This is a genomic window from Streptomyces sp. NPDC041205 (assembly GCF_055591765.1).
In genome coordinates, this window is record NZ_JBVIZH010000004.1 from 536,498 (window position 1) to 594,168 (window position 57,671).

The following is a 57,671-nucleotide window of genomic DNA, read 5'->3' on the forward strand; positions in this document are numbered from 1 at the left end:
CCGCTGGTGCCGCCGGTGGCGAGGACCTTGCCGTCGGCGAGCAGGGTCAGCGTGTGCAGTCGGCGAGGGGTGTTGAGGGCGCCGACGGCGAGCCAGGTTCCGGCGACGGCGTCGTACACGGCGGTGTGGTTGACGGCGGCGGAGGCGCTGTCGGCACCTCCCGCGACGAGCACGGCGTTCTTGGCGGTGAGGAGTACGGCGCCGTCGTGCTGCCCGTACCAGGTGGCGGCCGTGGGCAGGTCGGGCGCGGACGCCCACGACCCGGTGGCCCGGACGGTGATGGTGGTCATGGCGTGAACTCCCTCGCCGGGGCGGCCGCGTGGCCGGCCCGGCACGAATGCGGTCAAGGGACCAAGGCCTCGGCCGTGGCGGCGAGGTGGAGTGGTTCGGGGCCGGGGGCGGCATCGCCGCCGGCGGCGATGCCGCCCGCCACGAGGACGCGGTCGTCGCCGAGTTCGGCCACGGCGAGGGACCACCTGCCCTGGCCGAGCCCGGCGAGCGTCGTCCAGGAGCCCGCCGTCGGGTCGTACGCGATCACGTTCGGGAAGCCGGCCGTGAAACCGGGGCCCGTGGTGCCACCGATGACCAGGACGTCCCCGGCACGGGTGAGCAGCGCGCGGTGCCGGGCACGGCCGCCCGGCATGGCGGCGGCGGACGACCAGGTGCCGGTGGCCGGGTCGTACAGCTCGACCAGGTCGAGGGCGCGCGGGCTGAACGTGCCGTCCGGCGCGACGACCGCCTCGCCGCCCGTGACGAGGACCCGACCGTCGGGCAGCAGGGTCGCCTGGTGGCCCTTGCGGGCCGTGTGCAGGCTTCCGGTCGGGGTCCAGGTGCCGCTGGGCACGTCGTACACCTCGCAGTACGCGAGGGGCGCGTCGCCGGTGCCGGTGGGCAGCGCTCCGCCCACGACGAGCACCCGGCCGTCGCGCAGCAGCACGGCCTGGTGGCCCGAACGGGCGTCGCACATCGGCGCGGTGACGGTCCAGGTACGGCTCGCGGGGTCGAACAGCTCGGCGGAGCGGAGCGCGCCGAGGCCCCGCTCGCCCCGTGCCCCGCTGCCCCCGGCGACCAGCACCCGGCCGCCGGGCAGCACGGTCGCGGAGTGCGCGGACCTGGCCGTGTCCAACGGCCCCGACGCCGACCAGGCTGCGGCGGCCGGGTCGAACACCTCGGCCGAGGCCAGGGGCGCCCCGTCCACGCCCCGCCCGCCGCCCGCGAGCACCCGGCCGTCGGAGAGCCGGGTGAGGGTGTGCAGACGGCGCGCCGCTGTCAGCGGGGCGGTCGCCGACCAGACGCCGGAGGTCGGATCGAACAGCGCGGTCGTGGCGAGCGCCGTACCTGCCGAACCGGTGCCGCCGGCGACCAGAGCCTTGCCGGTGGTCAGCAGCACCGCGTCCACCTGGGCTGCCGGGACGGGCAGCGTTCCCGCCTCCGTCCAGGTGCCGGAGACGGCGGGCGGGGCGGCCGCCTCGGAGGCGGGGATGACGTGCAGAAGCCCGTCGAGCGCCGGATCGGCGGCGACGAAGTCGGCGAGCGCGTCGGCCGCCGTGGTCTGGCTGCGGAACGTCGCGGGCGCCCCGGCCCTCCGGCGGCCGGGCGAACTGGGGGGAAGGGCCGGGAGGTTGCTGCGTACGTAGGCGACGACGAAGCGCTGGTCGGCGACGCGAATGGTCTCGGCCGTCGCGAACGGCTGGCGCAACAGGGCTTCGTGCCGGGACAGGGGCGACCGGCTGGTGCTGCTGCCCTGGAGCAGGCCGTCGAAGACGGCGGGGCTGACGCTGTGGAACCTCTTGGAGCGCCCGGCGGAGAACCGCGCGGGCGCTGTCGTTCCCGGACCGTTCGTCACGGCCGTGCCGCTGGCCCGGTTCGCGGAGGGCGCGCTGTCGAGAATGTGCAGTTCGTAGCGGGCGCTGCGGCGCACGACCCGCGCGGTGGCCAGGGTGCCCGTGGCGGCGGTCAGTTCGAGGCCGGTGTCCTGGGTCTCGTACGCCGGGCTCGACAGTTTCGCGGCGTCGCTCATGTCCTGGTACTGGGCCATGGCGAACTTGTCGGCGGTGTCGGAGATCCGCACGAGACCGCTGCCCGGCGCGGGCGCGAGGGTGAATCGCCTGCCGTCGCTCGCCCGCTGCGCCCCGACCTTGTCGAGACGCACGTTGAGCGGCAGAGCCCGTTGCTGTACGGACAGTGTGCCCAGTGGGTGCAGCACCAGGTCGTCGGACGGGGGGAGTTGACGGAGGCTGACCAGCGGCTTGCCGCTGCCGGTGGGCAGCCGGGTCTGCCAGCCCTCGGTCTTGCGGAGTTCGGCTGTGAGCAGCGGAAGGACCAGGAGGGGTGGCAGCGTGGTGAGGAGGCTCTCGCCCCAGGTGATGTCGAAGTCGGCGGAGATGGAGAAGAACAGGAATCCGATGGATCCCTTCCCGTGTGCCCGCCAGGGGGCCGGCCCCTCAAGGCGGAAGCGCAGGTCGATGTCGAACACACCGACGCCGAAGGCCTTGAGCGAGACCTCGGCGCTGATGGCGATGGCGAAGCGGAACGGGTTGAACTGGAACAGCGCGTCGAAACTGAGGTGCCCCTCGATACCGAAACCGCCGAAGCCGAGGCGGAGTTCGGCCTCCGCACCGAACTGCACGGTGTTGCTGGTGATGGCGAAGTACCCGGAGATCCGGATCAGCTGCTTGTTGCGGTGCAGGATGTCCAGGGACACCCGCTCGGGTACGGCGAAGGGCAGTGCGGGGGCCTTGTACGAGGGGTGGAAGCCGCCGACCGTCAGTACCAGGTCGGGGTTGTCGCCCCATGCCACCAGGATGCCCATGCCGCCGTCGAGGGTCATCGTCAGGACGCGCGAGTCCACGAGGCGCGCCTCGAACCACAGCCGGTTCTTGCCCGGTTCCAGCGCGCCGAAGAAGTCGACACGGAGGTCGAGGAGGGGCAGCTTCAGGTTCGGCAGGGTGGCGCGGAGGGTGCCGAGGACCGCGATGTTGCCGGGGATCTCGATGATCAGTCCGAGCGAGATGCTCACCAGCGTCGGCGTGGCCCAGCCGATCCTGGCCATGGGGCCGATGAGGAACGTGCCCCGCTCGGGCGGGAAGAACGCGTTCAGGTCGGAGAGGATGCGCGGCGCGTTGGCGATCACGTCGCGGGGGAACATGACGGATTCGATGGAGCCCGTCCGGATGCCTTCCGCGAGCGCTTGGAGGTTCATGCCGCGGTCGAGGCCGATGAGGCCACCGACCGCGAGCAGGGTGAACCCGTAGCCGAGCTGGATGCCCTCGCCGAAGTCCGCGGTGAGGACGATCAGCAGCGAGAAGCCCTTCGAGCCGTCCGGCATGCGGGTGCTGAGCAGGCCGATGGCCTTGAGCGCCAGGAAGTCGGCGAACTCCAGCTCCATCGCGCCCGCGTACTCACCGCGCGTGGGGTCGAAGGCGAGGAAGCCGCCCCCGCGCACGAGGCTCGCGTCGATGGACAGGCCCGCGCCACGGGGTGGCTTGAAGCCCAGCGTGACGTCGAGGGGGCCGAGGTTTCCGTCCTGCCCGGGGCGCCCCTCGAACAGCGCGGTGAGCCCGACCTGGTCCACCACGGCGGTGACGGGGCCGAGTTCGGCCTTGAACGTCGCGCCGACGCTGATCGGCAGAGCCCCGCCGGAGGGGACCGCGGAGATGGTGAGGCTCTGGATCTCGACGGGCCCGACGCGTCGGCCGACGGGGATCCGGAGGTCCAGGTTGGAGGTGCCGCGGAAGGAGAAACCGTCGCGGTGGGAGATGCCGAGCGCGAGGTCGGCGCCGATGCTGAACCCGTCGTCCGGGAGGACGGCGGCGAGGAAGCCGTCGGCGTCCTCGCCGGGCTGGAAGACGAACTCCAGGCCCTTGAGGTCGAGTTCGGCGAAGAAGTCGACGCTGTCGCCGTCGACGCGGACGCCGCCCGTGCCGCCGACCGTGCGGAACGTCAGCCGGGTGCGTCCCGGCTCGCCCAGGAGCACGACTGGTTCCTTGTCGGCGCCCGACGCCTCGGCGACCACCTCGATCGCGCCCGCAGCGTGCACGGGCGCGTCGTCCGACTCGAACCCGAAGACCATGTCGAGGGACTGCCCGGGACGGGCAAGGAGCGCCACACCGCCCTGGAGGTCAAGGCTGCTGCGTACGGTGACGGTGAGTCCCGGCGTGACCTCGAACCGCAGCCCCAACGCCCCGGTGAACGACGGCAGCAGCGCCACCCCGGGAGCCCCGTCGGCCGTCGTCGGCGGCACCCGTACGAGCCGAACGGAACCCCGCGTCCGCGCGTCGCCCTCCTCTCCCACCGCCTGGTCGACGGCGATCACACTGACCGCCTCGGGCGCCGGGTCGAGGGGATGGGGGCGCGGTCCCTGGACGGCTGTCTCCGCGCCTTCCGAGAGCGTGTCGATCCGCACGTCGAAGCCCAGGGCCATGAAGAGGTTGTCGAACTGTTCGGCCAGCGCCTCGAAGTCGAAGCCGGGCTCGCCCCAGCCGTAGGCGTTCTTCAGCACGAGCGATGGGTCGTCGAGGACCTTGGGGAGGTCGGTCACGTCGAGCGTCATGCGGGTGTGCGCGGGGCGGCTGCCCGTGGGCGGCACGTAGACCGCCTTGACGATCCCGAGCGCGCGCAGTCCGAAGCCCACGGACGGGTGGAAGCGCCGGAGGTAGCTGATGACCAGGTGGTCGAGGAGCTGCCGGGGGAACTGCTCGCGGAACCCGTCGGCGCGCAGGGCGGGCGGGATGGCCGAATCGGGCGCGTCGGCGATGTCACGGATCGCGGTCACGAGTCCCTGGACGGCGGCGAACACCCGGGCCGCTTCGTCGGCGGAGACATCGTCGGCGGCCGTGGCCTCGGGCTTGGCGGGCACCGCCTCGCGGACCCCGGGCGCGCCCTCGTTGAGCCCGCCGTCGCCCAGCAGCCGCCGCAGGCTGTCGTACAGCGTGTCCACGCTGGTACCGAGCGCGCGCAGCGGGGCCGGGGGTTCGTCGACGGCCCAGCCGAGCTCCCGCAGGAGGCCGACGAAGGCCTGGGGGGAGGCGATCGCGTCGCGCAGTGGCAGCAGTGCCTGCCCGACCTCGGTGGCGAGCTTGTCGAAGGTGCCCTGTCCAGCCATGTCACGCCCTCGGGTAGTGCCGTGTGTCGAGCAGGGCGTGCTGGGCCGGGTCGACGAGGTTGACGATCAGCCACTTGCACAGGAAGCAGAACTCGCCCCGGTGGTCGTGGACGTTCTGTTCCTTGTCCTGGCCGCGCATCTTGCACTCGCCGGAGGCACGGTAGTAGCCGCCGGCGAAGTGGTTTCCGCCTTCGAAGATGCCGACGAGCTGGTACGGGTAGCGCGGCAGCACGAACCCCGGGATGGCGACGGGCAGTTCGGTGTCGGCCTCCTTCTGCCCGCTCGGCCGCGTGATGTCGCGGTCACGGTTCAGCGGCAGGTGGTTGCGCGGGTTGGCGGCGCTGTTGAAGAAGTCGAGGACCGGTTTGGGGACGATGGCCTCGTCGTTGCCCGCCTTGTCCTTCAGGGTTACGAACACCCGTGAGTCCTTGGCGAACACTCCGACGCTGCCCGGCGTGCGCAGCACGAAGGTGCCGCGGCTCTCGTCCGGCCTGTCGGCGAACGGCAGGTCCTTGAGCGCCTGCGCGGGGCCGGTCTTGAGCGGGAGCTGCCGGTTGAACTCGTTCGCGGCGAAGTTCTGCAGGCTGACGGTGGCGTTGTCGGCCCATGCCTTGACCCACTTGTCGAATCCGGTCGTTCCCACGGTGATCTCGATACCGGCGGGGATCGCCTTCGAGTCCTCAAGGAGCCTGCCGGACACCCGCATCCGGGGCAGGACGAACCACTTCACTTTGGCGCCGTCGAGCCGCCGGCCCGGCGGGGTGGCGGGGATCCGCAGGAATCCGATGCTCGCCAGGTTGTCGAGCTTCACGTCCTGGGGGAATCCGGTGGCGTTCGCGTCGTCGCCGCCGGATTCCTCGTACTCGTCGCCGAGGCTGAAGTTGTGGCCGAACTCGTGCACCACCGTGTTGATGAGGTGGCCGAACTCGACGATGCCGTGGCGATTGCCGGGCGGAACGGGCCGGGGCCGAACGCGCCGCATGATCGGCCGGCCCGGGGGGTCCTTGGGATCCGTGGTGAACTCGACCCGGCTCCGCATGCCCAGGGTCGTCGCCATCAACGTCCCGTTGTTGAGCGCCTGACCGCCCAGGAGCGCGTCGTGGACGAGAACCCCGACCAGGCCCCGGCTCCGCTTGAACTTCGTGTCGTCCGGGGTCCAGACCGCTCCGATGTTGGGCGACGGCAGCTCCTCGGTGAACAGACCGTCGAGATAGGCCAGGACCGAGTTCCCGGCGTTCGTGGTGCCCGACGTCGCGTACAGCTCGGGCGCGTGCCTGCGCGGGTCGAGCCCCAACGACTGGAGCGGCGGAGCTTTGTAGAAGTCGTAGAGCCGCGCTATGAACGGCTTGAGGTTGAGGTCGGCAGGATCGTCGGCCGCGGGCGGCGGCGGCGCCGTGTTGCCGACGGTGCCGATCCTGCTGCCGTCCGCCCACCGGCTGCCGAGACAAAAGCCGTGCAGTGTGTCCGCGGCCTGCATGAACCCCTCGGACTGGTGCGCCATCCAGGTCTTGATCAGCAGGTCGTTCACCCTGGCCGGGTCGAAGTCGGGCAGGCTCTGGCCGCTCCACAGAGCCTTGAACCCGTTGACGGGCCGACTCTCGTTGCGCATCGGCAGGCCCACGCGCTCGATCAGTTCCTGGAGGGTGTAGCTGTTCGCCGGGGCGCCCGGCAGGGGTTGCGGGTGCGGAATGCGGCACTGGGTGAGGTCGACCCCGGTGCCCGGCTTGTCCACGACACGGTTGCCGATGGTGAGGTGGAGCCGCTCCTGGGACGGTTCGAAGCACTGGAAGACATTGAAATGGTCGCGCAGCAGCCCGAACGGCTCGTGCCGGGGCGCCTCGAACATCGCTCTCACTGTCCGCTCGACAATCTCGTCGAACTGCTGCCTGTCCTGCTGCCCGAATCCCTCCGAAAGGAAGATGACGTTCGACTTCACTTCCGGATGTGAAAGATCCTGGCGGCGTACCGTGCGGACCGTGGACCGGGGCCGGGCGAAGTTGACCACCCGCACCGGAAGGATGTTGGTCTTGTCAAGGAACGTACCGCTGATCTCCACCGGTACGTCCGACTCTTCCTTTCCCCGCAGCCTGCCCCGCTGATCGATGTCGACCTTCGTGGAATTCGCTGAGCGCAGGGGGACATATCCGTGCCCGGTGATGTCTCCCACGGCATCCGTGCCGGCTGCCGGGTGCTCGCTGAACCTGGCGTAGATCGTCGGCTGCGCGTGCGCGTGCGTGAGATCGCGGGCCGTCGTGAGGGAGTCGTTCCCGAACCACCAGTCGAGCATCCGCTCGTGCACCTGGAGCCTGCCCACCACGGAGCCCGCGCCGCCGTTGACTCCGACAGTGATCTGGAACAGATAGACCCCGGGCGTCGTCGCCGTGACGATGCCGCTGGCGCGGTTCACCGTGGGGCAGTTGTTGAGCCGTTGCCCGGTCGGCTGATGCGGGGCGAAGAAGTGGACCGCGCTGTTCTGCATTTCGGGAATCAGCGCGAAGGGGCTGGGTTTGATATTGGTGAAGGTGCGGCGGAAAACCTCGATCTTGAGCTTGGGGGTGTCATTGAGTGCGACGTGCAGATCGAGATGTGGAAACACCAGCAGTTCAGCAGGGGTGGTGATTTCATCAATCATGATCGCTCCTGCTGGTCGTCCACCCGCGCGGCGAAGGAGCCCGATCCTGCCACTGCCTTGGGCCCGGGAGAACGAGCGATACCCGCATGGCTGGAACAAGCCGGAGAGCGGCCGGATTCCGGGTTTATTCGGAATTCCGGTCTCCATTGGGAATGCGATGGTCCGCGGCCTTTGTTCAGACGTACACGCCCGGCCGGATCGGCACCGACAATCCGAGCTGGAAGAAGCATCTCCGCTCAGCGGATGCGAGGAGGCCGTTCACCCAGCGGCATGTCCAGGATCTGTCGGGCGCCGACCAGCGTGCGGGGGCGGATCCGGCCGGCGGGCCCCGGCCCGCCTTCGCCGACGCGTACCGCGGAGCTGCTCTCGGGCAGGGTCCGCGGCGCGGCGTCCTCGGGAGGGGCGGCCCGCCGGCCCGCCTGGCCGCCGAGCGCAGGAAGCACGAGGTCTTCCAGGAGTTCGGCGCGTCGAACCGCGCTTACCCTGCGTGCAGTTCGAGCCCACTGGACCGCGGTGCGCCGAGGCCGCGGCAGGCCCGGTCGGTGATCCGGAAGACACGGTTGAGGGCGTCCCGCGCGGAGGCGTTGCCGGTGCGGGGCGCACGGCCCGGATTGGTGGGCCTGTCCGCCGCACACCCCCCCCGTGACCTGCCAGGGGTGGGCGGCGGTGGCACGCAGCTCATCCTGGAGGCGGCGGGCCAGGGCCGGAACGCGGTACTGGTCGAGGTACTTTCACGTCTCGTTCGCGGGCTGGTTCAGGTCGAGGCGGACGTCGACGACTCCTTCCACCGCGCGGCTCGCGCGGGCGAGTACGGGGACGAGCGCCGTGTCCCGCAGGGTGCCGCCGAGCGTGACGACGCCCTCATGGACGCGCACGTCGACCTGCGCTTGCGGGGGCAGCAAGGACAGGACGCTGCGGTCTATCTCGGCGGCGATGTCCTCGTCGGGGCGCAGGAACACCTTGAGCAGGTCGCTCCGGCTCACCACGCCTTGCAGCAGCCCGGTGGCGTCGACGACCGGCAGGTGCTTGACGCGGCGCCGGGCCATGACGCGCGCGGCCACGGCCAGCGTGGCGTCGGCGTGCACGGACACGGCCGGACTGGTCATCAGCTCGCCCGCGGTGATCGCGCCTGCCTTGGCCATGTCGGACAGGCGCCGCAGCACGTCGTACCGCGTCGGGTCGACGTCGCGGAACTCCTCCTTGGGCAGCAGATCCGCCTCGGAGACGACGCCTATGACGCGGCCCTCGCCTTCGAGCACGGGGAGCGAACTGACCTTCCACGTGTCGATGAGCTCGACGATCTCCTTGAAGGACGCGTCCCGGCCGACGGCGATGACGGTGTGGGTCATCACGTCGCTCACGTGGTACGGGGAGCCCTCGCGCGGCAGATCCGGGTGCGCGGACTCGGCTGCGGGGGATTGATGGTGCGGTGCGTCAGGCATCGGTGCCTCCGTTGGCGCGGACGACGGTGAGGTCGAGGAAGTGGGTGGAGCGGGAGATGCACGGGTCGTGGTCGCGGATCGTCCGCTCGCACAGGTCCGTGAGCTCGGCGTCGCTGAGGTCCGCCCCCGCGGTCGCCCGTGACGCCGTCCGGCGCGGGTCGTCCTCGATCGCGCCCTGGTTCTGCGCGGTCGGCGGGACGAGCAGGGAGTCGGTGACGGTGCCATCGGCGGCCAGGGCGTAGCGGTGGTGGAGCAGTCCACGTGGGGCTTCGGTCGCCCCGTGCCCGCGACGGGCGGCACCTCGACGAAGGGGCGGGACGGCGGTTCGTACGTCTCGATGACGCGCAGCGCCTCGCCGACCGCACAGACGATCTCCACGGCCCGTACGAGGACGGAGCGGCGTGAGGCCGATGCCGCCGGCCACCACGATCACGTCGTGGCCGAGCGCGCGTTCCGGCTTCCAGCCGGTGCCGTACGGGCCCCGCAGCCCCAGGACACCACCGGCCCGCGCCGCGCACAGACCCTCGGAGACCGCGCCCACGCCGCGCACAGGGTGGGCAAGACCGCCGGTGGTGGCAATGGAGCTCACGGGGACAGGGATCTCGCCGCGGCCGAAGCAACGCGCCATCGCGAACTGGCCCGGCACGCAGTCCGTCAGGGCCTCGGCCGCGGGATCGAGGCGCAGGGTGACCGCGTCGGGTGTCTCCGGCCGACGGGCGATCAATCGGTACGGCACGGGCAACCGGGGCTCCGCTCGCGGTGCCTTCGGGGCGGGTGGTGCCGCGGTGGACGGCTTGGTGGTCATCATGCACTGCCACTGCCGTAGGGCGCGTACACGTCGAGAAGCCGGGTGCGTGCCGACTGCAGCCTGTGTGCGAGGACCTTGCCGACCCACTGGCCAACGGCCGAACCGAGGTGGGGGTCGTGCTCGCACATGAACCGAACCGCTGTCGCGTCGAACTCGTAGGCGCTCACGGGCGTCGTCGCCTCGGCGCCGAGCTGCCACACGTACGGCGGGAACAGCCAGGACCAGCCGACCAGTTCGTCGGAGCCGATGGTCTCGATCACCGGTGGCCGACGCCCCGGCACACGCATGTCGAGAGTGACGGTGCCGGTGCGGACGATCCAGAACCGGTCGGCGCGGGTGCCTTCTTCGAACAGCCGGGTGCCCTCGGGGATGTCGACCTCGCGGGCGATGCGCAGCAGACGGGCGCGGTGCGTCGGCGGCAGGGCCTGCGTCATCGTGATGGTGGTCGTGGTCGTGGTGTTCATGGCTGTGGCCCCCTGTCGTGGTGCGCCGACCTGTCGTCGTACGCGGTGTGCTGGTCGCAGGCCGACGCGTCGCGTTCGGCGGCCAGTGCGGCGACCTCCTCGGTGACGTCGATCCCGGCCGGGCACCCCGCGATGCGGCGCCCGCAGCCCCCACAGCCGCCGCCGCTCGCGAACTGGTCGTGCCAGGAGGAGAGTTTGTGGTTGAGCCAGTGCCGGTGGTGGCTGCGAGAAGAGGCGCGGACCGGACCGCCGTGGAGGTGGGAGAAGCCGAGGTCGAAACAGGAGTTCCAGCGCTGCCACCACTCGGTGTGGTGCCCGGTGAGGCCGGTGACGTGCTCGGTGGTGGTGCAGAAGCGGGTGGGGCAGACCATGGTGCGGTTGGCGCAGTTCGGGCAGCGCGCGGCGGTGTCGTGCCAGCGGGCGGCCGTCAGGCTCTCGCCCATCAGCGGCCGCGGGGCGAGCGGCGGTAACGAGCGGCTCATGCGCTGCCTGGCCGCCGCAACCGCTCCGCGCGCCACGGCCTCGGTCCTCAGGTCCGCCGGCCGGTGCGGTACGCCGTCGAGCAGGCGTGCTCCTTCCGCGCTGCCCACACGGACGACGAAGCGGTGACCGTTGTCGGCGACGACTTCGGTGAGCGCCAGGTCGAAGTCGCCGTCGGCCGCGGAGGCGCCACCGGTCGACACGCAGAAGCAGGTCGCGCCGGGCCCGGTGCACTCCGCGGCTGTCGGCAGCGCCCCCCTCCGGCGCTGCCGACAGCCGTGATCCGGGTAGTGGCCGCCCGCCAGGACGCGACCCTGCATCGCGATGGCCCGCAGATCGCAGGGGCGGACCCCGAGCAACGCGTACGTACGCGGCGCGGGGCGAGCCTCGGTGAACACCGGGACGCCGTCGGACCCCGCCCGGGCGCTCCGCAGATGCTCGCGCCGCGGGTACAGGAAGGCCTTCCACGACTGCGGTCCGGCGCTGGGCGCGAACGCGGCGCCGTCCTCGCGGGGTGTCAGCCGGTCATGCCCGGCGTATGGTTCGACGCCCCAGCCGTACGGCAGCTCGTCGGCGTACGTCAGCTCGGCCAGGACGACGACGCCGTCGCGGACCGTGGGGTCCACGACCGTGCGGCCGTCCGCCACCAGCGCGGCCACCAGGGCGTCGAGCCCTACCCGGTCGAGCACCGCGGTGGCTCCGGTTGCGGTCATGGAGTTCTCCTCGCCATGTGTGGTTCGCAGGTCCCGTCGTCAGGCGCCGGGCAGCTCGCACATGACCAGAGTCGGGGGAGCGGGCCCGGCTCGACAGGGGCCGTTCGGGCCGGTCGCAGGACCGCCTGGCACGAACCCGGGCCGGACGGATCCACGGACGGGCCGTCGGGCCGTGCCGGAGCGTGGCCGGTGGCTCCTCGTCGCGTTGGTGGCCCGCGGGATGTCACGACGGGAGGCGCGAGGGCAGCATCCGCTCCGCACGTAACGGAAGGTGGATCCTCCGCGGGGACCGGCGAGTGGGCAGGACCACTGGCGACGCGGGTCGGTCCGGTCCGCCCGGTGCATTGCGTGCGGATCGAGGCGGCCGACGCGACCGCCTCGGCCCGTGGGATCAGGCCCTGCGGCTTCCCCACTCCGGTCCGGTCTTCTGCCACTCGTCGTCCCACGCGGCCATACGGCGCCTGTCGAGGACCGTGCGCACCGTGTGCAGGGCGATCAGCGCCGTCAGCGCGGCCCCGGCCGCAGCGGCGGTGGACGCGCCGACGACGCGCAGCGCGACTTCGCCGGCGTCGAGCGGAGCCTCGGCGACCCGGCCGCGGGCGTCGAGCCACACCGCGACGCGCTCCCCGCGCCGACTGCCGGCCGGTGTCAACGCGTCGCCGGTGCGCGGGGTGCCGTCGGACGCCGCCCAGCGGGCCGGCACCCGGTACAGGGGCACCGTCCCGTCGGCGGTGGGCACCATGGGCGGGGCGTTCGCGGTGAGCACGGCCGAGACCCGATGCCGGTCCGCCCGCTCCGCCCTGGCGGCCGCGACGCCGTCGCGGTGCGCGAGCGCACCGGCGACGACCCCTGCGGCGGGAGCGCCCACGAACAGCACGACGCCGACGACGAGCACCGTCCACGCCTCGATCACGTCCGAGCGGCGCCGCAGCGGACTGCGGCGCAGCCGCCACCACGGAACCCGGCACGGCATGGCGTCAGTCTCCGGTGTCCACGCGGGGGCCGACCTCCCGAGCGATCCCGCTCGCCCACGCCGACACGGCGTCGAAGTCGCGGAAGTCGCCGCCCCTGCCGGATCGCACGATCATCCGGGCGACCCGGCCGCGGGCCCGCTCGTCGAGACACCCGCCGAAGGTGACATGCCGCTCGGCGCCGAGCCTGCGTGCGACGCGTCGCACGGAGGGCGGCGGCGGAAGGTCCCGCCGCGACGCCGAGGAGTCCAGCGGGCCACTGCTGAAGAGCCACAGCGGGCGCCGGGACAGCGCGCGCCGGTGTCGCCGCGCGAAGCGCCGCGCGTCACGCTGCCAGCGCCCGGAGTACAGCGCGCCGCCGAGCACCACGGCGTCGTACGGGGAGAGATCCCGCACCTCCCCGGCCGGCCGCACGTCGGCTGCCAGCCCGGCCTTGTCGAGCACAGCGCCGACGGTGTGAGCCAGCTCGGCGGTGGATCCATAGGTCGACCCGTAGGCGACCAGGACCGTGTGTGGCATGGCCCTACCCCTCTCACAGTTTGCGCAGCCAGTCGTCGGCGACGCCGTGCAGCGCCTCCTCCGAGGGCCGCAGGTGGGAGTCGTCCAGGCGATAGGTGAGCTTGTCGACGACCGCGACCACGCCGTCGATCTGCCGGGTCATCCGGACGGCGATGGGGATGTCGCTGAGCCGCTCGAGCTGTCCGCGCAGCGTCACCACGCCGTCGAGGACCTCCACGGCGATGGTCTGCGGCGCGAGCCACAGGGTCTGTACGAGGACCTCTTCGACGACGTCGCGGCGGATCTCCACGTCGGGCCGCAGGAACACCTGAAGCAGGTCACGGCGGGTGACGATACCGACGAGACGTTCCTCCTCGTCCACGACGGGCAGCCGCTCGACGCGATGCCTGGCCATCGTGCGGGCGGCCTCGGCGATGGTGTCCTCGGCGTGCACGGTCACGGCGGGCTGGGACATCAGTTGTCCCGCGGTACGGGCGTGGGCCTTGGCCTTCCGCTTGCGCGCGCCGGGGAGCAGTTTCCGCCAGCGGACGGACGGCGCGGGTGTGTACGGGGCCTCGGCCTCCGCCTGACGGGCCATGAGGTCCGTCTCGGAGAGCACCCCGATGACGTACTGCTCGCTGTCCACGACGGGAAGTCCGCTGATGCGGTGCCGGTCCAGGAGCCGGGCGACCTCCTTGAAGGGAGTCTCGTACGTGGCCTGGACGACTTCGGTGGCCATGACGGTGCCGACCTTGCGGTGCTTCATTGCCTTCGCCTCCTCGGCGCGCTCGGTGTCCTCGGCGGCTTCAGCGGAGCCGTCGCAGTTGTCGCAGATAGGGGTCCTGGGCCCGGCGCGGCAGTACGCGCACGCGTACGTCCAGCGCGGTGATGCGCTCCGGCCGGGCGAGGACCGGATTGAGGTCGGCCTCGGCGAGCTGCGGCAGGTCGCTCGCCAGTCGTGAGAGCCGCAGCAGCAGTTGCTCGATGCCTTCCAGGTCGACCGGTCCGCCGCCTCCGCTTCCGAAGAGCAGCGGGGCGCAGCGGGGCGCGGTGATGAGGTCGTGGACGTCGTGGTCGGTGAGGGGTGCCAGACGGGCCGCGTGGTCGGCGAGCACTTCGGTGGCGGTGCCGCCGTGCCCGAACAGCACCAGGGGGCCGAAGATCTCGTCCTGGACGACGCCGGCGAAGAGCTCCACGCCACGTGGGGCGAGCGGCTGCACCACCACGCCGGTCATCAGGTGGCCGAAGCGCACCTCGAAGTCCCGGTAGGCGGCGCGGACCTGTGCGTCACCGCGCAGGTCGAGGTGGAGTGCGTGTTCCTGGCTCTTGTGCAGCAGGCCGGGCCAGTGGGCCTTGAGCACGACGAGCCCGTCGGGGCCCTTGAGGCGTTCGGCCGCGAGTACCGCGTCGTCCTCGGTCTCGGCCCAGGCCCAGGGCAGTTGGCGGATGCCGTAGGCGTCGAGGAGCGCGGCGCACTCGCGCGGGCCGAGCCAGCCGCCCTCCGGGTGCTGGTTCAGATGGGCCTCGACCGTCGCGTGCGCACGGGGTGCGTCGATGTCGTCGAGCTCGGGCACGGTGCCGGGCGGACGGGCGAGCCACCGGGTGCGTGCGGCGGCGTGGGCGAGCGCGCGGGCGGCCGCCTGCGGGTCGGCGTAGGCGGGCACCGTGCCGTCCTCGGCGGGCAGCAGGCGCACCGGCAGATCCTGGTCGAGCAGGACCGCGACGACCGGCCGGTCGCGACGGCGGTCCGGGGTGTGGGTGAGGGACCGGACCAGCGCGTCGCCCGTCGCCGCGGCGACCGCGGTGGGCACGAGTGCCACCAGGACCGTGTCGACGCGGCCGCTCGCGGTGAGAAGCCGTATGCAGGCGCGCAGTTGCTCCTCGCTGACCGCGGCGGTGGCGTCGACGGGGTTGGTGGCGGTGGCCCCTTCGGGCAGGACGGCCAGGACGTCGTCGATGAGGTCGGTGCCGAGCGGCGGCAGCGTGAGCCCCGCTTCGGTGCAGGCGTCAGCGGCGAGTACCCCGGCTCCGCCCGCGTTGGTCACCACGGCGACGCGGGCCCCTGAGGGCAGCGGCTGGCTGTGCAACAGGGCGGCGGCTTCCAGGAGTTCACCGACCGACCGGGTGGCCGTGATGCCGGCCTGCCTGAAAAGGGCCCGGCGCGTCATGGTGGGAGTGGCGGCGGCCGACGTGTGCGATGCGGCCGCCGCCCGCCCGGCCTCGGTACGGCCCGCGTCGACCGTCAGGATGGGCATGCGCCGGGTGACGCGCCGTGCGGTGCGCGCGAAGGCGCGCGGATTGCCGAACGACTCCAGGTGCAGCAGCGCCAGGTCGGTGCGCCCGTCACATTCCCACCACTGGAGCAGGTCGTTGCCGCTGACGTCGTACTTGTCGCCCAGCGAAACGAAGCTCGACACCCCCACGCCCAGTCGGGCCAGCCCGCTGAGCAGCGCGATGCCCACGCCCCCGGACTGCACGGCGACCCCCGCCGTCCCGGGGTGCGGGTGGGCGGCGGCGAACGTGGCGTCCAGGCGCACGTCCGGTTCCGCGTTGGCGACGCCGAGGCAGTTGGGGCCGACCAGGCGCATCCCGTGGGCCCGGCAGACGTCGAGCAGCGCCCGCGCCTGATCGGCGTCGAGCCCGGCGGAGACGGTGACCAGGGCGGCCACGCCGAGCTTGCCGCACTCCTCGGCGGCCGTCGGCACCTGGGCCGGGGGCACGGCGAGCACCGCGAGTTCCGGAACCTGCGGCAAGGAGGCGACATCGGGGTGGGTGTGGACGCCGAGGACGGTGGCGGCGTTCGGGTTGACGGCGAACAGGCGGCCGGTGAAGCCGCCGGTGCACAGGTTGCGCAGCACGGCCCGGCCGACCGAGCCCGGCTTGCGGCCCGCGCCGATGACGGCGACCGACTCGGGGCGCAGCAGCGGCCGCAGGCTCGCCACATCGGCGGTGCGGCCGCGGAAGTCCACGGACGTCAAGTAGGTGTCGGTCTGGGTCAGTTGGACGACGCACCGCACCTCGGTGCCCTCGAAGCGCCGTGCGGTGCTCAGACCGAGGTCCGCGAAGACCCTGAGGATCTCGTGGTTCTCGGCGAGCGCGTCGGCGGTGAACGCGGTGATTCCGGCGGCGCGCGCCGCGGACACCAGGTGCTCCAGGAGCAGGGTGCCGATGCCGCGGTGGTGCCAGTGGTCGTTGACGGCCAGGGCGATGTCGGCCGTGACGACGCCCGTGTCGGTGGAGTCGTCGTTCGTGGTCTCGTACTCGGCGATCCCGACGAGGCGGCCGTCGTGCTCGGCGAGCAGCGCGCGGTACCCGGAACCTTCCGGCCGCACGTTCCGCGAACCGACCGGCACGGCACGGCCGGACACGCGGGCCGCCGCTTGCTCGGCCGACCGGTGGCTCGCGACGAAGAACCGCAGCCGCAGGTGCTCCGGCGACATGTCCGCGTACAGGCGCAGCACCGCGTCGTGATCGGCCGGCTCGGCGGGGCGTATGAGGATGGTGGTGCCGTCGGCGAGCAGGGCGTGCGCGGGGTCGGGGGCCGTGGCGGGTGCGGGCCGAGGTGCGGGAGAGCGGGAAGCTGCGCTGCCGGTCATCGTGTACCTCGCGCTCGTGTTCGGTCGGTTGACGTCTTCAGGGTCGTGCCGGACACCGATGCCGGGCAGTGGCCGACCGGCGCCCCGATCCGGGCCGAACGGCCCTCACGGCAAGGTCTCCCCGGGCTCGCCCTCGACCGCGTCCGCCATCGTCCGCAGCACGTCCAGAGCGCGGCGGGCCTCGGCCTCGTCGACCTGAGTGATCGCGAAGCCGACACGGGCCATCACGTACATGTCCGCATCGGCGTCCCGCGCGCAGCTCAGACGCGCCTGGCGCCGGACGTCCCCGAGCGCTGCGTGACATCGTGGTCGACGACCCGACCGTGCGTGTGCGCGGTCACGCCGTCGAAGGAGATGCCCGGACCGCGCTGCCGGCGGCGCCGGCCTCCGCCGACCTGTTCGTGGTCGACGCTCGCCGCCGCAAGGGACACCTCGGCATGCAACCGGGCGCGGCGAACCACGCGCTTTCGCACCATGTCGCGTGCCCGGTCGCGGTGGTGCCGCACACATGGGCCTGCCGACGCGATGGTCGGCCGCCACGGCGTGCGCACGCGGGTTGCCGCCATACCCCAGTGCGGGGCCGACTGCGGCGCCGAAAGGCCTCAGGCAGGGGCCGGGCGGCCCCTGCACACCCGACCTCGACCGCGCGACGCTTGTGACACAAGAGGGGGTGACGACGATGGTCCGACCGATCGTGGTGGGCCTTGACGGCTCACGTGAGAGCGTTTGTGCCGCGCAGTGGGCGGCTCGCGAGGCGGTACGCCGCGGTCTCCCGCTGCGTCTGGTGCACGCCTGGGAAGGGATGCCGAAGGACACGGAACCGGTGAGCCTGCCGGAGTTGAAGGTTCCGCAGAGCCGTGCGCGAGCGATCCTGCACGGTGTCGTGGACCAGGTGCGCGCTCAGTGCCCCGATGTGTGTCTGACCGCCGAGCCGATCGGGCGGCTGCCGGTGCCGGCGCTCGTGGCCGAGGCGGAGTCCGCGGAGTTGCTGGTCCTGGGCAGTCAGGGTTTCGGCGGTCTGGGCGGCCTCCTCGCGGGGTCGGTCGCCACGGCCGTGGTGGCCCGCGCGCGGACGCCGGTCGTCCTGGTGCGCGAGGGCTTCACCGCCGTCGACGAGCACGTGCCGAACAGCGACGGGCTGACCTCGGTCGGCACGCCGTACCGACCGGTGGCACTGGCCCTCGACCTGGCCCACGACTGCGACGCGTTGCTCGACTTCGCCTTCGAGGCCGCGTGGCACCGTGCCGCGCCGCTGCACGCCGTGTACGCCTGGAGGCTTCCCCACACCCACGTCCGCCCGGACGAACACGGGGACGTGCCGGGCCGGTGGGACGCCGAGTGGGCCCTGGACAGCGTGCTCGACCCATGGCGCGACAAGTACCCCGACATCAGCGTCCACGCGGAGGCGGAGCACACCCGCCCCGTCCACGCCGTGCTGCGAGCCGCGGAACACGCGGGCCTCCTCGTCCTCGGCCGCGAGATGCGCCGGGGCGCGCCGGCCGGACACACGGGTCACGTCACGCGCATGGCCATCCAGCACGTCAGTTGCCCCATCGCCGTTGTCGCGCACGCATGAGCCGCCCCCAGACGATCCACGAAGCACGGTTCACCCGACGACGAGCCGTGGACCTCACGGCCACCACGACCCCAAGGAGCCGCACATGACCGTCCGCGTAGGCATCAACGGATTCGGCCGCATCGGCCGCACCTACCTGCGCTGCGCCCTGGAGCGCGGCTGGGACGTCGAGGTCGTCGCCGTCAACGACATCGCCCCGGTGGGAACGATGGCGCACCTGCTGGAGTACGACTCGACGTACGGCAGGCTCCGGGAAGACATCCTGCACGACGACTCGTCGATCACCGTGGGCGGACACCGCGTCGCGGTCACGGCGGAACGCGACCCGGCCGCCCTGGACTGGCGCACGGAACGCGTGGACGTGGTCGTCGAATCCACGGGCCGGTTCCGCGACCGCGACGCGGCGGCCCTGCACCTCAAGGGGGGCGCCCGCAAGGTGCTGCTCTCCGCCCCCGGCAAGGGAGTTGACGCCACCGTCGTCATGGGCGTCAACCACGACACGTACGACCCCGCACGGCACCAGATCGTCTCCGCCGCCTCCTGTACCACCAACTGCGTCGTCCCGATGGTGAAGGTCCTGCACGACCGCTTCGGCATCGTCCGCGGCCTGATGACCACTGTGCACGGCTACACCAACGACCAGGCACTGCTGGACGGCCCGCACAAGGACCTCCGCCGGGCCCGCTCGGCGGCGCTCAGCATCATCCCCACCAGCACGGGCGCGGCCCGCGCCGTCGGCGCCATCGTGCCCGACCTCGACGGGGCACTGAACGGACTCGCGCTGCGCGTGCCCGTGGAGGACGGGTCACTGACCGACCTCACCGTGGTGCTGCGGAGCAAGACGACCGCCGAGGAGATCAACGCGGCGTTCGACGAGGCAGCCGCCGGTGAACTGTCCGGCGTCCTGCGGGTGTCACGGGCCCCGATCGTCTCTCGCGACGTCATCGGCGACCCGGCCTCCTGCGTGTTCGACCCCGCCCTCACGCAGGCCCACGGTGACCTGGTGAAGGTCTTCGGCTGGTACGACAACGAATGGGGATACACCAACCGACTGCTCGACCTGACCATGTACGTGGCCGAACGGCTGTAGGTGGCGACTGAGGAGGCGCGTGCCATGGAACGGACACTGTGCAGCGGCGTGGACGGGTCGCCCGAGAGCCTCGCCGCGGCCCGGTGGGCGGCGGCGGAGGCCGTCCTCCGCGATGCCCGGCTGCACTTGATCCATGCGGGGGGCCCACGGCCGGAGGAGCCGGGGCCGGCGGGCGTCGTCGCGCGGCGCCGCGCCCGGGAGATCCTGGACGAGGCCGAGGAGCAGGTGCGGTCGGTGTGTCCGTCGGTGCGGTTGACCGGCAAACACGCCGAAGGGCCTGCGACGGCGGCTCTGCTCCGGGCGGGGGACGGCGCCGTCATGACGGTGCTGGGCTCACGAGGTCGGGGTGCGGTCACGGGGCTGCTCGTCGGGTCCGTCGCCCAGAGCGTCGTCGCACGGACCACCTGCCCGACTGTGCTCGTACGAGCCGGGGAACGGCAGCCGGATGGCGTCGTCGTCCTGGGCGTCGACGTGAGTGAACCATGCGACGAGGTCATCGAGTTCGCCTTCTCCTCGGCCCTTGTGCGCCGTGCGCCGTTGCACGTGGTGCACGCGTGGAGCGATCCGTCGCCCGCGAGCATCGGCTCCGGCGAGATCGCCCTGGCGGAGCAGCCGAAACGGGCGCAGGAGTGGGCGGGGTTCGTCGACACCGTCCTGCAGCCGTGGCGTCTGAAGCACCCTGATGTCGCCGTCACGGAGACCGTCGAGAAGGGGCGCTCCGCGCCCATGCTGCTGGACGCCGCAACCGGGGCCGGGCTGCTCGTCGTCGGCAGGCGGGCGCGGGAACGCCCGCACATCGGCCCGCAGACCGGGCCCGTGACCCATCACGTGATCCACCATGCGACATGTCCCGTGGCGGTCGTGCCGCACTCGTAGCTCGTCGGCCGCCGAGCCCTGACGGTGGCTCCAGCGAAGTCCCAGGGCAAGACCTGGCCGGATGCCGACGCCCGATCCTGGGCGTTGGCAACAGGTCTTGGCCAACGTGACCACTACCTGTATGCGAATCCTCTCGTAGGGGCTGGTCGACCGGTACGGTGAGAGAAAGGAGCGTGGCTGCCGAGCCGCACTTTGGCTGCAGGATCCGGTCGGAGGTAGCGGTGAGTGGGGAAGCGCACATGGGACCCGACCAGCACCTGCCCAAGCTGCGGCTGGACGATCTGCTGGACGAGCTGCAGGCGCGGATCGACGCGGCACGCGGCACGCAGGACCGGGTGCACAGCCTGCTGGAGGCGGTGCTCTCAGTGGGCCGGGAGCTCGGGCTGCCGCAAGTGCTGCGGCGCATCGTCGAGGCCGCGGTCGTTCTGGTGGACGCCGAGTACGGTGCGCTCGGAGTGATCGGCGACGACAGCAGGCTCGTGCAGTTCCTGACGGTCGGCATCGACGACGAGAAGCGCGCACGGATCGGTGATCTGCCCAGCGGGCATGGAATCCTCGGCGAACTGATCCGGCATCCGCAGCCGTTGCGCCTTCCGGAGCTTTCCGAGCATCCCGCGTCCCACGGTTTTCCGGCGGAACACCCGCCGATGCATTCGTTCCTGGGTGTCCCCATCCGGGTGCGCGACCAAGTCTTCGGGAACCTGTACCTCACGGAGAAGAGGGGTGCCACCGAGTTCGATGCCGAGGACGAGGCGGTGCTCTCCACCCTTGCGGTGGCAGCGGGTGTCGCGATCGAGAACGCGCGGTTGTACGAGGAGGCCCGGCTGCGCGAGCGCTGGCTGCGGGCAAGCGCGGAGGTGACCAGCACCCTGCTGTCCGGGGCACCCGGCGCGGAGGTACTGGAACTGATCGTCGAACAGGCCCGCGGCATCGTCTCGGCCGACGTGGGGATGATCGCGGAGTACGTGGCCAGCGCCAAGGAGCTGCGGCCGCTGCTCGCCGCCGGCGCGGACGCCGAGCGGCGCAGCGGCCTCCGGCTCTCCGCCCGGAACGGTTTCGTCGGTGCGGCCCTCACCACGTCCGAGCCCGTGGTGAGCCCCGACATCCGTCATGACCCCCGCACCAGCGCGGACGCCGCGGAGTGGGCCGGGCTCGGCCCGGTCGTGGCCGTGCCGCTCGGCGCCGGCGAAAGGGCCCGTGGCGTGCTGCTGCTCGGGCGGACGGCTGGGAAGACACCGTTCTCCGGCGCCGACACCGGGCCCTTGCTCGGCTTCGCGGGACAGGCGGCGCTGGCGCTCGAACTCGCCGAGCGGCGTCAGGACGCCGAACAGGTCGCCCTCCTGCAGGACCGCGACCGGATCGCCCGCGACTTGCACGACCTGGCCATTCAACGGCTGTTCGCCGCGGGGATGACGTTGCAGAGCGCTCAGCGGTTCGTGGACCATCCGCAGGCCGTCGAGCGGCTGTCACGCACCGTCGACGACCTCGACGACACCATCAAGATCATCCGATCCACCATCTTCGGCCTGCGTACGCACGGTGACGGAGCAGCCGACGACGGGGGCCTGCGGGCCCGCGTCGCGGAGATGGTCAGCACCGCGACGACGTCGCTCGGATTCGCTCCCGCGCTGCGGATCGACGGCCTCGTCGAAACCGACGTGCCGGCGGACGTCGCCGACCACACGCTCGCGGTCCTCAGCGAGGCACTCAGCAACGTCGCCCGGCACGCGAAGGCGTCATCCGTGGACATCCATCTGAGGTGCACCGGCGACGAGTTGACCCTCACCGTCGCGGACAACGGCTGCGGCATTCCGGGCGGCGTCGCCCGGAGCGGGCTGGCCAACATGGCGGACCGAGCCCGCACGCTCGGCGGGGAGCTGACGCTGGGGGACCGGTCCGGAGACGGTGGGACACAGCTGCTGTGGCGCGTGCCGACGCGTTCAGGAAGGGCTTGAGTACCTGCCGGGTCCGCTGTCGTCGAGCACTTGGCGCGCCGTGAGGCGTGGCGACGGTGGCCCCTGCGGGCCGTACCCGAGGCGGATCACCATGTGAGCGTGCTCCGGACGGCTGCCCTGTTCGCCTGCCAGACGCTCCCGCAGTTCCGGCCACTCCAGTGCCTGGTGCAGCAACGAAGCGCGGACGTTGTGGGCAGTGGCCACCAACAGGACGCGTTCAAGTGCTTGTCCGGCCCGTAGCCAGTCCACCCGCCGGTCGTGGACGGTGGACAGCACGGAGATCGAAGGGCGCTTCTCGAAGGGCCGGCTGACGAGCACGGTCGGATGCCGGTGGGCGCCGAAGTCCCGCATCGGAATCCGCTCGCGGGCGTCCTGCCGCCCCAGGGCCGCGGGCGGGATGCCGAGGCCCGTGCCGTCGATGCCGTGCACCAGGCGGCGGCTCTCCGCGGCCCGGTCGGCGTCGGCGGTGGTGAGGCGCTCCGCCTCACGCGTGAGCTGGAGGAGACGGTCGGTCTCGGCTGGACCTGGGTGGGTGAGCAGAGCGCCCTCCGCGTGCGCGGCCGCGGCGAGTTCGCCCAGCAACGCGCGGGGCAGCGGCCGCCCGGAGAAGGGGAACCGGCTGCTGTGCCGGCGCCACAGATCGTCGTAGAGAGCCGACAGGCGCGTCGGCCCGCCCGTGGCGGCGCTGGAGAGGGGGACGACGGCCAGCAGGTCCGGTTCGGCGGGCCGGGGCAGCAGCCGGGCAACCGGGGCCCAGCCGAAGTGCGCCACCGCCACGCGGAGGTTGAAGACCGCACAGCCGACGGACAGGTGCAGGGCCCGGCCCTGCGGATCGATGTGGCGCAGCCCGTGCCGCTCCACCGCACGGATCTCCAGAGCGACTTCATCCGGATCGAGCCGGAAGCGCCAGGGCTGGCTGTTGTGGATCGAAGGTGCGGCCACGGCCGAGGCGACCAGGGTTTCGAGCGTGGACGCGTCCAGCACGGCAGGACCCATCAGGAACTCCTCCCCGCCCGTACCGGCGATTCGGCGGGGCGATGCGGTGAGCGCAGATCCAGCCTTGCGTCCGCAGCCGACGGTGGGGGAGGGGCCATTCGACCTCGGGTGGTGCCGTACGGCCCCGCGGCGTCACTTCGCGGGCGGTCGCCGGGGCTCCGACTGTTGCAGTTGCGAGGCGAGGACCGCGGCCTGTACGCGGCGGTGCACGCCGAGCTTGGCCAGGAGCCGGGAGATGTGGTTCTTGACGGTCTTCTCCGACAGATACAGCCGTTTGCCGATCTCCCGGTTGGTGAGCCCTTCCCCGATGAGCGCGAGGATGTCGCGCTCCCGGGACGAGAGGTCGGCCAGCTCGGGAGCGACGGCCGGGGTGGCGCCGGGCTCGGCGCGCAAGGAACGCATCAGACGGGCGGTCGTCGCCGGATCGAGCATCGACTGTCCCGAGGCAACCGTGCGTACCGCCGAGACGAGGTCGGACCCCTTGATCTGCTTGAGTACGTATCCCGCGGCTCCGGCCATGATGGCGTCGAGGAGGGCGTCCTCGTCGTCGAAGGACGTCAGCATCAGGCAGGCAAGCTCCGGCATCCGACTGCGCAGCTCCCGGCAGACGGTCACACCGTCACCGTCCGGAAGGCGGACGTCGAGGACCGCCACGTGCGGGCGCACAGCGGGACCTCGCGTGAGCGCCTGTTCGACGGTGTCGGCGTCCCCCACCACCGAGATGTCCGGCTCGGCCTCCAGAAGGTCGGACAGGCCGCGTCGGACGACCTCGTGGTCGTCCAGCAGGAAGACGCGGATCGGGTGTGACTCGGTGAAGGTGCGTGCCTCGTTCATGTCGACCCCTACTCCCCGGAGAACGACGGACTGCGGGCTGTCCGTCGCGACGATCATCGCCCGCCCGGCCTTCGGCGCACTAGGGCCGACCGGCCCCACCATCCTCGGTGAGCGCGAATTCCACGTCCACGACACCCTCCACCGCCCGGGCAAGCCGGGCGGCCGCCGGAATCAGGTCCGGATCCCCGACGCGTCCCCTGACCGTGACGATCCCGCCGTGCACCTCGACCCACACGGATGAGCGGGGGCCGGGGAAGAGGTAGGACACCACCTCGCGGCGGACCTCCTCCGCGATCTCCTCGTCGTCGCGCAGGAACACCTTCAGCAGATCCGCACGGCTCACGATGCCCACCAGGAAGCCTTGTCCGTCGACGACCGGAAGGTGCTTGACCCTTTCCTGCGTCATGGTCCGCGCGGCTTCGGCCAGCGTCGTGTCGGTGCCCACGGTGACGGCCGGCGAGGTCATCAGGTCCCCGGCGGTCGTGCCGTCGGCCTTGGTGGTGGCGGCGAGCCGCCGCGGCCGCTCGCCGCGGTCGGGGCTCTCGCGGAACGCCTGCTTGGGCAGGAGGTCGGTCGCGGACACGACTCCGGTGACGCGGCGGCCGCCGCCCAGCACCGGTAGGGCGCTCACCTGCCCGTCCCGCATGATCCGGACGATCTCTCTGAAGGACGTCGCGCGCCGCACGGCGAAGGCGCATCGCGCCATGACGTCCCCCACGATGTGTGGGGTGCCGTGCATACCGGTCACTCCTCGCTGAGGTCCGGAGCGCAGACGGTCACAGGGTGTTGCCGCTGCCGTACGGGGCGTACAGGTCGAGGAGCCGCGTGCGTGTCGAGTGCAGCCGGTGGGCGACGACCCCTCCCACCCACTCGGCGACGTGCCGGCCGAAGTCCGCGTCCTCCTGGGACATCGTCCGCACGACGGACGCGTCGAACTCGTAGGCCCGTACAGGCGCCGTCGCCTCGCCGCCCAGGTGCCAGACGTACGGGGCGAACAGCCAGGACCAGCCGATGAGCTGGCCGTGGCCGAGGGACTCGATGACGGCCTCGCGACGGCCCGGAACGTGCAGATCCAGCGCGACGGTACCGGTACGGATGATCCAGAACCGGTCGGCGTGCCCGCCCTCCTCGAAGAGCCGGGTGCCCTGCGGGAACGACACCTCGCGGGCGATGTCCATCAGCCGCTGCCGGTCCGCCGGGGGCAGCGTCTTGAGCGTGCTCGGCATGGGGGGCTGGTTCATGGGGTGCCTCCAGAAGGGGTGTGAGCACTCGCCACTTCCATGATGTTCCCGAGCCGCGCCGCAGCCCAAGGGCCCAATGGCTCCGTTGCGGGCCGTTCGGTACCGAAGCGCGGATCGGCACCGTCGTCGGACGTGCCGTGACCTGCTTTCCAGTCCCCGCGGACCCGGCGGTGCGGTCCTTCCCCACGGGTCCGGTCGGTCCCGCACGCGGGGGCCGACCGGGATCACAGTGACGGCCCTTCGGCATCCGGCGCACACCGTCCCGGACGAGAAGAGTGGGCGACGTCAGGAACCGAGAGCACCGCTCACCGGAAGGGCATCACCATGGCCGTGCACGACCACCCGCACCGCAGCCCGGGATTCCACCTGCCGTCGTCGCGCAGGACCCGGCGCGACTCGACCGAGCCCGTGGTGACGCACCGCGCCGAGGCGCACACCGCGCGGGACTACGCCTTCGCCTCGCTTCGCCTGCTGACCGGGTTCGTCTTCCTGTGGGCGTTCCTCGACAAGGCCTTCGGCTTCGGCTACGCCACCCCGTCGGGCAAGGGGTGGATCGACGGCGGTTCGCCGACCAAGGCGTTTCTGAGCGGTGTGGCGGCCGGCCCGCTGGAGTCCACGTTCCACTCCTGGGCCGGTGACGCCTGGGCCGACTGGCTGTTCATGCTCGGCCTGCTCGGTATCGGAGTCGCCCTGGTCAGCGGCATCGCCCTGCGTCTCGCCGCACTGGCCGGCACGCTCATGATGGCCCTGATGTGGATGGCCGAATGGCCGCCCGCCAAGCACCTCTCCGACGGCGGAGCGAGCATGTCCACGAACCCCCTGGTGGAGTACCACCTCATCTACGCCGTGGCACTGATAGCCCTCGCGGCGGCCTCCTCCGGCGACACCCTGGGCGTCGGCGGGCTGTGGGCGAGGCTCCCCGTGGTCCGTCGCAACCGCTGGCTGCGCTGACCCGGAAGCCGTGGGCACTCGAAGCCGGGGTGAAGGGCGTGGACGGGCTCACCCCGTCCACGCCCTTTGCCGGCCCGTGAGGGCGAGGGTGCACGACTCCCCGGGCGCCACGGGCACGGTGCGATCGGCGAGCGCGATGTCGATCGGGTCCCGGTCGGACTCCGGCACGGTGATCCGCAGCTGTCCCGCGCTCAGCCGCAGCCGGACACCCCAGTGCCCCCGGTAGCGGATCGCGAAGCCGTACTCGGACAGCTCCGGCAGTGGTACGGGGTCCAGGCGCAGCGCCCCGCCGCGGGTCTCAAGGCCGGTCAGCCCGCGCTGGACGAGGTCGAGCGTGCCGGCCATGGCGCCGAGGTGGATGCCCTCCCCGGTGGTGCCGCCCTGCAGATCGGCGATGTCCCCGGCCAGCGCCTCCTGGACATAGGTCCAGGCGTCGGTGCGCCGGGCGCGGGCCAGGACCCAGCCGTGGACGAGGCTGCTGAGAGTGGAACCGTGGCTGGTGCGGGCCAGGTAGTGGTCGACGGTGCGCTGCCATGTGGCGTCGTCCAGCGCGTACCCCAACCGCCGGAAGAGGCCCTGGAGTTCGCCCGGCCCGAAGAGGTAGCCGAGCATCAGGACGTCGGCCTGCTTGGACGCCTGATAGCTGTTGACGCTGTCGCCCTCGGCCTCCAGGATCCGGTCCAGGCGCCGGATGTCGCCGTAACGCGCCCGGTACGCCGCCCAGTCGAGCTCGGCCAGCTCGCCGTAGCCCTCGAACTGGCTGATGACGCCGCCGTGGAAGGGCACGTACAGCTTCCGTGACACGTCCTCCCAGGCGTCGAGTTCACCGGCGGCGAGGGAGATGCGCTCGGCGAGGTCCCGGCGACGCGGTTCGGGCAGGCCGCGGAGCACGTCGAGGGCCCGGGCCAGCACCCAGGCGGCGGTGACGTTCGTGTAGGCGTTGTCGTCGAGGCCGGGGTGCGAGGATCCCGGATAAGCCTCGTGGTACTCGTCGGGGCCGACCACCCGGCGGATGCGGTAGCGGCCGAGCGTCTTGTCGTACGTGGCGAGCCCGGCCCAGAACCGGGCGATCTGCGCCAGCATCTCGGCGCCCTTGGTGTGCAAGAACTCGCTGTCGCCACTGGCCTCGCAGTACTGCCACACGTTGTACGCGACGGCCGAGCCGACGTGGTGCTGGAGGCGGGAGTGGTCGTCCAGCCAACGGCCCGAGCGCGGATTGAGATGGAGTTGCTGCGTCTCCTCGCGGCCGTCGCTGCCGCTCTGCCACGGGTACATGGCGCCGCTGTGCCCGGCGTCGCGGGCGGCGAAGCAGGCCCGCTCCAGACGGCGGTGGCGGTAGGTGAGCAGGGCCCGTGAGACCTCGGGCAGGTGCAGGTTGAGGTAGGGCAGGATGAACAGCTCGTCCCAGAACACGTGGCCCCGGTAGGCCTCTCCGTGCAGGCCGCGGGCCGGGACGCCGACGTCCAGGTCGGCCGTGTGCGGGGAGAGGGTCTGCAGGACGTGGAAGAGGTGCAGCCGCAGCACCGGACCCGTGCTGTCGGGGACGTCCAGCTCGGCGTTGCGCCACAGCTGTCGCCAGGCGGTGCGGTGCGAGGCGATCAGAGCGGTGGCGTCGGGCGCGCGGCCCACCCGGTCGATGGCGGCGTGCAGCGGGTCGCTGATGGCCGGGTCGCGCGAGGTGTGCAGCGCGACGGTCTTGTCGAGGGTCACGGTCCGGCCGTCGGTGAGGCGGAGCAGCAGTCGCTGGACGGCCCGCCCGTCGTCGTGCGCGACGGAGATCCTCGCCGGGGCGTCGGTGGTGGTCCGGGCGGCCAGGCCGACGCGGATGTCGGACGTCGTGGTGCGACAGCGCAACCACACCGTGGCCCTGTCGTCCGAGGCGCCGGTGTGCGCGTGCGTGAGATGGCGTGCGGCCAGTCGCCGGTAGCGCTCGACGCCGGCGTTGGTGACCGTCCCGTCGAGCGCCGCTTCGACGTCGAGGTCCCCGGACCAGCCTTCCGCGGTGAACTCGGTGCGCAGCAGCGCCAGATGAGGGTCCGCCATGTGCGCGAGGCGCAGTTGACGCACCGCCAGACGGCGGCCGTCTTCGTCTTCGTAGCGCAGGGTGCGGGTGAGGATGCCGGAGCGCAGGTCGAGGCTCAGACGGTGGTCGAGGAGCTTGTGCGTGTCGGGGGCCAGCCATTCGCCCGCGCCGGTACGGAAGCGCAGCGGCAGCCAGTTGGGCAGGTTGACCATGTCCTCGTTCTGGATCGAGCGCCCGGCCACCTCGGACGGCAGCCGGTTGTAGCAGCCCGCGGCGTACGTGCCGGGGTAGTGGACGGCGCCGGCGGCGCACTCGGGGGCGGCGCCGCGTGTGGCGAAATAGCCGTTGCCGAGGGTGCACAGGGACTCGCGGAGCCGTTCCTGCGCGGGGTCGTAGCCCTCGTACTCCCAGGTCCAGTCGGCGCGGTCGGGGAAGTCGGTCGAGTGGGTCTCGTCGGGCATGCTCAGTCCTCCGGTGCGAGCAGGTCGTCGAGGTCGCTCACCACGAGGTCCGCGCCGTGTTCCAGGAGCGCGGCACGGGTCTGCGGGGTGTCGGCCCGGTCCACGCCGACGACCAGGCCGAAGCCGCCGCGCCGTCCTGCCTCCACGCCGGCGAGGGCGTCCTCGACGACGGCGGTGCGGGCGGCGGGGACGCCCAGGCGGCGGGCGGCCTCCAGGAACAGGGCGGGATCGGGCTTGCCGGGCAGGTTCAGGCGGGCGGCCTCGGCACCGTCGACCAGGGTGTCGAAGAGGTCCCGTACCCCCGCGTGGCCGAGGAGTTCCGGAGCGTGCCGGGACGCCGACGCGGCGGCCAGCGGAAGCCCCGCCGACCGCAGGACGCGCAGCAGCCGGACCGTGCCGGGGTAGGCGTCGATGCCGTGCCGACGCAGCCGCTCGGTGAAGAGCTGCTCTTTGTGGGCGGCTACGGCCCGCACGTCGTCTTCGGCGGGGGCGAGCTTGCGGGACTCCAGGAAGGCCCGTGCGCCGTCGAGACGTGACTTGCCGTCGACGTACCGCAGATAGTCGTCATGGGCGTCGAAGGGGCGCTGGTGGACCTGCCGGTCGCGCAGGTGGGCGTCGAAGGCCGTCTTCCACGCGGCGGCGTGCACCCGCGCCGAATCGGTGATGACGCCGTCGGTGTCGAGGACGACGGCCGCCGTGCCCCGCAGCGCGCGGGGAACGGCGGCCCGGACGGGACCGGAGCTCATCGGCGGTCCCCGGAGCCGAGGCCGGCGCTCGCGCTCATGGAGGTGCACTCCCGTGCGGGCCGGGGCACGTCAGGCGGTCCAGGTCCAGTCGGCGACCTCGGGGAGATCGGTGCCGTGTTCGCGGATCCAGGCGTGGTGGCGCAGCCGGGTGTCCTCCATCGACTGCCGTACGTCGGCGGCGCGGACGGCGAGGCCGGGAACACGGTCGATGACGTCCATCACCAGGCGGTAGCGGTCCATGTCGTTGCGGACCACCATGTCGAAGGGCGTCGTGGTGGTGCCGATCTCCTTGTAGCCGCGCACGTGCAGGTTGTGGTGGCCGTTGCGGCGGTAGGCGAGGCGGTGGATCAGCCAGGGATAGCCGTGGTACGCGAAGATGACCGGCTTGTCCTGGGTGAACAGGGCGTCGTACTGGGCGGCGGGCATGCCGTGCGGATGTTCCTCGGCGGGCAGCAGGCGGGCCAGGTCGACGACGTTGACGACCCGTACGGCGAGCTCCGGCAGATGCTGGCGGAGCAGCTGTGCCGCGGCCAGCACCTCCTGGGTGGGTACGTCGCCCGCGCCGGCGAGCACCACGTCCGGTTCCCGTGAGCTGTTCTCGGTTCCGGCCCAGGCCCAGATCCCCGCGCCGCGGGCGCAGTGGGCACGCGCCTGGTCCAACGTCAGCCAGTCGAAACAGGGCTGCTTCCCCGCGACGATCACGTTCACGTAGTCGCGGCTGCGCAGGGTGTGGTCGGCCACGGACAGCAGGGTGTTGGTGTCCGGCGGGAGATAGACGCGTACGACCTCGGGGCTCTTGTTGAGGACGTGGTCGACGAAGCCGGGGTCCTGGTGGGAGAAGCCGTTGTGGTCCTGGCGCCACACGTGCGAGGTCAGCAGGTAGTTGAGTGAGGCGATGGGCGCGCGCCACGGCAGCCGACGGGTGACCCGCAGCCACTTGATGTGCTGGTTGACCATCGAGTCGACGATGTGCACGAACGCCTCGTAGCAGGAGAACAGACCATGTCGGCCGGTGAGCAGATAGCCCTCGAGCCAGCCCTGACAGGTGTGCTCGGAGAGGATCTCCATGACCCGGCCGTGCCGGTCGAGGTGCTCGTCCACGGGCAGCATCTCGGCCTGCCAGGCCTTGCCGCTGGCGGCGTAGACCGCCTGGAGACGGTTGGAGGCGGTCTCGTCGGGGCCGACGATGCGGAAATCGCGCCGCTCGCTCGTCGCCGACATGACGTGTTCGAGGAGGTCGCCGAGCACGCGGGTGGGCTCGTGCAGGCTCGCGCCGGGCTTGTTCACGGCGACGGCGTACTTCTCCAGGGGCGGTACCGGAAGGTCCCGCAGGAGCAGTCCGCCGTTGGCGTGCGGGGTGGAGCCAAGGCGCCGCGCGCCCTCGGGGACACAGGCGAGGACCTGCGCCCGCGGCCGCCCCTGTTCGTCGAAGAGTTCCTCGGGCCGGTACGACCGCATCCACTCCTCAAGCTGCCGCAGGTGCTCCCCGTTGTCGCGGACGCCGGACAGCGGGACCTGGTGGGAGCGCCACGTGCCCTCCACCGGCAGCCCGTCGACCTCGGCGGGCCCGGTCCAGCCCTTGGGGGTGCGCAGCACGATCACGGGCCACAGCGGCCGGTCGATCCCGCCCTCCCGGCGTGCCGTGCGCTGGATTTCGGTGATGCGGTCCAGGGCGGTGTCCATGGCCTGAGCCATGTCCCGGTGGACCTGGAGCGGATCGTGGCCCGTGACGTGGAGCGGGGCGTGGCCGTATCCCCGCAGCAGCTCGTCGAGTTCGGCCTCCGGGAGCCGGGACAGCACCGTGGGGTTGGCGATCTTGTAGCCGTTGAGGTGCAGGACCGGCAGGACCGCGCCGTCGTACACGGGGTCGAGGAACTTGTTGGAGTGCCAGGAGGCGGCCAGCGGTCCCGTCTCCGCCTCGCCGTCGCCGATCACGCAGGTGACAAGGAGCTGGGGGTTGTCGAGCGCGGCGCCGTAGGCGTGGGAGAGTGCGTAGCCGAGTTCGCCGCCCTCATGGATCGAGCCCGGGGTCTCCGGGGCGACATGGCTCGGCACTCCGCCCGGGAAGGAGAACTGCCGGAACAGCCGCTCCATGCCCACCGCGTCCCGGGTCACATCGGGGTACGTCTGGCTGTAGCTGCCTTCGAGCCAGGAGTTGGCGAGGACGGCCGGCCCACCGTGACCGGGCCCCCAGATGCACAAGGCGTCCTGGCCGCGCTCCTTGATCACGCGGTTGAGGTGCGTGTGGACCAGATTGAGTCCGGGCGATGTGCCCCAGTGTCCGAGCAGCCGCGGCTTGATGTGCTCGGGCCGCAGCGGCTCGGTGAGCAGGGGATTGGCGAGCAGGTAGATCTGGCCGACCGCCAAGTAGTTGGCGGCCCGCCAGTGGGCGTCCAGCGTGCGTAGTTCCTCGTCGGTCAACGTCGTGCTGCTGTCCGGGTGCTCTTGCCTGGCGTTGGACATGAAGAACCTCGTGAACGTCGTTGGATGGGTCGAGGAGTATTCGAGAAGCAAGGGAGGCGGTATGGCCGCAAGGAAGAAGAGCCCCGCGTCGCTGCCGCGTGGTGTGTACGAGCGGGAGTTGCTGCGGTTGCAGACGGAGCTGGTGAGGCTGCAGGAGTGGGTGCGTGCGGAGGGCGCCCGGCTCGTCGTGGTGTTCGAGGGGCGGGACGCGGCGGGCAAGGGCGGCACCGTGAAGCGGGTCGCGGAGCATCTCAACCCCCGGGTGGCTCGGATCGTGGCCCTCCCCAGGCCGACTGAGCGTGAGCGCACCCAGTGGTACTTCCAGCGTTACATCGCGCACTTGCCCGCGGCGGGTGAAATCTCGCTGTTCGACCGGAGCTGGTACAACCGTGCCGGCGTCGAGCACGTGATGGGTTTCTGCTCGACGCAGGAGTACCAGCTGTTCCTGCGCCAGTGCCCGGTCTTCGAGCGGATGCTGGTGGAGGAGGGGATCTTGCTGCGCAAATACTGGTTCTCGGTGAGCGACGCGGTGCAGCAGGAGCGGTTCCGGCGGCGCCTTGAGGATCCCGTGCGGCGGTGGAAGCTGTCGCCGATGGACCTGGAGTCCATCACGAGGTGGGAGGCGTACTCGCGGGCCAAGGACGACATGCTGGTGCACACCGACACCGCGCAGGCGCCGTGGTACGTGGTGGAGAGCGACGACAAACGCCGGGCCCGGCTGAACATGATCGCGCACCTGCTGGGGTCCCTGCCCTACCACGACGTGCCGCCCCCGGTCCTGGAGTTGCCGCCGCGCCCGCCGTCGACCGGCTACGTGCGCCCACCGCGCGAGCTGCAGACGTACGTTCCCGACCACACGGCCGGACTCTGAGAGAGGCACCGGCGTCACGTCCGCTGCGGGACGACGGCGACGGGGCACGCGGAGTGGTGCAGCACCGCATGCGTGACCCGGCCGAGCTGGAGACCGAGGTGTCCGTGGTGACGGCGGGCGCCCACGACGAGGAGGTCGGCGGTGCGGGAAGCCTCCACCAGCGCCGTGCGCGCCGCTCCCTCGACGATCCGCGGGCGCACCCGCACGGACGGATGCTCCGCCGCGGCATCCCGCAGCGCCTCCGTCACGAGGGCCGCGGCGCGCCGCTCGTGGTCGTGGGCGGGATCCCCCGCCGTGAGGGGCAGGTCGGAGGACTCGTGCGCGGGGCAGCGCCACGCGCGTACGGCGTACAGAGCGGCGTGGCGATCGGCCGCCTCCTGGAACGCGAAGCGCACCGCCGCCGAGTCCGCCTCGTCGCCGACCCCGAGCACGATCCGCTGCCCGGCGCGGGTCCAAGGGCCCTGGCCGCGGCCGTCGCGCAGCACGACGACGGGGCAGGCGGCTCGTGCGGCGACCGCCAGGCTGACCGAGCCGAGCAGCAACTCGGCGACTCCGCTGCGGCCGCGGGACGCCACGACCACCATGGAGGCGTTGCGGGCCTCCCGGAGCAGGGCGCTCACCGCGTCGGCGCGCAGCACTTCGGCGGAGATCTTCAGGTCCGGTACGCGACGCTCGGCCCGTTCGACGGCACCGCCGACGATGAGGTCGGCGTGCACCTGCTCCGAGGCCCTGCCCAGCGCCTGCGCCAGCGCGGGCCCTTCGTAGCGCTCCCACAACGAGGCGTACACCAGCCGCAACGGCACGCCGTGCAGGGTGGCCTCGTCCGACGCCCAGTCCACGGCCCGCAGGCTCGGAGCGGAGCCGTCGACGCCGACGACCACGGGCAGTTCCACGCGCGTCATCTCCCTCACCCGTCCTCTTCGGGTCAGTCGTGCGGGACGACGGCGACCGGGGCGGCCGCGTGGTGCAGCACCGCGTGCGTGACCGGCCCGATGCGGGGACCGACCGGCGAGCTGCGGATCCGGCGCCCGACGACCACGAGTGAGGCGTCCCGGGAGGCGGCGGAGAGGTGGTCGGCGGGCCTGCCGGGGCGGGATTCCTCCCGCACCTCGACGGACGGGAACTTCTGCCGCCAGGAGCCGAGGACGTCGGCCAGGGCGGCCGCGTCGTCGGTGGCCAGCCGGACGTTGAGTTCGGGGTCCTCGGGGAGGCCGTAGGCGAAGTACGGCGGCAGCGGCCAGGCGTGGACGACGCGCAGGGCCGTGTCACGGCGCGCAGCGGCCTCGAAGGCGAACTCGATCACCGACGCGTCGGGGCTGTCGGTGTCGAGCCCGAGGACGACGGGCCGGTACGGCGTCGCGGCGGACGGAATTCCGGACGGGTCCTGAACGTGCTCGTCCGCAGCCTGTTCCCCCGCCCGGACGAGGACCACCGGGCCCCGGGCATGGGCCACCACGGCCTGCCCCACGGACCCGACCAGGAAACCGCCGAGACCGCTCAGCCCGCGCGCCCCGAGAACCAACAGCCCGGCCTCGTCCGCCGCGGAGGCCAGCACCTCACTGGGCCGCCCGCTGCGCTGCGCCACGCTCACGGACACGCCGGGGTGGCGCAGCCTGAGGCCGTCGGCCGCCTCGTGGGGCACCCGTACCGTCTCGCGCTGCTGGCTCTCGGCACCGAGGAACGGCGTGTACGCCAGAGGAATGGGCTGCCAGACGGTGACCAGCTTCAGCTCCGTGCCGAGCAGTTCCGCCTCGCGGATCGCCCACTCGGCGGCGGCACGGCTCTCGGGCGAGCCGTCGAAACCGGCGACGACAGTGCGGGACATGATGCGTACCTCCTGGTCAGGGCCGGAATCGCTGAGGAGGGCGAGCTGCCCTCCCGGCGATGCTTCACGGCCTCGATTCGCACCTGGCTTCGATTGCAGCGTCGTGCGTGGGGCGACTGAGGTGGAAGGGCCGATCGGGTCCCGGCAGGGGCCGACCGGCCCTACCCGAACTCCAGGACCTCGCGCACCGGGCGACGGCGGGTCGTCGGCCCGTGCGGGCCGTGACCGATGCGCAGCACCATCTGCACGAAGCCCACGGCCGACGTCGGATCCCGCACGAGCTCGCGCAGGTCCGACCACTCCAGGGCATGCGACGTGAGGGAAGTGGCCAGGTCGTCGAGCGTGGCCTGCAGAAGGACCCGCTCCATGGCCTGGCCGGCGCGCAGCCAGTCGGCCGGCCGGTCGTCCGCGGTGCCGAGCAGGGCCAGGTTCGGCTGGGACTCGAAGGTGGTCGTCCCGCGGTCGGAGACGGGCCGACGGCCGGCGAAGTCGCGCACCGGGGCGCGGCCGTCCCGCTTGTGAGGGCCGAAGGCGTACTCGGGGACGCCTTCGGTGGCCGTATCGGCCTCGGCCGCGCCGAGCCGTGTCCATCGGGCGAGGTCCTCGTCGCGGGCCGGCTCGACGCCATCACGCCCCTCGGCGTCCTCGACGAGGTCGAGCAGCAGCTCCAGATGCCAGGTGGCGGGGAACAGCAGAACGGCGCCTTCGAGGTCAGCGGCGTTGGTGAGCGCGGCCCGCTGGGCGTCCGAGAGCCCCTGCTCGGAGAAGGGATAGCGGCTGGTGTGTCTGCGGTGGATCGCCGGATACAGCCGCTCCAGGTCGGCGTCGGCTCCCTCCGCAGGACCGTCGGACAGGCTGATGCTGGCGAGCAGCCCCCGATCGGCGTGGTCGGGCAGCATACGCACCCGCGGCAGTCGGCCCGCATGAGCCGCCGCGACACGCAGATTGAACAGCGCGGCTCCGCAGCCGATGTGCAGGGCACGATGCGACGGATCGGAAGCGGGCATGGCCCGTGCCGGGTCGGCGCGTAGTTCGAGGGTGCCGCTGTCGCGCAGGAAGCGGAACCGCCAGGGCTGCGCGTTGTGCATCGACGGTGCGGTCGTCGCGTCGGCGACCAACTGTTCGACGGTCTTGTCATCAGGCATGGTGGCTCCCTCACGGGCTCACACCGGGGCGGGGCGGAGAGGAACCGTCGCTCCTTCCACGATACGGGCTTGCCGCGGCTTCGGCAGGCCCGGCAGCCGGGACGCCGGGCCTGCCGGATGACGCCCGTGTGGCTGCGCCTCGCGGCCCGGTGGGCGTACCGGCCCGGCACCTTCAGAGTGACGCGGTACCCCACCGCACACCAGGGGCCACCCGGCCCCGGCGGACGGGCCGATTCGGCACGCACGGCGAGCCCCGCGGCACCTGCGCGGCGATAGCGCGGCGGTGTTCGATGAGAACAGGGAAACACCGGCGCGAGGAGGGGAGCATCGTGGGTACGTCATTGACCCCGGAGCTCTGGAGGCCGTTCGCCGTCCTCTTCGTCATCGCCGTGGCAGTGGCCTTCGCCATCGCCACCGCGCTGGACGCGCTCGTGCTGGCGGCGCGTCGGCTGCGGCCCCGCAGCCGGCTGTCGTCGGCAACGAGCCCGGGCCAGACCTGCGCCCTTGTCCCTCCCTGAGAACGTGGTCCCCCTGCACGGCGGGACCAGGACCGAGGACGGTCACCGCGGGGCGTCCGGCGAAAGGGGCCGAATGGCCCTGCCTGCCCGGTCGCACCGGACCCAGGGCGGAGCCGGAACAGGGCCGTGCGGCATCACGCCAGCCACCTCCTGGCCCCTGCCCTGGTCCTCAGGCGCGCACGAGCATCGAATCGGCAAGGGGCACGGCACTTCGAGAGAGCCGGTGAGCCCACGGACGGCAACGTGACCCGACACGGAGGCGAGTGATGGCGACGGTGGCTCCGACAGATGTGGCGGCGCCTGGGGACGAGTGGCGCGGCTTCACGGGCGAGCGGTGGCGAGCGCACGTCGACGTGCGTGACTTCATCCAGGCCAACTACGCGCCGTACGAAGGTGACGCGGCCTTCCTCGCGGGCCCGACAAGCCGCACGCGTGCCGTCTGGGAGAAGGTGAGCGCGCTGTTCCCCGAGGAACGGCGCAAGGGGATCCTGGACGTCGACACCGCCGTACCCTCGACGATCACCGCGCACGCGCCCGGGTACATCGACCGGGACCTGGAGCTCATCGTCGGTCTGCAGACCGACGCCCCGCTGAAGCGCGCGATCATGCCGAACGGCGGCCTCCGCATGGTCGAAACCAGCCTGCGGGCCTACGGATACCGGCCCGACCCGTTCGTCACGAAGGTGTTCGGTACCTACCGCAAGACCCACAACGACGGCGTCTTCGACGCCTACACGCCCACCATGCGGGCCGCCCGCAAGGCCGGAATCATCACGGGCCTGCCCGACGCCTACGGCCGCGGCCGGATCATCGGCGACTACCGGCGGGTCGCGCTGTACGGCACGGACCGGCTGATCGCCGCGAAGCGTGCCGAGCTCGCCCAGTTGGACGCCCGCCCGTCCACGGAACACGTGATCCGAGACCGTGAGGAACTCGCCGAGCAGATCCGGGCGTTGCAGGAGCTGGCCCAGATGGCGGCCTCCTACGGCTGTGATGTCACAGGCCCCGCCGCCACGGCGCACGAAGCCGTGCAATGGCTCTACCTCGGCTACCTCGCTGCCGTGAAGGAGCAGAACGGCGCCGCGATGTCACTCGGCCGCACCTCGACCTTCCTGGACGTCTACCTCCAGCGGGATCTGGACGAGGGCACCATCGACGAGCGCCGCGCCCAGGAACTCATCGACGACTTCGTGATCAAGCTACGGATCGTGCGGTTCCTGCGCACACCCGAGTACGACGCGCTGTTCTCCGGCGACCCGACCTGGGTGACGGAGTCCATCGGCGGGATCGGCGCTGACGGCCGTCCGCTGGTCACCCGCACCTCCTTCCGCTTCCTTCAGACCCTCTACAACCTCGGACCCGCGCCCGAGCCCAACCTCACCGTGCTGTGGTCGCACCGACTTCCGCACGGCTTCAAGGAGTTCTGCGCCCGCGTGTCCATCGACACCAGCGCGGTCCAGTACGAGTCCGACGAGCTGACACGGCCGCACACCGGCGACGACACCGCCATCGCGTGCTGCGTCTCGGCCATGGCGGTGGGCCGGCAGATGCAGTTCTTCGGAGCTCGCGTCAACCTCGCCAAGGCGCTCCTGTACGCGATCAACGGTGGCCGCGATGAACTCTCCGGCGAGCAGATCGCGCCCGAGGCGCCCGCCCCGAGCGGCGTGTACCTGGAGTACGCAGAGCTGTCCGCGGCCTACGACCAGATGCTCGACTGGCTGGCACAGACTTACGTGGACGCGCTCAACGTCATCCACTTCATGCACGACAAGTACGCCTACGAACGCATCGAGATGGCACTCCACGACCACCCGGTGCACCGCTTCATGGCCTGCGGGATCGCCGGGCTCTCGGTGGCCGTCGACAGCCTCTCCGCCGTGAAGTACGCCCGGGTGAAGGTGATCCGCGACGAGACCGGACTGGCCGTCGACTACGAGACCGAGGGCGAGTACCCGGCTTACGGCAACAACGACGACCGCGCGGACGAGATCGCCGTCGACCTCGTCGAGTCGTTCATGGCGAAGGTGCGCAAGCACCCCACCTACCGCAACGCCGAACACACCCAGTCCGTACTGACGATCACTTCCAACGTCGTCTACGGCAAGCACACCGGCAACACTCCCGACGGACGCCGCACCGGGCAGCCCTTCGCACCCGGCGCCAACCCCATGAACGGACGGGACCGGCACGGGGTGGTCGCCTCGGCGCTGTCCGTGGCGAAGATCCCCTACGAGCAGGCCCGCGACGGCATCTCGCTGACGACCACGATCACCCCCGAGGGCCTGGGCCACCACCCGGACGACCGGCCCGGCAACCTGATCGGCGTCCTCGACGCCTACACGGTCTCCGGCGGCTTCCACATGAACGTCAACGTCCTGGACCGGGCCACGCTCGAAGACGCCATGAAGCACCCGGAAAAGTACCCGGACCTGACCATCCGCGTCTCCGGATACGCCGTCAACTTCGTCCGCCTGACGCGCGAGCAGCAACTCGACGTGATCGGCCGCACCTTCCACGGAGCGCTGTGAACACCGCGACCGGCCAGGTGACGGGACGCATCCACTCCTGGGACCTGTCCACCGGCGTGGACGGCCCCGGCACCCGGTTCGTGCTGTTCGTCAACGGATGCCCGCTGCGCTGCCTGTACTGCGCCAACCCCGACACCTGGCGCCTGCGCGACGGGCGCCGGGTCACCGTCGACGAGGTGATGACGGAGATCGCCAAGTACGGCACGTTCGTCACCACCGCCGGGGGAGGGGTGACCCTCACGGGCGGTGAGCCGCTGCTCCAGCCCGCCTTCACCGCTGCCGTGCTGCGCCGATGCAAGGCAGCGGGGCTGCACACCGCCCTGGACACCTCCGGCTTCCTCGGCGCCCGCGCCGAAGCCGCCCTCCTCGCCGACACCGACCTGGTACTCCTGGACATCAAGTCCTTCGACACCGCCACCTACCGGAGCCTGACAGGAGGCGAGCTCGCCCCCACCCTCACCTTCGCCACCCGCCTGGACCGGCTCGGCGTCCCCGTATGGATCCGCTACGTCCTGGTCCCGGGCTGGACGGACGACGCGTCCCACATAGACGGCCTCGGCGCCTTCCTCGCCGGTCTCGGCAACGTCGAACGCGTCGACGTCCTGCCGTTCCACAAGCTCGGCGCCCACAAGTACGAAGCACTCGGCATCCCCTTTCCGCTGCGTGGCGCGCCCGGCCCTGGCCCCGACCTAGTCGAGCGGGTACGCCGGCAGTTCCGTGGGCATGGATTGCGGGCGCACTGATCCTGGGGGAGTGAGCCGCGTCCGGTGAGAGGTCTGTGCCGCGTGTGAGCGCTTGATGCGGTTGCGTACGGCGAGAACGGCAAGTGAGCGCAGGACGAGTTCGGAGAAGCGGCTCACCATCTCCGTGTAGTTGCCCCAGACGGTGAGGCCCTGGCCGGTGGATCGGAACACGACCGCGGCCGGGGCCGTTCCGATGCGGGCCGGGTGCCGTACCCGATGGACCGCGGGCGGGCCGTCATCCTACGGCTGCGTTGCGGCGTCCGTTCCGTAGAAGGCCGCACGCATCATCTCCTGCATGTCGTCGAGCATCGGCATACGGGGGTTGGCCGGCGCGCACTGGTCCTCGTAGGCGTTGAGGGCCTGCTGGGGGAGGGCGTCGAGGAACGCGTGCTCGTCGATGCCGAGCGACTGGAACGACGGCTCGATGCCCACGGCGTCGCGCAGGCGTTCCACGGCGCGGGCAAGCGATTCCACCCCGTCCCGCGGGGTGGCGGCGGGCAGGCCGAGCGTACGGGCCACGTCCTGGAAGCGTTCGGGGGCGCGGTAGTTCTCGTACTTCGGCCACCCCGTGAGCTTCGAGGGGACCGCGCCGTTGTAGCGGATGACGTGTGGCAGCAAGATCGCGTTGGTGCGGCCGTGCGCGACGTGGAAGGTGGCTCCCAGCGTGTGGGACATGGCGTGGACGATGCCGAGGAAGGCGTTGCCGAAAGCCATGCCCGCGATGGTGCCCGCGTTGTGCATCTTCTCCCGGGCCTCCGGCCGGTCCACCCGCTCGTTCACCGCGGCCTCGATGTTCTCGAAGACCATCCGGATCGCGTGCAGGGCCAGGCCGTCGGTGAAGTCGTTGGCGTACACCGACACGTACGCCTCGATGGCGTGGGTGAGTGCGTCGAAGCCACTGTCCGCAGCCAGCGCCGGGGGCAGTTGGGCGGTCAGGAGAGGGTCGACGATGGCGACGCTGGGCGTCAGGGCGTAGTCGGCCAAGGGGTACTTCTTGCCGGTGGCCGGATCGGATATCACCGCGAAGGGTGTGACCTCGGCGCCGGTGCCGGAGGTGGTGGGTATGCACACCAGGCGGGCACACGCGCCGAGGACGGGGAAACGGAAGGCACGTTTGCGGATGTCGGAGAACTTGTGCCGCATATCGGCGAAGTCGACCTCCGGCTGCTCGTACAGCAGCCACATCACCTTGGCGGCGTCCATGGGTGAGCCGCCGCCCAGCGCGATGATGGTGTCGGGGCGGAAGTCCCGCATGAGACCGGCCCCGTGCTGTACGGAGTCGATGCTCGGCTCCGGTTGGACGGTGTCGATGACCTGTACGGTGACCGGCTCGCGCCGACGCTGCAGGACACGCGTGACGCGGTCGACGAAGCCGAGGCGGGTCATGGTCGCGTCGGTGACGATGGTGACGCGGTGGACGTCCGGCATGTCGGCGAGGTAGCGGATGGCCTGCGGCTCGAAGTAGATCTTCGGCGGGACCTTGAACCACTGCATGTTGTTGCGGCGCTTGGTGAGCCGCTTGACGTTCAGGAGTTGAACGGCGGAGACGTTGTTCGACACGGAGGTACTGCCCCACGAGCCGCAGCCCAGCGTCAGCGACGGCAGGAGGTTGTTGTAGATGCCGCCTATGGCGCCCTGCGACGAGGGGGCGTTCACGATGATCCGCACGGTCTTGAGCTGCCTGCCGTAAGCCTCCGCCAGTGCCGGGTCGCCGGTGTGGATGACGGCGCTGTGCCCCTGGCCGTGGAAGGCCACCATGTCCGAGGCCAGGGCGAAGCCCTGCTGCTCCGAGCCGGCGCGCAGAACGGTGAGTACCGGGCAGAGCTTTTCGCGCGTGAGCGGCTCCTCCTGTCCGACCCGGTCGGCCTCGACCAGGATGAGCGAGGTGTCGTCCGGCACGGAGAAGCCCGCCTGCTGGGCGATCCACGCCGGGCTCTGGCCGACGGCCGCGGAGTTGACCTTGGGTTCGCAGCCCGATCCCGAGGCACCGACGGGGAAGAGATAGGCCTCGAGCTTCACCTTCTCCTCGGCAGTGGCCAGATGGGCGTGCAGGGTGCGGAACTCGGCCAGGGCCGCGTCGTAGATCTCGTCGTCCAGAATGACGGCCTGTTCTGAGGCGCAGATCATGCCGTTGTCGAACGCCTTCGACAACACGAGGTCGTTGACGGCCCGGGGCAGCCGCGCGCTCTTGTGCACGTACGCGGGTACGTTGCCCGCGCCCACGCCCAGGGCGGGTTTGCCCGCCGAGTAGGCGGCTTTGACCATGGAGTTGCCGCCGGTGGCGAGGATCAGCGCAACGCCAGGGTGGTGCATCAGGGTGTCGGTCGCCTCGATGGACGGCGACTCGATCCACTGGACGCAGTGCTCCGGGGCGCCTGCGGCGACGGCCGCGTCGCGTACGATCCGGGCCGCCTCGGCGCTGCACCGCTGGGCGGCCGGGTGGAAGGCGAAGACGACCGGGTTGCGGGTCTTCAGGGCCAGGAGGGCCTTGAAGATGGTGGTGGACGTGGGATTGGTGACGGGGGTGATCGCACACACCACGCCCACCGGCTCCGCGATCTCGACGATGTCCTCGAGGTCGTCGCGGGCGATCTCCCCGACGGTCTTCATCGGTCCCATGCTGTGCGTGACGTGCTCGCAGGCGAACATGTTCTTGACGGCCTTGTCCTCGAAGACACCGCGCCGGGTCTCCTCGACCGCGAGGCGCGCCAGTGCGGTGTGCTGGTCCAGCGCGGCGACCGAGGCCTTGTTCACGATGTGGTCGACCTGCTCCTGGGTGAGGGACTCGTAGTCGGCGAGTGCCTTGAGCCCGGCCGCCACCAGCCCGTCGACCGCGACGGCGGTGTCCGTGGGCGTGTCGGCGGCCTGGGGGGCGCCGAGGCGCTCGTCGTTTGCGGTCATGAGGGGCCTCCGTCGTCGAGAGCTGCATCCGGGGAGCATGGGGCGTGGGCGTCTTGTATCTCGGGGCGACGCCGTCACCATCACGAGAGTGGCGCGGAGCCGGTGGTGGACACAGGTGCCGTTGGGCACCGGGGAGAGACCGAGGGGCACCGGTGTCCAGGGCCGGGCGGCCCTCTCGTGGTGGGGGACCACGGCCCGTCGCGAGGACCGACGACGTCCAGGACCTATCACCTGCTGTCGGACGTCTCCGTGGCGGTGAGCGCGGCCCGTCCCGCTTCAAGGCGGGCCACCGGTACCCGGAACGGGGAGCAGGAGACGTAGTCGAGGCCCGCGGCGTGGAAGAAGTGGACCGACGCGGGGTCACCGCCGTGTTCACCGCAGACCCCGATCTTCAGATCGGGTCGCGCCGCACGGCCTTCGGCGACAGCGATGCGGACGAGCCGGCCCACGCCCTCAGGGTCGATCGTCTCGAACGGGGACACCTTGAAGATGCCCTTGTCCAGGTAGGCGGAGAAGAACGCCGCCTCGACGTCGTCGCGAGAGAAGCCCCAGGTGGTCTGCGTGAGGTCGTTCGTCCCGAAGGAGAAGAACTCCGCCTCCTGTGCGATCTGGCCCGCCGTGAGGGCGGCCCTGGGCAGCTCGATCATCGTGCCGACCGGGCAGTGGACAGCGATGCCCGAAGCCTCGGAGACAGCGGCGAGCGTCTCCTCCACTTCCTCGCGCACCAGGCGCAGTTCTTCGACCGTGTCGATCAGCGGCACCATGATTTCCGCTCGGGGATCGCCGCCCGCCCGCTTGCGTTCCACGATCGCTTCCGCGAGGGCCCGGACCTGCATGGCGGTCAGCCCCGGTGCCACCAGGCCGAGGCGCACGCCGCGCAGACCGAGCATCGGGTTCTCCTCGTGCGTCCGGTTCACGGCTTCCAGCAGTTCGGCGTCGTGGGCGCTGGGCGGGTTGCCCCGTGCCTCGGCTGCGGCGATGCGCACGGCCAGGTCGGTGCGGTCGGGCAGGAACTCGTGCAGCGGCGGATCGAGCAGGCGGATGGTGACGGGCAGGCCGTCCATCGCCTCCAGGATGCCGACGAAGTCCTGTCGCTGCAGCGGCAGCAGCGCGTCCAGCGCCCGGACGCGGCCTGAGTCGGTGTGGGCGAGAATCATCGCCTCGACGAGCTTCCGCCGGTCGCCGAGGAACATGTGCTCGGTGCGGCAGAGCCCGATTCCCTCGGCGCCGAACCTGCGGGCGCGTGCGGCGTCCTCCGGGGTGTCGGCGTTCGCCCGGACCCCCAGGCGCCGTACGCCGTCGGCCCGGCCGAGCGCACGGGCGACGGCGTCGACCAGCCCGTCGGAGCGTTCGCCCGTCTCGAAGTACCTCATGACCACGGAGTCGACCAGCGGCGCCGCCCCGGCGTACACGGTCCCGGTGGAGCCGTCGACGGAGATGACCGTGCCCTCCTCGATGGTGATGCCGCCCGCAGTGGTGCAGCGACGCCCCGGCGCATCGATGACGAGGCCTTCGGCGCCGCACACACAGACCTTGCCCATGCCGCGGGCGACCACGGCCGCGTGGCTCGTCTTGCCGCCCCGGCTGGTCAGCACCGCCTGGGCCGCCACCATTCCGGGCAGATCGTCCGGCGTGGTCTCCTGCCGTACGAGGACGACCTTCTCCCCGGCAGCGGCCCGACGGACCGCCTCGGCGCAGTCGAACACCGCGGTGCCGACGGCGGCGCCCGGCGAGGCCGGAATGCCGTGAGCCAGCGCGTCCCCGACGGCAGCAGTGTCGAACCGCGGGAACATCAACCGGGCGGCGTCGTCGCCGCTGACGCGGGCCAGTGCCTCGTCATGGGTGATCAGACCTTCGTCGGCCAGCTCGGCGGCGATGGCGAACGCGGCTTCGGCGGTGCGTTTGCCCACCCGGGTCTGGAGCATCCACAGGGTGCCGCGCTCGATGGTGAACTCGATGTCACACAGGTCCCGGTAATGGGCTTCCAAGGTCCTCAGGTGGTCGCTCAGCCGGGCGTACGAGGTGGGGTCGAGGCGCTCCAGGTCGGCCAGTGGGACGGTGTTGCGGATGCCCGCGACGACGTCCTCGCCCTGCGCGTTCGGCAGGTAGTCGCCGTAGGGACACCGGCGCCCGGTTGCCGGATCGCGGGTGAAGGCAACGCCGCTGCCGGAGTCGCGGCCGAGGTTGCCGAAGACCATGCGTTGTACGTTGACCGCGGTGCCCAGTGTGTCGGGGATGTGCTCGCGCCGACGGTACAGGCGCGCCCGTTGGCCGTTCCAGGACTCGAAGACGGCTCGGATCGAGCGGCGCAGTTGCTCGGTGGGATCCTGCGGGAAGTCCTCGCCGGTCTCCCCGGTGATCAGGTTCTTGTACGTCTCGACGAGCCGGGCGAAGTCCGGCGCCTCCAGTTGCAGATCGTCCGGGCAGCGCAGGGACTCCTTCAGGCGGGCGAGAGCCGCCTCGAACAGCGCGGGATCGACACCCATCACCGTGCTGCCGAACATCTGGACGAGGCGGCGGTAGGAGTCCCAGGCGAAGCGTTCACTCCCCGACACCTTGGCCAGCCCTCCCACGGAGTCGTCGGAGAGCCCGATGTCGAGGATCGTCTCCATCATGCCGGGCATGGAGAAGCGTGCTCCGGAGCGGACGGAGAGCAACAGCGGATCGTCCGGCTGCCCGAGCCGGCGGCCTGCCGACCGCTCCAGGGCGCTGAGCCGTACGGCGATCTCGTCGGCCAGGCCGTCCGGCTCGGCTCCCGTGGAGAGGAAGGCGCGGCAGGCCTCAGTGGTGACGGTGAACCCAGGCGGAACGGGAAGGCCCATGCGGGTCATCTCTGCCAGGTTCGCACCCTTGCCGCCGAGCAGATCGGCCATGTCACGGTTGCCCTCGGCGAACTCGTACACGTACTGAGCCATGGCGGTGTGCACTTCCTTCCGGTGTCTGAGAAACGGCCGGGCTGAGGTCGCTCGCCGCCCGGTGCGCTCGGCCGACGGACAAGGAGTGCCGAACAGGCTGCTCGCGGCGTCGAGAAGGCGACGGCTGGCTCGGCCCAGCACCGGTCGGTGCGCGTGCGCGAGTCGCGGCTCGCGTATCGGGTGAGCTCACGCGCCGTGGATCCATTGTCCGTCGCGTCCTCGCGGTGCAGCAGGTACTGGACGGTCTCCGGGACGGGGCCGTCCGGCCCCGTCCCAGGCGGAATCCGGTCCCCTGGAGTTGCGTACCGGAGGCCGTCAGTCGTGCGGGACGACGGCCACGGGGGCGGTGGCGTGGTGCAGCACGGCGTGGGTGACCGGTCCGATGCGCATGCCGAGCGTGCGGCGGTGGACCTTGCGGCCGACCACCACCAGGGCGGCCCGGTCGGCGGCTGAGAGGACGACGCCGGAGGCGTGGGACAGCTCGACGGCGTGCGTCACAGGCACCTGCGGGTACGTCTCGCGCCACGGCTCCAAGACGTCCGTGAGCGCCTTCTCGGCCCGCCCTGTGATCCCGCCCTCCTGACCGGCCAGCCGCCCGACGGCAGGCCCGTATCCGTACAGCGGCGGCAGGTCGGGCGCGTGGACCGCGTGCAAGGCGGCCCCACGGGCGGCGGCCGCGCTGAAAGCGAATTCGAGGAGCGGCGCGGGAACCTCACCGGACTCCTGCAGACCGACGACTATCTTGCCGTTGTCGTGTCCCGCTTCGCCGCCGCCGCGCTCCTGGGGCGGGCGATGGCCGGGTCGCACCATGATCACTGGGCGCTTCGCCCGGGCAAGGACCTGCTGTCCGACGGAGCCCAGCAGGAATCCCGTGACGGCCCCGTGGCCGCTGGAACCCAGTACGAGCATTTCAGCTGACTCCGTCTCGGCCAACAGCACGGCGGGGGCCGTGTCGGAGATGAGCTGCGTGCTGACGGCCAGGCCCGGATGCCGGTCGCGCACCAGGCCCTCGGCCTCCTCCAGGACGCTCAGGGCCCAGCGCTTCTGGGTGTCCAGCTCCTCCGCGACGGGCACGTCCTGCTGACGCCAGATCCAGGCCTGCACCAGGCGCAGGGGCAGGCCGCGAAGCTGGGCCTCGCGAGCTGCCCACTCTGCGGCGGCCAGGCTTTCGCGGGAGCCGTCCAGACCGGCGGTGACGGGTCGCATCATGGAGACCTCCGTGGTCTTGAGGTATGCGGGCCGTGCTCCGAGCCTCATCACGTGCAGCCTGCGGCTGAAGGGGCCGATGGGCCCGACCTCAGGCGTTCGGTCCTTGGGGGAGGAGGCCCGCGGTGGCGCATGGCGTTGGACGACGATCGTGGCATCGGGCTCGGCGTCGAACAATGAGGCCCGGCAAGGCGGCCCGGCAGGTGTGGACCACCTCGGGTCGCTGTCGTGCGGTGATTGCTCACCTCACGCGGCGGCCACGGTCCTCGGTTCCCCGTCGTCGAACGCCTCCGCGACCGTCGCCAAGGGCAGCCGGGGCTGGGACGGCGGCTCCCCGAACTCGTCATCGACCGGGCCGACTCCGTCTAGTGCGGCCCCTTCACGGTTTGCGTCAAGCCCGAACTGAAGATCACCATCAAGACGCCGCGCAGGCCCGAGGACGCCGAACGACCTCGCCGCTACGCCCTGCCAAGCGCCGCTACGGTGCCAGCCGCCCCCCCGGCCAGGCAAAGCCCTCAAACCGGCTTGAACAGCCCGCCCCCCTCATCGTCTTCGTGGGCGCGAGGTCACCTGCCCGCCATCGCGTCGCCCCGTGCGGGAGCCTCAGCGGAGGGTCAGCCTGCCACTGCCTGGTGTGCGGGCGGTCGTATCCCGAGCTGAGCGCACCGTACGACCAGGCCCCGGTCGCCCGGCACAAGCGGCTGGATGCCTCGCGGGCTTGAACCGTGCCGAGGGCCCCGGTCGAGGAGGCGGCCGGCGGGTCACGCAGCGAGCGCGCGCTGCCCCGTCGGGTTGGGGTGAATCCTTTGGCGGTGCTCGTGCCTCTCTAGCATGTGCGGACAGCAGCGTCGGCACAGGAACCGGAGGTTTGTCGTGATCATTGGTGCCGTCATCGCCGCGGCTGTGCTCATCTGCGTGTGCGCTGTCATGGTGCGGCGTCAGCGGGGGCGCTCGCGTGGCTGACTACACATGGCCCGGCGATCAGTTGATCGCTGCGGCACAGGAGGGCGACGTCGAAGCCACAGCCGCTCTGGTGACCGGCTCGCACCCGCATGTACAGCGGTTCGCCTATTCGTTGTGCGCCACGCCCCAGGACGCCGAGGACGCCGCGCAGGAAGCGCTGATCATCCTGTATCGCAAGATCGGAATGCTGCGGGCCTCTGGTGCGCTGGCGTCGTGGATGTTCCGCATCGTCCGCAACGAGTGCCTGCGGCGGGCGCGACTGACACTGCGCAGCAACGGGCCGGTTCCGGACGCCGTCGTGCCGTCATTCGAGGACGAGGTGCTGCAACGCCTGGAAGCAAGTCGGGTGGCGTCGGCGATCGCCGACCTGCCCGCCGACCAACGCCGCGTGCTGATCCTGCGAGACATCCAGGGCTACAGCGGACGGATGGTCGCCGATGCGCTCGGCCTCAGCACCGCCGCGATGAAATCGAGGCTGCATCGCGCCCGCGCAGCGGTTCGCCAGGCACTGCGGGGAACACCTGATCCTCTTCCGGGAGCCAGCCATGACTGACCGACAGAGCTTCGCCAGTACGTCGCTGCCCAGGCACTTGGCGCGCGGCACCCTGGGATTGGGCGCCTTGGCCGGTTCGGTCCTGCTCATCCCGGTAGTCGGGCTGGCGAGTCTCTTGCTGGCACCCCTGGGGCTGCTCGCATTGCGCGGGTGCCCCCTGTGCTGGACGATCGGGCTGATTCAGACCATCTCGAACGGCCGACTGCGGCGTTCGTGTGCGGACGGCCGCTGCGAGCTGTCCGTCGCCCGGAACACCCCGTCACACGCGGGCGACGCCAGACAGCCCCGATCACCCCAACCCGACAGTGTCCCAAGCCAATCCCACAGCGCCCCACGCCACGAACACAACGCACTGAGTCGATAGGCGACAAACCGACCGCCTGCGACGCAACGCCACCTACCCGGCGCCGTTCGGGAAGCTGCCGGCCCTTCTCGCCCCAGGCAGAAGGGCCGGCAGCCAGGTGGAAGGAGCGGGGGCGGCAGGTCGGCGAGACCCCCGACCTGGTGCCGCTGCTGGCCGAACGGGGCGTCAACCTCTCGCACGAGCAGGTCTTCCGCCTGGTCACACCGCCGCCGCGGCGCCTTTGTGTGGACGGTGCGGACAGCTCAAGTGCACAGCCTGCAGTGCGCGAGACGGCCAGCCGGACCTCTGCGACGGCTGTTACCGAGGACCCGAAGTGACCAGCTCGATCTGCAGCCGGGTCCGCCCCTGCGCCAGCCGCGATGCCCAGGGTCAGCCAAGAGGCATGACGGAGCGTCGCAGTCCCGGAGGGCATGCCTTCGAAGGAGCGATCAGGGCCCCCACGATCTCATCGACCCATGAGGACGTCGCTTCCGAGGGCGTCGCGTAGGTCCTGCAACGCGGTTACCAGAGCTTGGCCAGTTTGGTTGACGGGCGTGAGGCGGTCGATGACGGCGCGGCTGCGGACGGTGTCCTCCGCATTGATGCGCTCCATGATCTGAGCCAACGTCGACTTCAGGCGTGTCTGGTGTTGCAAGTGATGATGGTCGACTGCGTCGATCAGTAGCCGCCCCTGGCTTTGGGTGACGTTCTCGAAGGCGCTACGGGCCTGCTTCACCTGTTCGTCGATCATGTCCTTGCGCTCCTGGCGCGCCCTTTGGACCTTGGACTCGCGATCCTTGAGGACATCCGTGACTTTGGCGATGGCGATGGCTGTCAGGACGGCGGCTCCCGCCGGAACTGCGATGGTGGCGAGGCTGAGGCTGGTCGTGAGCCACACGGCCCCGGCGGCGATGGGGCTGGCGACGCCGAGGGTGTTCGCCGCGGCCTGCACCACCCCGTAGGCCGTCAAGGGCTGGCGGCCGTCAGTCTGCATCGGGAAGTAACTTGTGTCGAGCGGTTCAGGAGAGACGAGCTGGGACCCGGTGTCTACGCCGAGGTCCGCCCGGAGCAGTTGCCTGGCGCTTGCGTCGAAAGCCTGCAACTCGCGTTCCCACAAGGTTGCCGGGCCCGCGGGCGAAGTCATCCACTGGCTGAACAGCTGGACCTGAAGCACGTCGACTTCGTTGGCGTGCTCGGCGCTCAGGTTGCCACGGTCGATCAACGGGTCAAGTTGCTGGTGCAGTTCATCAGCCAAACCGTTGAAAGGCCCCCGCGCTGTGCGGATCCTGCGCTGCAGCTCGCGCCCGAGTTCGGTCCGGATTCGATCCAGGGAGCGCTCCGCGCCCGCTATGCGACCACGAAGGCTGTCCTGTTGTACCTCTAGGTCCTCCACGGCCAGCTGGTGCGTATCGAGCATGTCGGCGAGCTGGCGCTGGCGGCGCCGAACGAGCCAGCGTGCTTCGTCGGCGACTTGGCGGAGGTGCGCGTGTCCTGCGCCGGATTCCATCAGGCCCCGCAGGTGGTCGCGCAGCGTTTCCATGCCGCTGAGCCGCCCCAGGGTGCTTCCGTCGTCGCCCTGGGCGTTCTTGAAGTCCGCCTCGGCTTCCCAGGCGGCCGAGACCGGCAGGAACCCCTCCCCGATGAATTGTCCGCCGGGGGCGCCGAAGTGCGTGCGCAGGTAGTCGTTGTTCGTGGTCAGCACGCTCTTCCAGGCGGCCTGGCCCTGCTCACGCTGGGTCGCCAGGTCAATTCCGGTAAGGACCCACAACACCTTTTTGTTCGCATTGCTCTGCATGTGGTGGGCGTACAGGTCCCGGATGAGCTGGAGCTCATTTGCGGTGAGGGCCGAGGTCGCGTGACTCACGTAGATGAAGCAGTCGGCCTTTGCCCACGCTTCTCGCATGATGACCTCGTGCTCTTCGATCGGCGACTCCGAGCCGGGCAGGTCGAAGAGCTTGACCGGCAGGCGGGCGTCTGCGATGAGTACCTCGATCGATTCGACGCGGAGGTTGATGTGCTCGCGGCGGCGGTTGGTGACGTCACCGTCCGCCGCTCCGTACGCGGCCACCACGGCGGGCGGCAGGTCCGAACCGATATCCTCCGCCCTGCCACCTGCGAACCTCGCGCGCAGCAGTGCCCGGCCCGTGCCATTGTCGGAAGAGTCATCTCCCACGGGGATGACCGTGCACGGACATGCTGTGGTCGGGCGCGCCGATGACGGAAGGACGCCAAGGAACTCCGCCGATGGCATACCGTCCTCGTCGGTGATGGGGACGTACTCCAGGCCGCCCTGTAGGCCGCTGATCAGGAAGCTCTTTCCAGACGACTGCCGTCCAAGCAGGGCCACGTTGAGCATGGACGACAGGACGCGTGTGCGCAGGGCCTCCATGCGTGAGGCATCGCCGGCCAGGCCGGCTGCATCGGGAAGGAGATCGCGTGCTCCCTCCTCGTCACACAACCAGCGCTCGCAACGGCTCAGCAGGTGCTTCAGTTCGTCCCGGGCTTCCTCGACTGGCAGCATGCCGTACTTCTACCGCAGGACGCTGCCGTGCACCTGGGAAACGCCTCAACACCCCGCGTTCTGCTGGGAGTTGTGATTGGGGGCAGCTGGCCATCACGGCTACCTCGACCAGCGGCGAGGGCACGGCATCGGGCTGTCACTGCGCGCTGCTTGACCTGGCGCGGCGACCACCTGGGCACCGACTGCAGCCGGGCGGTTGAGCGGAGCTTCGCCGAGCCGTCGCTTCAGATGCCATACAGATGCCCGGGGCAGGTGGCCGACATCCACGAGAGGGGTGAAGGCCGACCCAAGGGGCGCGGAATCGCGCACGTCAGGAATATCTGTGCGGGCTCGTCCTCGCGCCGACCGCTGAGGCCGCCCTCGTCCCATTCGCCTCCTGCGGCGGTACGTGGACGGTGAACCGGCTGAGGATCCAGGGTGCCAAGGGCGAGAGGTGTTCGCTATGAGCGCCGACGCCAGCCACCCGCACGAACAGCCCCGTTTTCCCGCAGCCGCCCACGCCTCAATGCCGAGCACCACGTAGCCCTCGGCCAGGGCGATTGCTGAATCGGTCGGCCACCGTCAGCGAGGGTGCGGGGAGCTCGGGGGAGGCCCCGGCCAGCACGCACCGGGCGGCGGTGCGGCGTGCTCATCGGCTCAGCCTGCCAGCATGGGGTCGCCCCCGGACGTCGAGGACCACACCGTGGCCGGGCACCCGATCCCTGGTCACAGGCGTGACTTTGTCAACGGCCCATGCTGGGGCCGCTCCTGCACTGGGTGGGCGGAGTGCAGTGCGCCGAGGTGGCGGCTTTGGCATGGCGAACTCCGCCGTGCTGGAGGTCGTGCACATCCGAGTGCAGAGCACCAGCACGGCGGAGCGTGCCACGCAGGCGCTATCGCCGGATGACCGAGCGGATCCAGGAGAGCTGCTGGGAGACCTCCCCGGCCTCGGCACCCTTCTCCCGGTCGGAGCCGTTGAAGACGCCGATGAGGGTTTCGGTGCCACGCGGGCCGACGGTCATCACCGGGCCTCCGGAGTCACCTCCGGCGGGAATTCCGGACACCTTCTTCATGCAGAAGTTGGGGCCGCCCGGCGCGGTCTGGCCCGCGCACCGGGGGTCGCCGGGCCGTACGACCTTCAGGTCCGCCTGCTTGAGGACGGGAGACTGGCAGGCGCTCTCGTCCCTGGTGCAGGTGGCGCCCCATCCGTACTGCCGCACGGCCTGGCCGCGGTGGACGCCGACGGTGGACAGGCGTGCCGTGCGGACCTTCATCGGCGCGACCTTGATGAGCATCATGTCGGCGTGCGCGCTGCCCACGCGCTTGTGGGGCAGGGGGCGGACCGTGGTGCCCTTGCGCATGTCGAGGTGGCCCACCCTGAAGGAGATCCGCTTGTCGGCGACCGGCCGTGCCTGCTCGTAGAAACAGTGTGAGGCGGTGAGGATCCACTGGCGGCTGACGGCTGTCCCGGTGCACGCCGGTTTGCCGTCAACGAGCATGCGTACCGCCCACGGGCCGTAGGTGCTCTTGGACCCGCCGATGACAGCGAAGGCCGGTGGGGATGACATCACCGAGCCCGCGACCAGCGCCAGGGCGGTCAGCAGCAGGACACGAAAGCGACGCACCATGCGGAACAACTCCTCTTAGGGGGTACAGCCGTACGGATAGGGAGAGGCCCCGCTGGGCAAATCCGTTCCACACGATCCCCTACGACATCTGGAAGCAGAAGGGCAGCTCCGGGCCCCCGACCGCAGTCGAGGCAGGACGTTCAGGGAGATTGGTGCAAGGGCGAGGTGTGCGAGCGCTTGGATCGGCTGAGCGGGGGATGACCGGTTGGCGCAGGAGTGGCTTGGCGGGCTGGCATCGAATCCCGCTCGGCCCTCTTCGGCGCTGGAGCGGTTCCTCACCGTTGAGGGACTGCCCTCCGCCTCCTCCTGGCTGACCTGGTGTCCTCTGGACGCGGAGGGCACGGCCGTGCCGGTGGCCTCGCCGCAGATCGACCACCGGCTTCAGGCCGTGGAGAACCCGGCCGCCGATGTCGACGTACGGGCGTGCCTTGCTCGTGACCCCGCGCCCCACGTCCAGGACGCAAGCGCCGCGTTGTTCCCGAACGAGCCGGAGCCGCTGCCCTCCCCGGCCATACGTGTCCAGGATCCCGACCCCGCGGTGAGGAGGGAAGCAGCCCAGGACCTTGAGGGTTCCGACCGGCCTGGCCCTGGAACTCGCCGAGGACCCCGACCGGGCTCGCCCGCTTCGCCGATCACCCCCATCCGCGACTGCGTCACGCCGCGCCGCACGACCCCGAGGCCGGCCCGGAACGCGTCCTGCGGCTGGTGGACGATCCAGACGTCGGCCGCTGGGCGCCTCGCGGGCGACACCCACGCCTCCTCCTCGCGTTTTCGAAAAGAAAATGAGCCATTCCGGACGTGAAAATTGTGCATTGCAGATCAGAGAGTGCAGAGAGTGGGACGCGAGAATAGTCGTCACCCAGGCGCTGGTCGCGAGTTGGGTAGTGAAATCTGCTCGCGCTTGTGGCGTGCGGTATGGCTGGTCTTCATCTGTGGGCACATATTCCCCATGGCGGACTCTCAGGTACCTCCTGGAGAATGGAGAATGCCGTACGGCGAGGCTGGTTCGGATTCCTCGGCCGACCGCTGATGTTCTTCATCTGCTACCCGCCGGGAGCCATGATGAGTCAGAAGCCCGAAACCAGGACTCCGCTCTGCATCGCCCCCTTCGTCTCGCTGGCCATCTGGGCCGATGGCGAGTCGATCATCTGCTGTGAGGACAAAGGGCCGCAGGCCGGTCGTCTGGGCTTGGTCGACGACGTGTCCCGGCTGGTCAACAGCGAGAAGATGCGCATCGCCCGCCGACAGTTCCTGCGCGGTGAGGTGCCGGAGGGCTGCCGGGCATGCCTCGACGAGGCAACGCGTCAGCCGACCGTCCACAACTACTACCAGGAGAAATTCGACTGGCGGGATGTCGCGGAGGCCTACGACGAGAAGACCGGCGACGTCAGCCGGACACAGTATCTGCTGATCGCCCTCAGCAACCTCTGCACGTACAGCTGCCGGATGTGCTTCGACAAGCTCAGCACACGGCTGAATTCGGACCGCCACCGAATGCTGGGCGTGGAGCCGGTCGGATACCGGCGCAATGACATCGACAAGGTCATCAGCTTCATCCGGGCGAACCCGATCCGTATCGTCACGTTCCACGGCGGCAACCCCATCAACGAGCCCCGTTTCCTGGACGTGCTGAACGAGCTGTCGAACGAAGTGTCCGTGGAGATCATCTCGAACGGTTCCACGCTGACCTCAGGAAAGGTCGACATCCGTCCGCACCTGTCGCGATTCCAGCACGTTCATTTCAACATCAGCCTGGACGGCACCCGGCGGACGACCGAATACGTGCGCATGCACAGCGACTTCGACGATGTGTTCCGCCACTTCACGGAGATCAAGTCACTGCCCAACACGACCGTCAACCTGCACAACACGATCACCAACCTCAACCTGTTCGATCTGCCCGCGTACTACACGATGGTCCTGTCGGGGGAGTTCGCCGACGCCGACTCGATTTCCAGCTACATCGCCACGGTGCCGGCCGTCCACCGGATCTCCACGCTCCCGCCCGAGCTCCGGCAGCTGGCGCGCGAGCGCATCGAGGGCTTTCTGCGCGGTCTTGGCGACGCGGATGGGACGAAGGCGTCGGACGCGTACGACTTCAAGGCGAACAACGCGCGGGCGTACGCGCGAAACGTCCTCCACCGAATCGACTCGGTTCCCTATTCCCCGCTCCTCTTCGCCGAGTTCCTGGATCTGACCCGGAGGACCGACGCGTTCTACGGCGTCGATCCGCTGCCGGAGTACAGCGAATACCTCACGCCCGGCGCGTCCGGCTCATCAGGGCCGCCCCGGGCGAGGACCTCACCCTCACCCTCATCCGCTTCCCAGCCAGTCGCTCCCGATGCGGTGGCGGCGAAGGGAGTCGTCGTGTCGCACCATGCCCCCGAGCCCGCCGAAGGCACTGAGGCCCTCGCGGGCCCCTGCCCCTACGTCGGCCAGCGCAGATTCCGGGTGTCCGAGTGCGTTTTCGCTTGGAACGCCGCGTACTTCCAGAACTGCACCGCTGTCACGGTACGGATCCGGCTCAACCCGGACGCGGGGATCACCGCCGCCACGATGGCGGCACTGCGCACGACGTGGGAGACCGGCATCGAGAACAAGTGGAGCAACCGCTTCGTCTGCGCCGGGCCCTACGGCACCTCCGTCATCACCGTCGACGTGCAGTGGGTGACCTCCAGCCCCCACCACGTCGTCCGGGTGCGCCAAGGCCCCGCCCAGACCGACATGACGACATGGGACACGTCCGACAGCGGCGACGTCGCCGCGCACGAGTTCGGCCACATGCTCGGCAATCCGGACGAGTACTCCGACACCCGCTGCCCGAGCCGCAACCCCGTCAACACGGGAACGGTCATGGACAACAACACCGGACCGGCGCTGCAGCGCCACGTCAACCGGATCTGTGTCTCGGCTCCGCTCGCGGCCGAGGTCTTCTCGATCGGCCTGGATCTCATCTAGGCCCGACCGCTTCACGACGAGGACGAGGACGACATGAGGGTAACCATCGAATCCTTTACACGGCCCGACGTCGAGCGTATGAGGGCGGCGGTCGCACGGCTCGCCGACGGGCCGACGGGCGATCAGGCAGGCGCTGCCGCCGACGACGTGACGATCGACCTGTACATCTCCGGCGGCTGCCCGGGACAGCGCGTCGACTTCCGCGCTTCGGTCCCGTCCAGGGGTGAGGCCGAGGTGACCCATGTGGACGAGCTGCGGGACGTCGACGAACGGTTCTCGGACGCGGTGCGCCCCGAGGAACTGGCCTCCCTGGCCAGGAACGTGAACGTCGCGTCCCTGATGGAGCTCCCGTCCAACGCGGACGAGGGGTACGTACCGGACTCGCTCGTCGGCTCGGTCGCCATCACGTCGGCGAACGCCCGGATCACGCTGTGGTTCCCCGTCGAGGACGAGGATCCCCCTGAGGGCGATGAGGTGGCGATGAGGATCGACCGGGGGCAGGTCCCGTTCGTGCTGCGCGCCTCGATGGCTCCTCCGAGCGTCCGCCCGGCCTTTGCCCAGTTGGCTCAGGTCGTCAACCGGCTCACCGGCCGCCCGCAGCTCTGACGCCGGATGAAGGCCATCCACGTCAACTCCACCGTGCCGTCCGTGCCGTACCTGGGGCGGCTGAAGGGCCCCGACGGCTACGAGGTGGAGGACTTCGAACTCCTCACGACCATTCTCTCGGCGGCCGCCTGGCGCCGCTTCAACGGCCCGGTCAAGCTGTACACCGACCGTGTCGGGGAGGCGTACTACCGGCGCCTTGGGATGACGGACCTGTGGGACGGCGGAATCGACACGGACGTACTGGAGTCGCTGCCCGCCTCCATCAACCACGACGTGTTCTGGACGGCCGGACGCGTCGCGGCCCTCCGGGCAGAGGCGGCCCCCTTCGTCTCGCTGGACACGGACCTCGTCGTCTGGGGAGCGATCGACACCCTGATCACCTCGGAGTTCATGGCGCTGCACCAGGAACCCCTGCACCACGGTGTGTACAGACCCCGGTGCGAACTGAGCACGCCCACCGGTTACGTCTGGGAGGAGTGGGACTGGGAGGCGCTCCCATGCAACGCCTCGCTGACGTACTACGCCGCTGACCGGCTCACCGAGACGTTCCATGCCAAGGCGATGGAGTTCATCCTGGGGAACCCGATCCGGCGGGAGGCCGAGAGCCGTCTGCCGGTCCACGACGTGTTCGTGGCCCAGCGGCTGCTGCCGATGTGCGCGCTGAGACTGGGAGTGCGACCGGCGTACTTCCTCGACTGGCCAGGGCCCGGGCTCAACAGCGAGACGATGGCCGACGGCGTGAGGAACCAACTGGTCACCCACGTCTGGGCCTACAAGGACCAGCTCAAGAGCGACCCGGACTGCCGGGAGTCATTCTGCCGCCGGTGCGTGGCCCGGATCCACCGCGACTACCCCGAACTCACGGGAATGGTGCGTCACATGCCCAGCATCCGGCGGTACCTGTCGTGAGGAAACCGCCGTCCGCGGGCCACGGCCGTCCCCGGGACCGTGGGAGGGGGCGCCGGGGGAGGGGCCGACGGTGAAGGCGATCCACGTCGTGTCCACCCGGCCGACCACGAACTACTACGTCTCGCGAGCCAAAGGCTCCCCCTACCGCCAGGAGGACTTCGAGGTCCTCACGACAGTCCTGTCGGCCCTGGAGTGGCGCCGGCACAACGGAGTGATCCGGCTCTACACGGATCCTCCGGGCCAGGAGTTCTACGACCGCCTCGGACTACTGGACCTCTGGGACGCCGGGGTCGATGCCCAGCTCCTGGAGTCGTCGTCCCAGGCGATCAACGGCGGCGTCTTCTGGTCCTTCGGGAAGATCGTGGCTCTCCGGCAGGAGGCAGCGCCGTGCTGCGTCATGGACATCGACCTCATCGTCTGGGACGACATCCGGCAGCTCGTCACCGCGGAAGTGATGAGCCTGCACGAGGAGTCACTCGGCTTCGCCGCCTACGTCGGCCGGGACCGCCTCGTCGCACCACCCGCATTCGACTGGAGCGGCCTTGACTGGTCGGTCGCCCCCTGCAGCGCCGCGCTGCTTGTCTTCACCAAGGACGCGTTCAAGGACGAATACGCAGACCGGGCGCTGTCGTTCATGGC

General features: G+C 70.8%; 43 protein-coding genes (2 of these 43 running past the window's edge). 14 read left to right on the forward strand and 29 right to left on the reverse strand.

Annotated features, from left to right (window positions below; translation table 11 throughout):
• The 14 genes from ACZ6BG_RS22160 to ACZ6BG_RS22225 all read right to left on the reverse strand — a co-directional run.
• Nucleotides 1–290 carry the 5' portion of a Kelch repeat-containing protein gene (locus tag ACZ6BG_RS22160; RefSeq protein ID WP_469003952.1) on the reverse strand. It extends 880 nt beyond the left edge of the window, so the window shows 290 of its 1,170 coding nt (coding positions 1–290); its start codon is at nt 288–290; its stop codon lies off the left edge, out of view.
• A gap of 53 nt (nt 291–343) precedes the next feature.
• Nucleotides 344–5,104, reverse strand: coding sequence for a DUF6603 domain-containing protein (locus ACZ6BG_RS22165; protein ID WP_469003954.1), 4,761 nt, complete (start codon nt 5,102–5,104; stop codon nt 344–346).
• Between the two features lies 1 nt (nt 5,105).
• Nucleotides 5,106–7,736 (reverse strand): hypothetical protein, encoded by a 2,631-nt coding sequence (locus ACZ6BG_RS22170; protein WP_469003956.1) that lies wholly within the window; start codon nt 7,734–7,736, stop codon nt 5,106–5,108.
• Nucleotides 7,737–7,972: 236 nt separating this feature from the next.
• Nucleotides 7,973–8,179 (reverse strand): hypothetical protein, encoded by a 207-nt coding sequence (locus ACZ6BG_RS22175; protein WP_469003958.1) that lies wholly within the window; start codon nt 8,177–8,179, stop codon nt 7,973–7,975.
• A gap of 288 nt (nt 8,180–8,467) precedes the next feature.
• A complete protein-coding gene (locus tag ACZ6BG_RS22180; protein ID WP_469004144.1) occupies nt 8,468–9,085 on the reverse strand; it encodes a CBS domain-containing protein in 618 nt (205 codons plus the stop codon).
• Nucleotides 9,086–9,170: 85 nt separating this feature from the next.
• Nucleotides 9,171–9,914, reverse strand: a complete 744-nt coding sequence (locus ACZ6BG_RS22185) for a nickel-dependent hydrogenase large subunit (RefSeq protein ID WP_469003961.1) — start codon at nt 9,912–9,914, stop codon at nt 9,171–9,173.
• Between the two features lie 68 nt (nt 9,915–9,982).
• A complete protein-coding gene (locus ACZ6BG_RS22190) occupies nt 9,983–10,450 on the reverse strand; it encodes a Crp/Fnr family transcriptional regulator (RefSeq protein WP_469003963.1) in 468 nt (155 codons plus the stop codon).
• On the reverse strand, nt 10,447–11,643 hold the full coding sequence (locus ACZ6BG_RS22195) for a 4Fe-4S dicluster domain-containing protein (RefSeq protein ID WP_469003965.1): 1,197 nt from the start codon (nt 11,641–11,643) through the stop codon (nt 10,447–10,449). The genes ACZ6BG_RS22190 and ACZ6BG_RS22195 overlap by 4 nt, the downstream gene beginning before the upstream one ends.
• A gap of 391 nt (nt 11,644–12,034) precedes the next feature.
• Complete coding sequence (locus ACZ6BG_RS22200; protein WP_469003967.1) at nt 12,035–12,616, reverse strand: Rv1733c family protein; 582 nt, start codon at nt 12,614–12,616, stop codon at nt 12,035–12,037.
• 4 nt (nt 12,617–12,620) lie between these two features.
• Nucleotides 12,621–13,133 (reverse strand): flavodoxin domain-containing protein, encoded by a 513-nt coding sequence (locus ACZ6BG_RS22205; RefSeq protein ID WP_469003969.1) that lies wholly within the window; start codon nt 13,131–13,133, stop codon nt 12,621–12,623.
• A 13-nt stretch (nt 13,134–13,146) separates the two neighbouring features.
• Entirely contained in the window at nt 13,147–13,878 is a 732-nt protein-coding gene (locus ACZ6BG_RS22210; RefSeq protein ID WP_469003972.1) for a CBS domain-containing protein, read from the reverse strand.
• Nucleotides 13,879–13,918: 40 nt separating this feature from the next.
• Nucleotides 13,919–16,708, reverse strand: a complete 2,790-nt coding sequence (locus ACZ6BG_RS22215) for a bifunctional acetate--CoA ligase family protein/GNAT family N-acetyltransferase (protein WP_469003975.1) — start codon at nt 16,706–16,708, stop codon at nt 13,919–13,921.
• Nucleotides 16,709–16,813: 105 nt separating this feature from the next.
• Nucleotides 16,814–16,972: a hypothetical protein gene (locus ACZ6BG_RS22220; RefSeq protein ID WP_469004147.1), complete on the reverse strand. Its 159-nt coding sequence runs from the start codon at nt 16,970–16,972 to the stop codon at nt 16,814–16,816.
• Entirely contained in the window at nt 16,969–17,139 is a 171-nt protein-coding gene (locus ACZ6BG_RS22225) for a hypothetical protein (RefSeq protein ID WP_469004157.1), read from the reverse strand. The genes ACZ6BG_RS22220 and ACZ6BG_RS22225 overlap by 4 nt, the downstream gene beginning before the upstream one ends.
• A 248-nt stretch (nt 17,140–17,387) precedes the next feature.
• Between ACZ6BG_RS22225 and ACZ6BG_RS22230 the strand changes: the two genes are divergently transcribed.
• The 4 genes from ACZ6BG_RS22230 to ACZ6BG_RS22245 all read left to right on the forward strand — a co-directional run bounded on the left by ACZ6BG_RS22230 (nt 17,388) and on the right by ACZ6BG_RS22245 (nt 22,205).
• Nucleotides 17,388–18,284: a universal stress protein gene (locus ACZ6BG_RS22230; RefSeq protein WP_469003978.1), complete on the forward strand. Its 897-nt coding sequence runs from the start codon at nt 17,388–17,390 to the stop codon at nt 18,282–18,284.
• A gap of 85 nt (nt 18,285–18,369) precedes the next feature.
• Nucleotides 18,370–19,374, forward strand: coding sequence for a type I glyceraldehyde-3-phosphate dehydrogenase (gap, locus tag ACZ6BG_RS22235; protein WP_469003981.1), 1,005 nt, complete (start codon nt 18,370–18,372; stop codon nt 19,372–19,374).
• A 24-nt stretch (nt 19,375–19,398) separates the two neighbouring features.
• Nucleotides 19,399–20,250: a universal stress protein gene (locus tag ACZ6BG_RS22240; protein WP_469003983.1), complete on the forward strand. Its 852-nt coding sequence runs from the start codon at nt 19,399–19,401 to the stop codon at nt 20,248–20,250.
• Nucleotides 20,251–20,489: 239 nt separating this feature from the next.
• Nucleotides 20,490–22,205, forward strand: a complete 1,716-nt coding sequence (locus ACZ6BG_RS22245) for a sensor histidine kinase (protein ID WP_469003985.1) — start codon at nt 20,490–20,492, stop codon at nt 22,203–22,205.
• Here the strand turns inward: ACZ6BG_RS22245 and ACZ6BG_RS22250 are convergent.
• From ACZ6BG_RS22250 to ACZ6BG_RS22265, 4 genes are all read right to left on the reverse strand, one after another.
• The gene (locus ACZ6BG_RS22250; protein ID WP_469003988.1) at nt 22,191–23,201 is read right to left on the reverse strand and encodes an Acg family FMN-binding oxidoreductase; all 1,011 of its coding nucleotides are present in this window, start codon (nt 23,199–23,201) and stop codon (nt 22,191–22,193) included. The two genes, ACZ6BG_RS22245 and ACZ6BG_RS22250, sit on opposite strands and share 15 nt — an antisense overlap.
• Before the next feature lie 132 nt (nt 23,202–23,333).
• The gene (locus tag ACZ6BG_RS22255; RefSeq protein ID WP_469003990.1) at nt 23,334–24,035 is read right to left on the reverse strand and encodes a response regulator; all 702 of its coding nucleotides are present in this window, start codon (nt 24,033–24,035) and stop codon (nt 23,334–23,336) included.
• 79 nt (nt 24,036–24,114) lie between these two features.
• Nucleotides 24,115–24,774 (reverse strand): CBS domain-containing protein, encoded by a 660-nt coding sequence (locus ACZ6BG_RS22260; protein ID WP_469003992.1) that lies wholly within the window; start codon nt 24,772–24,774, stop codon nt 24,115–24,117.
• 37 nt (nt 24,775–24,811) lie between these two features.
• Complete coding sequence (locus tag ACZ6BG_RS22265) at nt 24,812–25,276, reverse strand: cyclic nucleotide-binding domain-containing protein (protein WP_469003994.1); 465 nt, start codon at nt 25,274–25,276, stop codon at nt 24,812–24,814.
• Between the two features lie 324 nt (nt 25,277–25,600).
• On the opposite strand from ACZ6BG_RS22265, the gene ACZ6BG_RS22270 reads away from it, so the two are divergent.
• Nucleotides 25,601–26,227, forward strand: coding sequence for a hypothetical protein (locus tag ACZ6BG_RS22270; RefSeq protein WP_469003996.1), 627 nt, complete (start codon nt 25,601–25,603; stop codon nt 26,225–26,227).
• Between the two features lie 48 nt (nt 26,228–26,275).
• On the opposite strand, the gene ACZ6BG_RS22275 is transcribed toward ACZ6BG_RS22270, so the two are convergent.
• The 3 genes from ACZ6BG_RS22275 to ACZ6BG_RS22285 form a co-directional block, all read right to left on the reverse strand.
• Nucleotides 26,276–28,711, reverse strand: coding sequence for a glycoside hydrolase family 65 protein (locus tag ACZ6BG_RS22275; RefSeq protein WP_469003998.1), 2,436 nt, complete (start codon nt 28,709–28,711; stop codon nt 26,276–26,278).
• Nucleotides 28,712–28,713: 2 nt separating this feature from the next.
• The gene (locus tag ACZ6BG_RS22280; protein WP_469004000.1) at nt 28,714–29,457 is read right to left on the reverse strand and encodes an HAD family hydrolase; all 744 of its coding nucleotides are present in this window, start codon (nt 29,455–29,457) and stop codon (nt 28,714–28,716) included.
• Nucleotides 29,458–29,526: 69 nt separating this feature from the next.
• On the reverse strand, nt 29,527–31,920 hold the full coding sequence (locus tag ACZ6BG_RS22285) for a phosphoketolase family protein (RefSeq protein ID WP_469004003.1): 2,394 nt from the start codon (nt 31,918–31,920) through the stop codon (nt 29,527–29,529).
• Between the two features lie 61 nt (nt 31,921–31,981).
• Here ACZ6BG_RS22285 and ppk2 point away from each other — a divergent pair, with 61 nt between their 5' ends.
• On the forward strand, nt 31,982–32,791 hold the full coding sequence (gene ppk2, locus ACZ6BG_RS22290; RefSeq protein ID WP_469004006.1) for a polyphosphate kinase 2: 810 nt from the start codon (nt 31,982–31,984) through the stop codon (nt 32,789–32,791).
• Nucleotides 32,792–32,805: 14 nt separating this feature from the next.
• On the opposite strand, the gene ACZ6BG_RS22295 is transcribed toward ppk2, so the two are convergent.
• The 3 genes from ACZ6BG_RS22295 to ACZ6BG_RS22305 all read right to left on the reverse strand — a co-directional run bounded on the left by ACZ6BG_RS22295 (nt 32,806) and on the right by ACZ6BG_RS22305 (nt 35,761).
• Nucleotides 32,806–33,693, reverse strand: a complete 888-nt coding sequence (locus tag ACZ6BG_RS22295) for a universal stress protein (protein ID WP_469004008.1) — start codon at nt 33,691–33,693, stop codon at nt 32,806–32,808.
• 23 nt (nt 33,694–33,716) lie between these two features.
• Nucleotides 33,717–34,616: a universal stress protein gene (locus ACZ6BG_RS22300; protein ID WP_469004010.1), complete on the reverse strand. Its 900-nt coding sequence runs from the start codon at nt 34,614–34,616 to the stop codon at nt 33,717–33,719.
• A gap of 161 nt (nt 34,617–34,777) precedes the next feature.
• A complete protein-coding gene (locus ACZ6BG_RS22305; RefSeq protein WP_469004013.1) occupies nt 34,778–35,761 on the reverse strand; it encodes an Acg family FMN-binding oxidoreductase in 984 nt (327 codons plus the stop codon).
• Between the two features lie 329 nt (nt 35,762–36,090).
• Here ACZ6BG_RS22305 and ACZ6BG_RS22310 point away from each other — a divergent pair, with 329 nt between their 5' ends.
• The 3 genes from ACZ6BG_RS22310 (at nt 36,091) to pflA (ending at nt 39,550) form a co-directional block, all read left to right on the forward strand.
• Nucleotides 36,091–36,279, forward strand: coding sequence for a hypothetical protein (locus ACZ6BG_RS22310; RefSeq protein WP_469004015.1), 189 nt, complete (start codon nt 36,091–36,093; stop codon nt 36,277–36,279).
• A gap of 266 nt (nt 36,280–36,545) precedes the next feature.
• The gene (pflB, locus tag ACZ6BG_RS22315; RefSeq protein WP_469004017.1) at nt 36,546–38,807 is read left to right on the forward strand and encodes a formate C-acetyltransferase; all 2,262 of its coding nucleotides are present in this window, start codon (nt 36,546–36,548) and stop codon (nt 38,805–38,807) included.
• On the forward strand, nt 38,804–39,550 hold the full coding sequence (gene pflA, locus ACZ6BG_RS22320) for a pyruvate formate-lyase-activating protein (RefSeq protein WP_469004020.1): 747 nt from the start codon (nt 38,804–38,806) through the stop codon (nt 39,548–39,550). The genes pflB and pflA overlap by 4 nt, the downstream gene beginning before the upstream one ends.
• 240 nt (nt 39,551–39,790) lie before the next feature.
• On the opposite strand, the gene adhE is transcribed toward pflA, so the two are convergent.
• From adhE to ACZ6BG_RS22335, 3 genes are all read right to left on the reverse strand, one after another.
• Nucleotides 39,791–42,451: a bifunctional acetaldehyde-CoA/alcohol dehydrogenase gene (adhE, locus tag ACZ6BG_RS22325; protein ID WP_469004024.1), complete on the reverse strand. Its 2,661-nt coding sequence runs from the start codon at nt 42,449–42,451 to the stop codon at nt 39,791–39,793.
• 227 nt (nt 42,452–42,678) lie between these two features.
• The gene (ppdK, locus tag ACZ6BG_RS22330) at nt 42,679–45,366 is read right to left on the reverse strand and encodes a pyruvate, phosphate dikinase (protein WP_469004027.1); all 2,688 of its coding nucleotides are present in this window, start codon (nt 45,364–45,366) and stop codon (nt 42,679–42,681) included.
• A 315-nt stretch (nt 45,367–45,681) separates the two neighbouring features.
• Nucleotides 45,682–46,623: a universal stress protein gene (locus tag ACZ6BG_RS22335; RefSeq protein WP_469004029.1), complete on the reverse strand. Its 942-nt coding sequence runs from the start codon at nt 46,621–46,623 to the stop codon at nt 45,682–45,684.
• Between the two features lie 904 nt (nt 46,624–47,527).
• On the opposite strand from ACZ6BG_RS22335, the gene ACZ6BG_RS22340 reads away from it, so the two are divergent.
• The gene (locus ACZ6BG_RS22340; protein ID WP_469004032.1) at nt 47,528–48,088 is read left to right on the forward strand and encodes an RNA polymerase sigma factor; all 561 of its coding nucleotides are present in this window, start codon (nt 47,528–47,530) and stop codon (nt 48,086–48,088) included.
• A gap of 809 nt (nt 48,089–48,897) precedes the next feature.
• On the opposite strand, the gene ACZ6BG_RS22345 is transcribed toward ACZ6BG_RS22340, so the two are convergent.
• Entirely contained in the window at nt 48,898–50,952 is a 2,055-nt protein-coding gene (locus ACZ6BG_RS22345; RefSeq protein WP_469004034.1) for a hypothetical protein, read from the reverse strand.
• A gap of 872 nt (nt 50,953–51,824) precedes the next feature.
• The gene (locus tag ACZ6BG_RS22350) at nt 51,825–52,559 is read right to left on the reverse strand and encodes a S1 family peptidase (protein WP_469004036.1); all 735 of its coding nucleotides are present in this window, start codon (nt 52,557–52,559) and stop codon (nt 51,825–51,827) included.
• A 978-nt stretch (nt 52,560–53,537) separates the two neighbouring features.
• On the opposite strand from ACZ6BG_RS22350, the gene ACZ6BG_RS22355 reads away from it, so the two are divergent.
• The 4 genes from ACZ6BG_RS22355 to ACZ6BG_RS22370 all read left to right on the forward strand — a co-directional run.
• Entirely contained in the window at nt 53,538–55,517 is a 1,980-nt protein-coding gene (locus ACZ6BG_RS22355) for a twitch domain-containing radical SAM protein (RefSeq protein ID WP_469004040.1), read from the forward strand.
• A 78-nt stretch (nt 55,518–55,595) separates the two neighbouring features.
• On the forward strand, nt 55,596–56,123 hold the full coding sequence (locus tag ACZ6BG_RS22360) for a hypothetical protein (protein WP_469004042.1): 528 nt from the start codon (nt 55,596–55,598) through the stop codon (nt 56,121–56,123).
• A gap of 6 nt (nt 56,124–56,129) precedes the next feature.
• Complete coding sequence (locus tag ACZ6BG_RS22365) at nt 56,130–57,032, forward strand: hypothetical protein (protein ID WP_469004044.1); 903 nt, start codon at nt 56,130–56,132, stop codon at nt 57,030–57,032.
• Nucleotides 57,033–57,102: 70 nt separating this feature from the next.
• On the forward strand, nt 57,103–57,671 hold the 5' portion of the coding sequence (locus ACZ6BG_RS22370) for a DUF6734 family protein (protein ID WP_469004046.1). Its footprint extends 319 nt past the window's final position; 569 of the gene's 888 nt are visible here — the first part of the coding sequence; it begins with the start codon at nt 57,103–57,105; its stop codon lies beyond the right edge, outside the window.

Coding starts and splice junctions, on each gene's coding strand:
- ACZ6BG_RS22350 (WP_469004036.1), bottom strand. CDS start 52,559: ATGGTGCGTCGCTTTCGTGTCCTGCTGCTGACCGCCCTGGCGCTGGTC.
- ACZ6BG_RS22250 (WP_469003988.1), bottom strand. CDS start 23,201: ATGGGTCCTGCCGTGCTGGACGCGTCCACGCTCGAAACCCTGGTCGCC.
- ACZ6BG_RS22240 (WP_469003983.1), top strand. CDS start 19,399: ATGGAACGGACACTGTGCAGCGGCGTGGACGGGTCGCCCGAGAGCCTC.
- ACZ6BG_RS22195 (WP_469003965.1), bottom strand. CDS start 11,643: ATGACCGCAACCGGAGCCACCGCGGTGCTCGACCGGGTAGGGCTCGAC.
- ACZ6BG_RS22245 (WP_469003985.1), top strand. CDS start 20,490: ATGGGACCCGACCAGCACCTGCCCAAGCTGCGGCTGGACGATCTGCTG.
- ACZ6BG_RS22260 (WP_469003992.1), bottom strand. CDS start 24,774: ATGCACGGCACCCCACACATCGTGGGGGACGTCATGGCGCGATGCGCC.
- ACZ6BG_RS22215 (WP_469003975.1), bottom strand. CDS start 16,708: ATGACCGGCAGCGCAGCTTCCCGCTCTCCCGCACCTCGGCCCGCACCC.
- ACZ6BG_RS22305 (WP_469004013.1), bottom strand. CDS start 35,761: ATGCCTGATGACAAGACCGTCGAACAGTTGGTCGCCGACGCGACGACC.
- ACZ6BG_RS22280 (WP_469004000.1), bottom strand. CDS start 29,457: ATGAGCTCCGGTCCCGTCCGGGCCGCCGTTCCCCGCGCGCTGCGGGGC.
- ACZ6BG_RS22200 (WP_469003967.1), bottom strand. CDS start 12,616: ATGCCGTGCCGGGTTCCGTGGTGGCGGCTGCGCCGCAGTCCGCTGCGG.
- ppdK (WP_469004027.1), bottom strand. CDS start 45,366: ATGGCTCAGTACGTGTACGAGTTCGCCGAGGGCAACCGTGACATGGCC.
- ACZ6BG_RS22170 (WP_469003956.1), bottom strand. CDS start 7,736: ATGATTGATGAAATCACCACCCCTGCTGAACTGCTGGTGTTTCCACAT.
- ACZ6BG_RS22230 (WP_469003978.1), top strand. CDS start 17,388: ATGGTCCGACCGATCGTGGTGGGCCTTGACGGCTCACGTGAGAGCGTT.
- ACZ6BG_RS22275 (WP_469003998.1), bottom strand. CDS start 28,711: ATGCCCGACGAGACCCACTCGACCGACTTCCCCGACCGCGCCGACTGG.
- ACZ6BG_RS22335 (WP_469004029.1), bottom strand. CDS start 46,623: ATGAGGCTCGGAGCACGGCCCGCATACCTCAAGACCACGGAGGTCTCC.
- ACZ6BG_RS22300 (WP_469004010.1), bottom strand. CDS start 34,616: ATGTCCCGCACTGTCGTCGCCGGTTTCGACGGCTCGCCCGAGAGCCGT.
- ACZ6BG_RS22360 (WP_469004042.1), top strand. CDS start 55,596: ATGAGGGCGGCGGTCGCACGGCTCGCCGACGGGCCGACGGGCGATCAG.
- ACZ6BG_RS22285 (WP_469004003.1), bottom strand. CDS start 31,920: ATGTCCAACGCCAGGCAAGAGCACCCGGACAGCAGCACGACGTTGACC.
- ACZ6BG_RS22255 (WP_469003990.1), bottom strand. CDS start 24,035: ATGAACGAGGCACGCACCTTCACCGAGTCACACCCGATCCGCGTCTTC.
- adhE (WP_469004024.1), bottom strand. CDS start 42,451: ATGACCGCAAACGACGAGCGCCTCGGCGCCCCCCAGGCCGCCGACACG.
- gap (WP_469003981.1), top strand. CDS start 18,370: ATGACCGTCCGCGTAGGCATCAACGGATTCGGCCGCATCGGCCGCACC.
- ACZ6BG_RS22270 (WP_469003996.1), top strand. CDS start 25,601: ATGGCCGTGCACGACCACCCGCACCGCAGCCCGGGATTCCACCTGCCG.
- pflB (WP_469004017.1), top strand. CDS start 36,546: ATGGCGACGGTGGCTCCGACAGATGTGGCGGCGCCTGGGGACGAGTGG.
- ACZ6BG_RS22190 (WP_469003963.1), bottom strand. CDS start 10,450: ATGAACACCACGACCACGACCACCATCACGATGACGCAGGCCCTGCCG.
- ACZ6BG_RS22365 (WP_469004044.1), top strand. CDS start 56,130: ATGAAGGCCATCCACGTCAACTCCACCGTGCCGTCCGTGCCGTACCTG.
- ppk2 (WP_469004006.1), top strand. CDS start 31,982: ATGGCCGCAAGGAAGAAGAGCCCCGCGTCGCTGCCGCGTGGTGTGTAC.
- ACZ6BG_RS22345 (WP_469004034.1), bottom strand. CDS start 50,952: ATGCTGCCAGTCGAGGAAGCCCGGGACGAACTGAAGCACCTGCTGAGC.
- ACZ6BG_RS22295 (WP_469004008.1), bottom strand. CDS start 33,693: ATGACGCGCGTGGAACTGCCCGTGGTCGTCGGCGTCGACGGCTCCGCT.
- ACZ6BG_RS22355 (WP_469004040.1), top strand. CDS start 53,538: ATGGAGAATGCCGTACGGCGAGGCTGGTTCGGATTCCTCGGCCGACCG.
- ACZ6BG_RS22210 (WP_469003972.1), bottom strand. CDS start 13,878: ATGAAGCACCGCAAGGTCGGCACCGTCATGGCCACCGAAGTCGTCCAG.
- ACZ6BG_RS22205 (WP_469003969.1), bottom strand. CDS start 13,133: ATGCCACACACGGTCCTGGTCGCCTACGGGTCGACCTATGGATCCACC.
- ACZ6BG_RS22180 (WP_469004144.1), bottom strand. CDS start 9,085: ATGACCCACACCGTCATCGCCGTCGGCCGGGACGCGTCCTTCAAGGAG.
- ACZ6BG_RS22165 (WP_469003954.1), bottom strand. CDS start 5,104: ATGGCTGGACAGGGCACCTTCGACAAGCTCGCCACCGAGGTCGGGCAG.
- ACZ6BG_RS22265 (WP_469003994.1), bottom strand. CDS start 25,276: ATGAACCAGCCCCCCATGCCGAGCACGCTCAAGACGCTGCCCCCGGCG.